General features: G+C 30.9%; 46 protein-coding genes and 2 tRNA genes (2 of these 48 running past the window's edge). 18 read left to right on the top strand and 30 right to left on the bottom strand.

Annotated features, from left to right (window positions below; genetic code table 11):
• The 3 genes in view from hypD to OWM07_RS04365 are tightly spaced (at most 1 nt apart) and all read right to left on the bottom strand, a layout consistent with a single transcriptional unit that may run on beyond the window.
• On the bottom strand, window positions 1-861 hold the 5' portion of the coding sequence (hypD, locus tag OWM07_RS04355) for a trans-4-hydroxy-L-proline dehydratase (RefSeq protein WP_423302447.1). 1,560 nt of this gene lie to the left of the window's left edge; only the first 861 of its 2,421 coding nucleotides appear in the window; it begins with the start codon at window positions 859-861; the stop codon falls past the left edge of the window.
• Window position 862: 1 nt separating this feature from the next.
• A complete protein-coding gene (locus OWM07_RS04360) occupies window positions 863-1,759 on the bottom strand; it encodes a glycyl-radical enzyme activating protein (RefSeq protein WP_423302448.1) in 897 nt (298 codons plus the stop codon).
• A complete protein-coding gene (locus OWM07_RS04365) occupies window positions 1,756-2,430 on the bottom strand; it encodes a GntR family transcriptional regulator (protein WP_423302449.1) in 675 nt (224 codons plus the stop codon). The genes OWM07_RS04360 and OWM07_RS04365 overlap by 4 nt, the downstream gene beginning before the upstream one ends.
• A 227-nt stretch (window positions 2,431-2,657) precedes the next feature.
• Between OWM07_RS04365 and OWM07_RS04370 the strand changes: the two genes are divergently transcribed.
• Window positions 2,658-3,455, top strand: a complete 798-nt coding sequence (locus OWM07_RS04370; RefSeq protein ID WP_423302450.1) for an IclR family transcriptional regulator — start codon at window positions 2,658-2,660, stop codon at window positions 3,453-3,455.
• 21 nt (window positions 3,456-3,476) lie between these two features.
• Here OWM07_RS04370 and folE2 read toward each other — a convergent pair whose 3' ends face one another.
• The 11 genes from folE2 to OWM07_RS04425 form a co-directional block, all read right to left on the bottom strand.
• Entirely contained in the window at window positions 3,477-4,253 is a 777-nt protein-coding gene (gene folE2, locus OWM07_RS04375) for a GTP cyclohydrolase FolE2 (RefSeq protein WP_423302451.1), read from the bottom strand.
• Window positions 4,250-4,969: a tetratricopeptide repeat protein gene (locus OWM07_RS04380; RefSeq protein WP_423302452.1), complete on the bottom strand. Its 720-nt coding sequence runs from the start codon at window positions 4,967-4,969 to the stop codon at window positions 4,250-4,252. The genes folE2 and OWM07_RS04380 overlap by 4 nt, the downstream gene beginning before the upstream one ends.
• Before the next feature lie 71 nt (window positions 4,970-5,040).
• Window positions 5,041-5,826 (bottom strand): hypothetical protein, encoded by a 786-nt coding sequence (locus tag OWM07_RS04385; RefSeq protein WP_423302453.1) that lies wholly within the window; start codon window positions 5,824-5,826, stop codon window positions 5,041-5,043.
• A gap of 28 nt (window positions 5,827-5,854) precedes the next feature.
• Window positions 5,855-7,237 carry an argininosuccinate lyase gene (gene argH / locus OWM07_RS04390; RefSeq protein WP_423302454.1) on the bottom strand — a complete coding sequence of 461 codons (1,383 nt, stop codon included), beginning with the start codon at window positions 7,235-7,237 and terminating at the stop codon, window positions 5,855-5,857.
• 1 nt (window position 7,238) lies between these two features.
• Window positions 7,239-8,558, bottom strand: coding sequence for a sigma-54-dependent transcriptional regulator (locus tag OWM07_RS04395; protein ID WP_423302455.1), 1,320 nt, complete (start codon window positions 8,556-8,558; stop codon window positions 7,239-7,241).
• Window positions 8,548-9,807, bottom strand: coding sequence for a sensor histidine kinase (locus OWM07_RS04400; RefSeq protein WP_423302456.1), 1,260 nt, complete (start codon window positions 9,805-9,807; stop codon window positions 8,548-8,550). The genes OWM07_RS04395 and OWM07_RS04400 overlap by 11 nt, the downstream gene beginning before the upstream one ends.
• Window positions 9,804-10,907 (bottom strand): molecular chaperone DnaJ, encoded by a 1,104-nt coding sequence (dnaJ, locus tag OWM07_RS04405; protein ID WP_423302457.1) that lies wholly within the window; start codon window positions 10,905-10,907, stop codon window positions 9,804-9,806. Before dnaJ ends, OWM07_RS04400 begins: the two co-directional genes overlap by 4 nt.
• Before the next feature lie 217 nt (window positions 10,908-11,124).
• Window positions 11,125-13,077, bottom strand: a complete 1,953-nt coding sequence (gene dnaK / locus OWM07_RS04410) for a molecular chaperone DnaK (protein ID WP_423302458.1) — start codon at window positions 13,075-13,077, stop codon at window positions 11,125-11,127.
• Window positions 13,070-13,741, bottom strand: coding sequence for a nucleotide exchange factor GrpE (grpE, locus tag OWM07_RS04415; RefSeq protein WP_423302459.1), 672 nt, complete (start codon window positions 13,739-13,741; stop codon window positions 13,070-13,072). Before grpE ends, dnaK begins: the two co-directional genes overlap by 8 nt.
• Window positions 13,734-14,777: a heat-inducible transcriptional repressor HrcA gene (gene hrcA, locus OWM07_RS04420; RefSeq protein ID WP_423302460.1), complete on the bottom strand. Its 1,044-nt coding sequence runs from the start codon at window positions 14,775-14,777 to the stop codon at window positions 13,734-13,736. The genes grpE and hrcA overlap by 8 nt, the downstream gene beginning before the upstream one ends.
• Window positions 14,778-14,873: 96 nt before the next feature.
• Window positions 14,874-15,845 carry a lysophospholipid acyltransferase family protein gene (locus tag OWM07_RS04425; protein ID WP_423302461.1) on the bottom strand — a complete coding sequence of 324 codons (972 nt, stop codon included), beginning with the start codon at window positions 15,843-15,845 and terminating at the stop codon, window positions 14,874-14,876.
• 118 nt (window positions 15,846-15,963) lie between these two features.
• Here OWM07_RS04425 and OWM07_RS04430 point away from each other — a divergent pair, with 118 nt between their 5' ends.
• Together OWM07_RS04430 and OWM07_RS04435 are read left to right on the top strand one after the other, a co-directional pair.
• Window positions 15,964-16,533, top strand: coding sequence for a hypothetical protein (locus OWM07_RS04430; RefSeq protein WP_423302462.1), 570 nt, complete (start codon window positions 15,964-15,966; stop codon window positions 16,531-16,533).
• 50 nt (window positions 16,534-16,583) lie between these two features.
• Entirely contained in the window at window positions 16,584-17,654 is a 1,071-nt protein-coding gene (locus OWM07_RS04435) for an ArsR family transcriptional regulator (RefSeq protein ID WP_423302463.1), read from the top strand.
• Between the two features lie 72 nt (window positions 17,655-17,726).
• Here OWM07_RS04435 and OWM07_RS04440 read toward each other — a convergent pair whose 3' ends face one another.
• From OWM07_RS04440 to OWM07_RS04500, 13 genes are all read right to left on the bottom strand, one after another.
• On the bottom strand, window positions 17,727-19,034 hold the full coding sequence (locus OWM07_RS04440) for an ATP-binding protein (protein WP_423302464.1): 1,308 nt from the start codon (window positions 19,032-19,034) through the stop codon (window positions 17,727-17,729).
• Between the two features lie 369 nt (window positions 19,035-19,403).
• Window positions 19,404-21,956: an ATP-binding protein gene (locus tag OWM07_RS04445; protein ID WP_423302465.1), complete on the bottom strand. Its 2,553-nt coding sequence runs from the start codon at window positions 21,954-21,956 to the stop codon at window positions 19,404-19,406.
• A 1-nt stretch (window position 21,957) separates the two neighbouring features.
• Window positions 21,958-24,684, bottom strand: coding sequence for a DUF1156 domain-containing protein (locus tag OWM07_RS04450; protein WP_423302466.1), 2,727 nt, complete (start codon window positions 24,682-24,684; stop codon window positions 21,958-21,960).
• A gap of 14 nt (window positions 24,685-24,698) precedes the next feature.
• Window positions 24,699-25,655, bottom strand: a complete 957-nt coding sequence (locus OWM07_RS04455; protein WP_423302467.1) for a Fic family protein — start codon at window positions 25,653-25,655, stop codon at window positions 24,699-24,701.
• A 105-nt stretch (window positions 25,656-25,760) separates the two neighbouring features.
• The gene (locus tag OWM07_RS04460) at window positions 25,761-29,120 is read right to left on the bottom strand and encodes a helicase-related protein (protein ID WP_423302468.1); all 3,360 of its coding nucleotides are present in this window, start codon (window positions 29,118-29,120) and stop codon (window positions 25,761-25,763) included.
• Between the two features lie 103 nt (window positions 29,121-29,223).
• Complete coding sequence (locus OWM07_RS04465) at window positions 29,224-29,367, bottom strand: integrase arm-type DNA-binding domain-containing protein (RefSeq protein WP_423302469.1); 144 nt, start codon at window positions 29,365-29,367, stop codon at window positions 29,224-29,226.
• A gap of 272 nt (window positions 29,368-29,639) precedes the next feature.
• Window positions 29,640-29,715 (bottom strand) — tRNA-Asn (locus tag OWM07_RS04470).
• 56 nt (window positions 29,716-29,771) lie between these two features.
• Window positions 29,772-31,058: an adenylosuccinate synthase gene (locus OWM07_RS04475; RefSeq protein WP_423302470.1), complete on the bottom strand. Its 1,287-nt coding sequence runs from the start codon at window positions 31,056-31,058 to the stop codon at window positions 29,772-29,774.
• 10 nt (window positions 31,059-31,068) lie between these two features.
• Window positions 31,069-32,166, bottom strand: coding sequence for an ATP phosphoribosyltransferase regulatory subunit (locus tag OWM07_RS04480; RefSeq protein WP_423302471.1), 1,098 nt, complete (start codon window positions 32,164-32,166; stop codon window positions 31,069-31,071).
• A complete protein-coding gene (locus tag OWM07_RS04485) occupies window positions 32,163-33,320 on the bottom strand; it encodes a pyridoxal-phosphate-dependent aminotransferase family protein (protein WP_423302472.1) in 1,158 nt (385 codons plus the stop codon). Before OWM07_RS04485 ends, OWM07_RS04480 begins: the two co-directional genes overlap by 4 nt.
• A 9-nt stretch (window positions 33,321-33,329) precedes the next feature.
• Complete coding sequence (rpe, locus tag OWM07_RS04490; protein WP_423302473.1) at window positions 33,330-33,968, bottom strand: ribulose-phosphate 3-epimerase; 639 nt, start codon at window positions 33,966-33,968, stop codon at window positions 33,330-33,332.
• Between the two features lie 81 nt (window positions 33,969-34,049).
• Complete coding sequence (locus tag OWM07_RS04495) at window positions 34,050-35,384, bottom strand: 2-dehydropantoate 2-reductase (RefSeq protein ID WP_423302474.1); 1,335 nt, start codon at window positions 35,382-35,384, stop codon at window positions 34,050-34,052.
• A complete protein-coding gene (locus tag OWM07_RS04500) occupies window positions 35,362-37,761 on the bottom strand; it encodes an ATP-dependent Clp protease ATP-binding subunit (RefSeq protein ID WP_423302475.1) in 2,400 nt (799 codons plus the stop codon). Before OWM07_RS04500 ends, OWM07_RS04495 begins: the two co-directional genes overlap by 23 nt.
• Before the next feature lie 134 nt (window positions 37,762-37,895).
• Here OWM07_RS04500 and OWM07_RS04505 point away from each other — a divergent pair, with 134 nt between their 5' ends.
• Genes OWM07_RS04505 through OWM07_RS04540 form a run of 8 tightly spaced genes read left to right on the top strand, consistent with a single transcriptional unit; the run spans window position 37,896 to window position 47,409 of the window.
• On the top strand, window positions 37,896-39,125 hold the full coding sequence (locus tag OWM07_RS04505; protein WP_423302476.1) for an HD-GYP domain-containing protein: 1,230 nt from the start codon (window positions 37,896-37,898) through the stop codon (window positions 39,123-39,125).
• Window positions 39,122-39,661, top strand: a complete 540-nt coding sequence (locus OWM07_RS04510; protein ID WP_423302477.1) for a glycine cleavage system transcriptional repressor — start codon at window positions 39,122-39,124, stop codon at window positions 39,659-39,661. Before OWM07_RS04505 ends, OWM07_RS04510 begins: the two co-directional genes overlap by 4 nt.
• A gap of 3 nt (window positions 39,662-39,664) precedes the next feature.
• On the top strand, window positions 39,665-40,168 hold the full coding sequence (gene def, locus OWM07_RS04515) for a peptide deformylase (protein ID WP_423302478.1): 504 nt from the start codon (window positions 39,665-39,667) through the stop codon (window positions 40,166-40,168).
• Window positions 40,165-41,115 carry a 2-hydroxyacid dehydrogenase gene (locus OWM07_RS04520; protein ID WP_423302479.1) on the top strand — a complete coding sequence of 317 codons (951 nt, stop codon included), beginning with the start codon at window positions 40,165-40,167 and terminating at the stop codon, window positions 41,113-41,115. Before def ends, OWM07_RS04520 begins: the two co-directional genes overlap by 4 nt.
• A 53-nt stretch (window positions 41,116-41,168) precedes the next feature.
• The gene (locus OWM07_RS04525; RefSeq protein WP_423302480.1) at window positions 41,169-42,122 is read left to right on the top strand and encodes an ABC transporter substrate-binding protein; all 954 of its coding nucleotides are present in this window, start codon (window positions 41,169-41,171) and stop codon (window positions 42,120-42,122) included.
• A 13-nt stretch (window positions 42,123-42,135) separates the two neighbouring features.
• The gene (locus OWM07_RS04530; protein ID WP_423302481.1) at window positions 42,136-44,010 is read left to right on the top strand and encodes a two-component system sensor histidine kinase NtrB; all 1,875 of its coding nucleotides are present in this window, start codon (window positions 42,136-42,138) and stop codon (window positions 44,008-44,010) included.
• A 1-nt stretch (window position 44,011) separates the two neighbouring features.
• Complete coding sequence (gene glnE / locus OWM07_RS04535; protein WP_423302482.1) at window positions 44,012-46,849, top strand: bifunctional [glutamate--ammonia ligase]-adenylyl-L-tyrosine phosphorylase/[glutamate--ammonia-ligase] adenylyltransferase; 2,838 nt, start codon at window positions 44,012-44,014, stop codon at window positions 46,847-46,849.
• Window positions 46,843-47,409: a thiamine phosphate synthase gene (locus tag OWM07_RS04540; RefSeq protein ID WP_423302483.1), complete on the top strand. Its 567-nt coding sequence runs from the start codon at window positions 46,843-46,845 to the stop codon at window positions 47,407-47,409. The genes glnE and OWM07_RS04540 overlap by 7 nt, the downstream gene beginning before the upstream one ends.
• An 11-nt stretch (window positions 47,410-47,420) precedes the next feature.
• Here OWM07_RS04540 and OWM07_RS04545 read toward each other — a convergent pair whose 3' ends face one another.
• Genes OWM07_RS04545 through OWM07_RS04555 form a run of 3 tightly spaced genes read right to left on the bottom strand, consistent with a single transcriptional unit; the run spans window position 47,421 to window position 52,500 of the window.
• Entirely contained in the window at window positions 47,421-49,754 is a 2,334-nt protein-coding gene (locus tag OWM07_RS04545) for an FAD-dependent oxidoreductase (RefSeq protein ID WP_423302484.1), read from the bottom strand.
• 11 nt (window positions 49,755-49,765) lie between these two features.
• Window positions 49,766-51,406 (bottom strand): glutamate synthase-related protein, encoded by a 1,641-nt coding sequence (locus OWM07_RS04550; RefSeq protein ID WP_423302485.1) that lies wholly within the window; start codon window positions 51,404-51,406, stop codon window positions 49,766-49,768.
• Complete coding sequence (locus OWM07_RS04555; protein WP_423302486.1) at window positions 51,394-52,500, bottom strand: class II glutamine amidotransferase domain-containing protein; 1,107 nt, start codon at window positions 52,498-52,500, stop codon at window positions 51,394-51,396. The genes OWM07_RS04550 and OWM07_RS04555 overlap by 13 nt, the downstream gene beginning before the upstream one ends.
• A gap of 226 nt (window positions 52,501-52,726) precedes the next feature.
• On the opposite strand from OWM07_RS04555, the gene OWM07_RS04560 reads away from it, so the two are divergent.
• The 7 genes from OWM07_RS04560 to OWM07_RS04590 form a co-directional block, all read left to right on the top strand.
• The gene (locus OWM07_RS04560; RefSeq protein WP_423302487.1) at window positions 52,727-53,035 is read left to right on the top strand and encodes a twin-arginine translocase TatA/TatE family subunit; all 309 of its coding nucleotides are present in this window, start codon (window positions 52,727-52,729) and stop codon (window positions 53,033-53,035) included.
• Between the two features lie 12 nt (window positions 53,036-53,047).
• Window positions 53,048-53,800: a twin-arginine translocase subunit TatC gene (tatC, locus tag OWM07_RS04565; RefSeq protein WP_423302488.1), complete on the top strand. Its 753-nt coding sequence runs from the start codon at window positions 53,048-53,050 to the stop codon at window positions 53,798-53,800.
• Window positions 53,793-54,791, top strand: a complete 999-nt coding sequence (gene moaA / locus OWM07_RS04570) for a GTP 3',8-cyclase MoaA (protein WP_423302489.1) — start codon at window positions 53,793-53,795, stop codon at window positions 54,789-54,791. The genes tatC and moaA overlap by 8 nt, the downstream gene beginning before the upstream one ends.
• 1 nt (window position 54,792) lies before the next feature.
• The gene (locus OWM07_RS04575; protein WP_423302490.1) at window positions 54,793-56,052 is read left to right on the top strand and encodes a nickel-dependent lactate racemase family protein; all 1,260 of its coding nucleotides are present in this window, start codon (window positions 54,793-54,795) and stop codon (window positions 56,050-56,052) included.
• 53 nt (window positions 56,053-56,105) lie between these two features.
• A tRNA-Cys gene (locus OWM07_RS04580) sits at window positions 56,106-56,176 on the top strand.
• A gap of 224 nt (window positions 56,177-56,400) precedes the next feature.
• Window positions 56,401-56,739, top strand: coding sequence for a P-II family nitrogen regulator (locus OWM07_RS04585; RefSeq protein WP_423302491.1), 339 nt, complete (start codon window positions 56,401-56,403; stop codon window positions 56,737-56,739).
• 16 nt (window positions 56,740-56,755) lie between these two features.
• Window positions 56,756-57,671 carry the 5' portion of an ammonium transporter gene (locus OWM07_RS04590; protein ID WP_423302492.1) on the top strand. 410 nt of this gene lie beyond the right edge of the window, so the window shows 916 of its 1,326 coding nt (coding positions 1-916); its start codon is at window positions 56,756-56,758; its stop codon lies beyond the right edge, outside the window.

Raw genomic sequence — 57,671 nt, forward strand, 5'->3', positions numbered from 1 at the left:
ACTAATTACCCCCACATGAACAAACCAATAATATTGCAAAGCCTCATGAAAGGTATCTGGCTTATTTTCAGGAACTTTATCACAAATTCTTGAAAGCTCTAATAGCTCTGCTCTTTTTTCTTCATCCTCTTCTTTCTCAGCCATTTTTCTTAGTAACTTGGAATATCTTTTAGCATAAATAATTAGCCCTTCTGCTGCATGCCTCATACCAATTAGCTGTTCTTTTTTATCAAAAGCAAAGGGATCATTTTCAAAATCAAGATTTGCAATTGATTCATCAATTTTTTTAATAAAGTCTTTCATCCCGTATTTATAAATTTTATCATCTAAAACTGTATGACCAGGGGCTCTTTGCTCCATAAACTCTGTGAAAATCCCTGCTTTGTATGCCTTTAGCCATTCTTCATCCATTTCAGCATAAATCTTATCCCTAATCGTTTTACCTTTCCAAAAAGGGATAATCTCTTTTTCGTATAATTCAAATACTTCTTCACTTACTTTGTATGGCACTTTTTCTCTATCATTTAGCATTTTCAAATCTTCTAAAGAATGGCAGCAAACTTCTGGATAGGTAGGTACAGCTTTTGGAGCTTCACCCCTTTCTCCAACAATCAGCTCATCTTTATCAAAATATAAAGATTTTTTCTCCATCAAATACTTAAAAGCTTTCCCTCTAACAACCGGTATAGACATCTCTTTATTGTTCTTATAAAATTCTGTAATGATTTTTGCTCTTTCACCACTGATGCGTTCTTCTGTTTCAAGGCTCTTTCTCCTAAGTCTCCTTACCCTTTCTGTTGAGCCTCTTTCAAGATACTCTTTCCCTGTTGGAAAATTTAAAACACAACTTTTTGTTGCCATATTATCCTCCTATCAAAACGGAAAACCCTTTTTTTTCAAAAAATTCTTTAAAATAATTTACTTTATTTTTATCTATCTCTGGGATATCCCCCACCAAAACATCCATCCCTAACCTTAAATACTTATCAATCATAATATTGTGATAAGGTAGCAAATCCACACCCTTTACTGATTTTAGATCTTTTATAAAATCATAGATCTTATCTATCTCCTCTACATCATCATTTACACCAGGGATTAAAGGGATTCTAACCCTTATATCATTAGCTATTTCATCAAGCTTTCTCAAATTTTCTAAAATCAAACGATTTGAAACCCCTGTATATTTCTTATGTTTATCATCATCCATCATTTTTATATCATAAAGATATGTATCAATATACTGATTGCATGCCTCAATATTTGCAAAATCGGTATATCCACTGGTATCAACAGATGTATTCAACCTTTTTTCTTTTGATAATTTCAATAGTTCTCTCAAAAATTCTGGCTGTGCAAAAGGCTCTCCACCAGAAAAGGTTACACCACCTTTGGAGCTATCAAAAAAGAGTTCATCTTTGCAGACTGATTCTATAACTTCCTCAGCAGCAATGTAATAACCAATAATTTCAAGGGCATCTGCAGGGCATTCATCTACACAAATTCCACAAAGCGTGCAATTATCATGAAGCTCTAAAGTATCAGCTATTTTTATAGCTTTTTCAGGGCAAACAGTTTCACAGGTAAAACACCTAATACATCTTGACTGAAAAAAAGACATCTGCGGTGTCATCTTTTGACTCTCAGGATTATGACACCACATACAGCGCAAAGGGCACCCTTTTAAGAAAACTGTAACCCTTATACCATCGCCATCATTTACTGCGTATCTTTTTATATCAAAAACTACACCCTTCATACCTTACCTTTAAAATAGTATTGAATGATATAATTTTTCTGAACTTCAAAGCTCCAATGAACATCTCTGATATAATCAGCCGCTAAAAGATACTCCCTCTTTTTAAGCAGTTCTATTAATCTGTCATGCTCAAGCAATGAGTTGTACTCCCAGTCAGGCACATACCCCTTTTCCCTTGGAAAATCGTATAATCTTTGCTTGCATACATCCAATGTTCTCAAGAGCTGGCTGTTATTACTTAGCCTAAGATATACATTGTGAAATTTTACATTGTTTTCATAATAAAGATCAAAGTTGTCATTATCTAAAGCTTTTCTCATCTCGAGATTAAGTTCTTTCATCTCAGCTATATCATCATCACTCAATTTATTAGCTACAGATATCAAAGCTGAGCTTTCTAACCCTCCAATCATTTCATAAAGATTTTTTATATCATCAAGAGTAAGCTCATTAACAACGATCCCTCTTCTCGGTAATATTTTTACGAACCCATCAATTTCTAATTGCAACAAAGCATCACGCAAAGGGGTTTTACTAACACCAAGCTGAGCCGATAGCTTGTTTATATCTATAAAATCCCCTTTTTTTAACCTGCCAGCATTAATTTCTTCTTTTAAATAATCATAAACCTGCTCTCTCAAGGATTTAGTATTCAACACATTCAAACTCATATCCATCTCCCACACTTCCTGATATCTGATATATCAGATATTAGTTTAAATGTCAACTTTTTCTTTCTTTATATATTGACATGCCTAAATTTTTGTGTTTTAAAATAAAACAAATAATTGCAATATTTATTAACAAAGTTTTATTCCTGTGCTATTGACAAAAAATAAAACTGAGTTATAATTGTTTTATAGTAAGTTATAAAGTAAACAGTTTTTTAGCGAGGTGAATGGTGCGTAGAGACAAGTCAGAATACGCTGTCCAAGCAGTTAACAACGCATTAGATATTTTAGAATTACTTGGCAAAAGCGATCAAGAACTTAGTATTAGTGAAATAGGTGCCAAGTTGGGCCTTACCCGTAGCAATGTAAATAAATTGTTGGCTACCTTAGAAAGTTTCGGTTATGTAGAATATAATAAGAGAACCGGTAACTTCAGGATGGATGTAAAAACTTTCCAAATATCTCAAGCATATCTTAATAAACTCAACCTAATTGAAGCATCCAAACAAATCCTTACAGAGATTAAAAAAGAAGTAAATGAGACAGTACATATTAGCGTTCTTAGAAAAGGTAATATAGTCTATCTCAATGCAGTGGAAACTGACCACTCAGTAAGAGTCGTTCCAAGAATTGGCAATATTGGCCCAGCCTATGCAACAGCTACAGGTAAAGCACAATTAGCATTTATTAAATTGGATAAAATAAAAGAGTATTATTCTGAAAAGTTAGTAAAAATGACTGACAATACAATAGATAATATGGAAGATTTACTAAAAGAGTTAGATTTGGTTAGACAAAGAGGTTATGCCACAGATTTTGAAGAGTTTGAATTAGGGGTTAGATGTGTTGGAGCGCCTGTTTTTAATTTTATGGGAAATGTCATAGCTGGATTAAGTATCTCTGCTCCAGTTGAAAGGATGAGTGAAGAGCGTATTGAAAAAGAGATTATCCCTGCAGTTTTAAAGGGAGCCTATAAATTATCCATTAAATATGGATACAAAAAAGAAGCCCAAAAAGGTTTCTAAGGGGTAAGTTACCCCTTTCTTCTATTTCTCAATACAAATTGATGCAAAAGCAGAATGGTTATGAATACTTTCGTAGTTTTCGCTGGACACTTCAAACCAGGTTATCCTTTCATCTTTTAATAGTAACTCTGCTGCATTTCTTACAATATCTTCTACAAAAACAGGATTTTCGTAGGATTTCTCCGTAATAAATTTTTCATCTTCTCTTTTCAAGAGAGAATAAATTGGAGAACTACCTGATTTTTCTGCTATTTCAATCAAATCTTCAATCCAGACCATTTTATTATATCTTACAGAAATTGTCACATAACTTCTCTGATTATGCGCACCATAATCACTAATCTCCTTTGAACAAGGACAAACACTAATCACAGGGACAGTAACTGTTAAAACAAAATCTTTTTTATTATCAGAAACTGTTCCACTAAATTTGCATTCATAATCTATTAGAGATGGGAGCTTTGAAACAGGTGCCTCTTTTTCTAAAAAATATGTAAATTGCATATCAAAATGAGCTTCTTCTGAATCAAGTTTTACTCTCATCTCTTCCAAAATCTCTTTAAAAGAGGAAATACTTATATTTTCACGATATTTATTTAATATCTCCACGAATCTGGACATGTGAGTCCCTTTGAAATTGTGAGGCAGTTTTACAAACATATTTATAGTAGCAACTGTATGCTGATTACCTTTTCTTTTATCCTTTAAAATAATAGGGTACTTAATCCCTTTAATGCCAACCTTATCAATTGTCAGATTTCTATCATCTTGTAGACTTTGGATATCTTTTAGACTCATCTTCTTCTGATTTTCTGCCTTGCAAGCATCATGTGATATGGTTTGATACCTTGAGGCATCTTTTCTATATTAAGCTGCATCCAAAGAGCACCATAATTTTTCATTTTTAGCTTTTTACCATTTTTTAATGCTTCGAGATTAGCCTCTAATTTTTCATCAAGAGGGGCTTTCTTGCTACCTTTTACTAATACTTCTAAAGCTTTATCTTTCTCTCCCATCTCAACTAAAAAATAAGCATACAAACTGTATAAAAAACCTTCCTTAGGTGAATTTTTGATCGCTTTTTCAAGAATAGATTTCACCTTATCGTAATTTTTCTCTTTAAAATATAGAGTAGCCTGCATTGCCATACCCATCCAGTTTTTAGAAAAGCCTTTGTCTAAGTATCCCTTTGCTTCATCAAATTTCCTCTGCATATACAATATTATACCTATTTGAGAGTTTATTTGCTCTTTCACAAAAAACTGCCATTTAGAATACTTGTAAGCATCTTTTAGTCTATTAATTGCTTTCTCAAATCTATTGTTTTTCAAATCACTTTCAACATCTTTAAATACTGTTGTAAGTTTTTTCAAAATCGACTTACCTATTAAATAATTTAACAAAATTAATACTACACCCATTACCAACACAGACCCAACAATACTGTAAGTTGTATAATAAACTAATAAAGCAGCTAAAAGTGATGTAGATATCGATATTAAAATTGTATACATATAACGCCTCTCCAACAGTTGATTTTAAAACGCTGAAATTATATACACATATTATTTTTTTTCAATGGAAATTACTTACAAGTAGAAACATACACCCCATTGGAATCCACAATCCCATTTGTTGCAAATATTATATAATCACCACAGCCTTCAGACATAAAAAACTTTTCATGCGTAATATTAACTTTATTAGAGCTTTTATCTAAAACTTTAAAAATATTTGCTTTAGACTCCCAAGTTATAATATAATTAACCCCATTTTTAATAACTTTAACATTGTAAACATCAACCAATCTTTCAAAATATCTTTTATCAACTTCAACCTTTAAAATATCGCCTCTAATATTTTCTTTACTTATAGGCTGCAAATATAATGTAAAAGGTTTTTCTATTCTGATAATAATTTCATCCTTTTTTGTGATATTATTCAGACTGTTTTTATCAAATCCATAAACAACAAATCTTGTATCCTTATCTTTCTCAATAAAAATAGTTACACCATTATTAACTTTTTTTATATTTTTTACTCTCACAACAGGCTTTCTCACAAAATATTTCGTAATATACAAAGAATCAGAATAAATCTTATACTCTGGATGCTTATACATCATTTTATATGAAACCTTCTCACCAATCTTTAGATCGCTATCAAAAAAACTTTTACCAGGAGCAATAATAGTTAAAAACTTATACTCAACACACCTTTCATCAGTGCTTTTATAAACATATAAGAGATAATCTTTGGAATTATTATTGATTAAAAGACCGTTTTTTTGGACAACTATCTGATCTTCTTTAGGTATTGGTATAGAAAACATACTTTTAGGAACTGGATCTGTTTTCTTCCCACAAGCCACAAAGATAAAAATAAAAATTATAAAAAAATTACAAATTGTTGAGATATTTTTTAGCATTTTCAATCTGAACCTTTACCGATTCTATACCTGTACCACCATAACTGTTTTTATTTTTTGCAGCATTTTCCACATTTATAAAATCATACACATCATTTTCTATCTTATCACAAAATCCCTTCAACTCTTCTATAGTCAATTCATCAAGCTTCTTATTTTTTTCTATAGCATATTTCACAGTTTGCCCCACAATAAAATGAGCATCTCTAAAGGGGATACCTTTTCTAACTAGGTAATCTGCAAGCTCTGTAGCAGTGGAATAACCTTTAGAAGCAGCTTTCAACATATTTTCCTTATTTAATTTCATCTTATTAATCATAGGTGACATTATTTTTAAACTTCCGATCAAATCATCAATTGCTCTAAAGACAGGTTGTTTATCTTCTTGCATATCCTTATTGTAAGCCAAGGGTAATGCTTTCATAGTAGTAAAAAGTGATATCATGCTACCATAAATATTTCCCGTTTTCCCTCTTATCAGCTCAGCCACATCTGGGTTTTTCTTCTGTGGCATTATACTACTGCCAGTACAATAATCATCTGACAATTCAATAAAATTGAATTCGCTAGTCATATAAATAATCAACTCCTCACTAATTCTACTTAAATGCATCTGACATATTGAAGCTGCAGATAAAATCTCAAGAGCAAAATCCCTATCACTAACAGAGTCAAGACTATTTTCGGTAGGTTTTTTAAAGCCTAATAGCTCTGTAGTAAAAAATCTATCAATCGGAAAAGTTGTCCCTGCAAGAGCACATGAGCCAAGGGGGTTTTCATCAAGCCTTCTATATGCATCAGAAAAGCGTTCATAATCCCTTTTAAACATTTGAAAATATGCCATCATATAATGTCCAAACAAAATCGGTTGGGCTGTCTGCAAATGTGTAAAACCTGGCATTACAACATCCATATTCTCTTCAGCCTTTTTTAAGATTGTCTCCATTAGCTCTTTCAAATACTTTCTTATTTCATCCACCATATCTTTCATATACATCCTAAAATCTACAGCCACCTGATCATTTCTACTTCTTGCAGTATGGAGTTTACCACCAACATCACCTACAATCTCTTTTAACCTACTTTCAATTGCCATATGAATATCTTCTTGCTCTGTTTTAAATTCAAATTTACCTTCCTCTATCTCATCAAGTATCTGTAACAAGCCACTTTTTATAATCTCTGCCTCATTAGGATGAATTATCCCCTGCTTTGCAAGCATCTCAACATGAGCTAAACTCCCCTTAATATCGTATCTGTACAATCTCTTATCAAAATGGATCGAAGCATTAAATTCATCTACAAATTTATCTGTTGGTAACTCAAACCTACCACCCCAAAGTTTTTTACTCACTTTACACCTCTATATTGTATTCTTTTAATTTATTATGCAGTGTTTTCCTCGATATACCAAGTATTTTTGCAGCTTTAGTTTTATTACCCCCAGTCTCCTTTAAAGCCTTTTTAATAGCCTCTATTTCATGCTCTCTCATATTTTTTACAGTATCCGAAACCTGAACACTAGAATTTTTTAAAGGGGGTAGCAACTCTGCAGTCAATATTTCCCCTCTTGCTAAAATAATGCTTCTCTCCACAATATTTTCAAGCTCCCTAATATTTCCAGGGAAATCATACATCATTAATTTATCTAAAAAACCTTTATCATAATTTTTAACTATTTTTTGAAACTTCTGACTATATTTTTTAATAAAATAATCTAATAACAAAGGGATTTCGTCTTTCCTTTCCCTTAAAGGTGGTAGTTTTATTGGGAAAACATTTAATCTATAATAAAGATCTTCTCTAAATTCACCATCAGATACCATTTTTTCAAGATCTCTGTTAGTGGCAGCTATTATTCTTACATCTGTTTTAATTGTCTTAGTTCCACCAACCCTTTCAAAAGTTCCCTCTTGAAGAACTCTCAAAAGTTTTGCTTGGGTAACCAATGGCAATTCACCCACTTCATCTAAGAATAGTGTACCACCATTTGCTAACTCAAATTTGCCCAACTTACTTTTATCAGCACCAGTAAAAGCCCCCTTTTCATGACCAAATAACTCACTCTCTATCAAATTTTCATTCAGGGCAGCACAATTTACTGCTAAAAACGGTTTATCTTTCCTTGGAGAATTTTGATGTATTGACCTTGCAACAAGCTCTTTTCCTGTACCAGACTCACCCATAATTAATACCGTTGCATCCGTAGGAGCAACAAGCTTTAATACCTCGATTATCTTTCCCAATCCATCTTTTGAATAAACACCATCGTATATATAATCATCTAAATAACTTTCATTTTTATCTACTTTTTTATTCAATAAATTTTTAATTTGGGATTTCAACTGCTCGATATCTACTGGCTTTGTAATATAATCCAAAGCGCCCAGTTTCATTGACTCTACTGCAGTCCTAACATTATTAAATGCAGAAATAACAATAACTGGTATATCCACACTTTTTTTTCTTAAATGAGCTAAAAATGTCAGGCCATCCATAACATCCATTTTTATATCTAACAAAATCAGATCAACATTTTCTTCATCTAATATATTCAAAGCCTCTAAGCCGTTTTTAGCCTCAAATATATAATAATCCTTTTCAAGATGAAGCCTTATCATAAATCTGTGATTTTCTTCATCATCAACTATTAGTACTCTTTTTTTATCTTCCATCTCTAAAATCCAACACTATTGTAAAAGGGTCAGTTTTTTCTAAATATACTTTATACCCATGAAACTCCATAATTTTTTTTACTATAGGAAGTCCCAACCCACTCCCTTTTGATTTTGTCGTATAAAATGGCTCAAAGATTTTATTTGGATCAACCTTTTCATAAGTATTATTAACTATTTTAATCTTCCTACCTTCAAATATAACTCTTACAACATCATTAGGTTTTGAAGCATCAATTGCGTTTAATAAAAGGTTCATAAAAATCTGCACCATTCTATCTTTATCAACTTTTGCAATAAAGCTTTTTCCATCAACATCTACTCTTACTTTATTATTTTCGATATCATACTTCAACATCGCTATTACATTTTTGATTACTTCCAATAAATCAACTTCTTCTAAATTAAGCTGCAATTCTCTACCATAAGTTAAAAAATCATTTACCATATCATTCAATCTTTTTAGCTCATTTTTAATCCGCTGCAAAATATCCTTTTTATAGTCTACATCCTCATTGTCTAATAAATATTCCATTAATCCAGAAATAGAACTTAAAGGGTTTTTAATTTCATGGGCTAACAAATTAGAAAATTTACCCATTTCAGCATTTTTTTCAATTTTGCTCATTTTATCTAACAACTCAGCATATAATTTAAAATATCTATATGCATACATCAAAATCAAAATCATAAAAATATAGAGAATAATCATTTGGAACAAATCTGAAAACATCTTCTTTTTGAAATCATTATAAGAACTTTTATTTAAGAAAAGCGCCAAATAATACACATGCTCTCGAGGAGGAGGCCTAAAACCTCTCATCATGTGCATCATCCCCATCATCCCCATACCAAAACTTCTTTCCATTTGATAATAAATTATAAAATTTTTATCGTTCTCTAAAATTTGAATAGAATTTGGGAATAATTTTTCAAAATCTACTGCACCATTTTTACCACTAAACAAAATATCCCCTTTTTCATTATAGATCACAAGGTTATCGATGGATTTGTTTGATGCAAACTCTTTTATAAACTCTTCATATCTTTTTCTACCAAATTCATTATTAAAAAATAAAAACCTATTACTTACTTCAAAAGAACTAACAATAAATTTACCAAGCTCTATTATGTTTGATTTTATAGAATTGAGAGTGTTTAAAGATGAATAAATATGTAGACTAAAAATCAATATACTTAAAAAAATACCAGCAGCAATTAAAAATCTAAATTTTTTAATATAATTCATATCTTAAAAAAGTTTTTAAACTTTTCCCATAAATTTTTATCATCTTTCAAATAACTATTTTTTGATACCCTTTTAAACTCCGTTATCAGCTTTTTCTCCTCTTTTGTCAATTTCTTTGGCAAAACTACCTTTAAATTTACAATCATATTACCAACACCATACCCTTTAACTTCAGGGATACCATACCCTTTTAAAACAATTGTATCATTAGGCTGTGTACCAGGTTTTATTTCTAACTCCTTTTCCCCTTTCAAAGTCGGGATAGTGATTTTTGTACCTAATATTGCATCAGTAAATGGGATGGGCACATCTAAATAAATATCGTTCCCTTTTCTTTTAAAATATTTATGAGGTTTTACATGAATATTCACAAAAAGATCGCCACTTGGGCCACCATATCTACCAGAATTACCCTCGCCAGAAACCCTGAGAGTCATCCCATTATCCACCCCTGGAGGGATATTTACACTGATACTCTTTTTGTTATATTTCACACCTTTACCATTACACTCTTTACAAACCTCTTTAATAATTTTTCCCAAACCGTTGCACCGATGGCATGTGGTAGATACAGTAAAAAACCCTTGTCTCTGAACAAACTGACCTCTGCCATGACAAGTAGGACAGGTTACTTTACCTCCTGGCTCAGCACCTGAACCATCACATCGGCTACAAACATCTTCTTTGCTAATTTCAATTGTTTTGCTTACCCCAAATACTGCTTCTTCAAACTCTATCTCTATATCTATTTCTAAATCACTCCCCCTTGTAGGTCTCTCTCTTCTTCTCCCACTACGACTAAAACCAAAAAACCCTTCAAAAATATCATCAAAGAAATCATCAAAAATTGTAGAAGAGAAATCCCCTCCTGCAGATGAATCATCAAAAACTCTTCCGAATTGATCATATTGAGCTCTTTTTTGAGGGTCAATAAGCACCTGATAAGCTTCTGTAATCTCTCTAAATTTTTCTTCAGCCTCTTTATCTCCAGGATTTCTATCAGGGTGATACTTTAGCGCAAGTTTTCTGTAAGCTTTTTTTATCTCTATCTCTGTAGCATTTCTATGCACACCTAACAACTCATAATAATCTTTAGCCAACCCCAAACCTCCTGTTTTAAAAAAATTGCTTATATCTAACAAATACTCACAAAAAACAGCCCAAACTCATCACTAAAAAGCTAAGCAACCGTTTATATATTTATAAGAATTTATATTCTATCAACCTTAATACTCAATTAGATATATTTAGTAAAGCAATTTATAAAAAAAAGGGGTGCTAACACACCCCTTCTAGTATTTTATATTTTAAAATCGATTATTTATTATTGTCATCCTTTACTTCTTCGTAATCAGCATCTACAACATCCTCTTGTTTTGAGCTATCAGAGCCAGTATCAGCCTGATTTGATTGTGCACCAGCATCAGTCTGAGCTCCTTCAGCTCCACTTGCAGCTCCAGCTGTAGATTTATAAATTGCTTCAGCAAGTTTGTGAGAAACAGAAGTTAATTTATCAATAGCTGCTTTTATAGCATTTGCATCTTCTCCACTTTGAACTTTTTTCAATTCATCAAGAGCCTTTTCAATCTCCTCTTTAGTTGCAGCATCTACTTTATCTCCATGCTCTTTTAAAGATTTTTCAGTAGAATATATCAAAGTATCAGCCTGGTTTCTCAACTCTACAAGCTCTCTCTTCTTCTTATCCTCTTCAGCATGCATTTCAGCTTCTTTAATCATTCTTTCAATTTCTTCTTCAGTCAAACCACTACTTGGTGTAATTCTTATAGATTGTTCCTTACCTGTACCTAAATCTTTTGCTGATACACTCAAAATACCGTTTGCATCTATATCAAAAGTAACCTCAATCTGTGGCACACCCCTTGGAGCTGGTGGAATACCAACAAGCTCAAATCTACCAATAGATTTATTATCCTTTGCAAGCTCACGCTCACCCTGTAATACATGGATTGTAACAGATGTTTGATTATCAGCTGCTGTAGTAAAAATCTGACTTTTCTTAGTTGGTATCGTAGTGTTCCTTGGGATAATTTTTGTCATTACGCCACCAAGTGTTTCAATACCAAGAGAAAGTGGTGTCACATCAAGTAACAACACATCCTTAATATCCCCTTTCAATACTGCACCCTGAATAGCTGCACCGATAGCAACAACCTCATCAGGGTTAATACCTTTGTGTGGTTCTTTACCAAAGAACTCTTTTACCTTTTGCTGAACAAGTGGCATCCTTGTCATACCACCAACTAAAATAACCTCGTCTATATCAGAAGGGGTTAAACCTGCATCTTCTAAAGCTTTTTTACAAGGCTCTAAAGTCCTTTCAACCAAGTCCATTACTAATGATTCTAATTTTGCTCTACTAAGTTTCTTAATCAAATGTTTAGGACCTGAAGCATCAGCAGTGATAAATGGTAAGTTTATCTCTGTCTCTAAGGCAGTAGATAGCTCATGTTTTGCTTTTTCAGCAGCTTCTTTTAATCTCTGTAAAGCCATTTTATCTTGAGATAAATCGATCCCTGTTTCTTTCTTAAACTCCTCTATCAACCATTCAACAATCCTGTTATCAAAATCATCACCACCAAGGAAAGTATCACCGTTTGTAGATTTAACTTCGAATACACCATCCCCTATTTCAAGTATAGAGATATCAAATGTACCACCACCCAAGTCATAAACAGCTATCTTTTCATCTTTTTTCTTATCGAGACCATAAGCAAGTGCTGCAGCTGTTGGCTCATTTATTATTCTCAATACATTCAAACCTGCAATTTTACCAGCATCCTTAGTAGCCTGACGCTGAGCATCATTAAAGTAAGCTGGAACAGTAATTACAGCATCTGTAACTGGTTCACCCAAATAATCTTCTGCTGTCTTTTTAAGTTTTTGTAAAACCATAGCAGATATTTCAGGTGGAGAATATTTTTTACCTCTTACTTCTACCCATGCATCATTGTTGTTTGATGGAACAATTTTATAAGGTAAAATCTGTTGAGCTTTTTTTACTTGTGGGTCATCAATTTTTCTACCAATCAATCTTTTAACTGAAAAGATTGTATTCTCTGGGTTTGTTACAGCCTGTCTTTTTGCAAGTAAACCCACAAGTCTTTCACCGCTATCAGTAAAAGCAACTACTGATGGAGTGGTTGTCATCCCTTCAGCATTTATAATAACTTTAGGCTGACCACCCTCCATGATTGCGACTACAGAGTTAGTTGTACCTAGGTCAATACCTATTACTTTTCCTTTACTCATTTTCTTCCTCCTTTATATCATTATTTTTATTCTCTTTTTTATTAACTGAAACCTTTGAGGGTCTAATGACCCTATCATGCAAAATATACCCTTTTTGTAAAATTTGAGTTACCTGATTGTTTTCAAAATTATCCTTATTATCTAACATCAAAGCCTCATGATAATTAGGATCAAAGTTATCCCCCACATTTAATTCTATCTCTTTTAATCCAAATTTTGCCAAAGTATCTTTAAGTTGTTTCAAAGTTAACTCAACCCCCTGCTTAATTGATTCTACAGAAGCATCGGGATTTACATGCATTAAAGCCATTTCCAAATGATCTATTACTGGTAATAGGTTTTCCAATAAAACTTGGTTTGCATACTTTAATTTTTCTTCGGTTTCTTTCATCAACCTTTTTCTAAAATTATCTAATTCTGCGGATAATCTTAATATTTTATCATCTTTAGATTTTAACTCTTCTTTTAATTTAGAAATCTCATCTTCTAATTGCTTTATTTTCTCATCCTTTTCATCTTTATTACTATGCTCACTTGTATTGTTTTCTATATTGTTTTTGCTCTCTTCATCTGTTATATTTTTCTCCTCAACATTCTCTTCTTTATTTTTTATTTCATTTTTTTCTTCCGCCTCTTTATTAATCTTGACCTTTTTTTTACTCATCACTACCTCCTAATCTTTCTATAACCTCACTAATTAAGTTTGCAGTATAATCCACAATCGGAACAACTTTTGGATATTTCATCCTTTTTGGACCAATAATCCCAAGTGTCCCTAAAACCTTTCCAGACCTTTTATAAGGTTTTACAACCAAACCTACATCACTATTTGGTTCACCTATTTCAGAACCAATAAATATCTGAACACCATCCGACTCTAGACATTTATCAACAATTTTATAAATAAGAGTTTTTTCCTCAAAAGTTTTCAAAAAGTCCTTTAACTTACTCACATCTGAAAACTCAGGTAAATCCAAGATATTACTTGTCCCGTCATAATAAAAATCATCTTCAAGCCCTTCTAAATCAAACACTTTTGGAAGATAATTTTTTATAGATGTTACAAAATTATCAAACAATTGTTTTTCTCTTTCAATTTCCCTAAAAAGCTTTTCTCTAACCTCTACAAGCGACTCCCCTTCAAAATTTTCATTAATATAATTGCTTATTCTTTGTAAGACATTATCAGGGATATCAACATCTAAATGTAAAATTACATTTTGAACAATACCTGTTTTCGTAACTAATATTGCCAATACATCATATCTATTCAGTTTTAAAAATTCCAAATGTTTTAAAAATAATGAACCAGTCTTTGGAGATACTACAAAACCTACCGAATGAGTTAATTTGCTAAGCTGTCTTGTTACCTCTTTAAACAATAACTTAATGTTCTTTGTTTCCAGATCACCAGTAATTTTAATTATATCTGATTTAATATTATCTGATGATATGGTTACAAATTTATCAATATAATACCTATATCCAAGATCCGTAGGAACACGACCAGCAGATGTATGAGGTTGATAAATATAGCCTTTTTCCTCCAAATCACTCATTATATTTCTAATAGAAGCAGGGCTCAACTTCAATGGCCCAACTTTTGATACAAGCCTAGAGCCCACTGGTTCGCTACTATTTATATACTCATCAACAATAATTTTTAAAACTATCTCTTCTCTTTCATCCAGCCTATCCATAATCTTTCCTCGTTTGTTAGCACTCTCAACTTTTGAGTGCTAATGTTAATATAAAATTGAGCCAATTTATGTCAAGTTATTTTTTTAAAAATTTATTTATTTTAGAATAAACTTATCAAGATCTCTGCCCGTTTTTTCCCCAGAAGGTTTATACTCTTCATCAAGCAAATCTGCAAGCTTTTGCATAACAAAATCAATCCCCTCTTTAAATAATGCATAATATTTATTTGCGCTTTCTGTAAATGGTATAAACTTATCTAAATTTTGAAACTTATCCATTTTATGTAGATAAATAGGCTCACCTATTCTATAGACAACAGTTTTATTTTTTTCTACCCAAGGAATATTGCGAGTATGTGCTTTATCACTGCCATTGCAACCAACAGGAACTATTGGACTCTTCAGTGCCACAGAAAATTGTGCAGCACCAACCTTACCTTCAAGTAATCTTTTCGATCTAGTCCCTTCAGGGAAAATCAAAAGATTTAATTGTTTATTATGTACTGCGTCATAACATAATTCGAAAGCTCGTTTCATCAATTTTTCAAAATAACTGTTAACCCTTTCTCGATAATTCTCATATTTATTTATAAAATTTTTTAAGTTTTCATCATCAAACAATGCATCATTAGATAGTTTACCATCAACATAATCTTTTAATATTGGATAGTATTTAGCAATTAATTTTTTATCATTCTTAAACTCTTGCCTCAAATCTTTAACAATCAAGTACCCTTTAGATGGCATGGGAAGACAACCACCCCAGTTGAAAATCATAGTAAGAAACTTACTTTCATAATACTTAAGTTTCACCCAAGGTGCAGTATAGGGGCATTTTATTTTACCCCTCAACAAATGTAGTTGATACTGAAATGGGAAATAATTAAATCTATCCGTGTGATTCATCACAAAAACAACAGGCTCATCAGGTATATTTTCTAACCCTTCCAACACTATATTTAATTTCCTAAGTTTATAAATAGGTTTTAAAAACAGCTCGCCGATTAATTTATGTGCTTTTGGATTGGGCTGTAAATTAACCCTATCCATCAAACTTAAATAATCCATAAACACCTCATTAATATAATTTTTCTATTCATATTTATATCAGTTTTTTAAATAATTGTATTGAAAATTTTATTTTATGGTCGATAAATTATATATAGATAATTTGGGGAGGATGTAAATGACAAAAAAAACTAATTTAGATGAGCTTTTTTACGAACTTATAGAATCTGCTGAAAAAAGTATATCCAAGACATTATCAGAGTATTCAAAAATATATATTCTAAATCTTTTAAAAAAACTTACATACAGCAATGAACTATTAAATAATGAAATTTTAAAAGAAAAAGCAATTGCTGAAATTTTTATGGAAGCTTTTCATCAGAATATTTTTGAGAAAATCAGGCTATTAAAGCTTGCTGGAGATTTTTCACTTTTATTATCAGGTTTATATCCTGACTCGATAAAAAATAAACTTGTATCAATCGATTATTACATAAAAATGGGGAAAAGCTCTTATAAAGAACTTGCAAACACTTATGGCCAATATCGCTCAAAATTAGAACTAATGCAGCTTTATTTAGAGCTCAAAAGAGAATTCTACAAGTTAGTGGAAATTTTAACCGAAATAGCTGATAATATTAATTTTATAAACAAAGATGATCTACTTTACATCAAACAAAACTGGGAAAAAACAAACATCAAAAAATACAAAGAAATCCTCGATAAAAACAAAATCATCCCTATATAAAATAAATTCTTCGATGTTGCATATTATAACTTTTTGATTATACTTTTTTTATGCTTCATAAAGATAACAATTTAAAATGGGTAATTACAAAATCAAAAAGCAAGTCGTTCCCTTATAAACTTTTTATTACAAAAGGGAGCAACACAATTCTATCACTACTCTTACAAGATAAATGGCCAGGAGAAAAAGGGCATATATTTTGTCTAAAAAATGAAGAACCATTTTCTGTAAATAATAATGAAATCATCGAAGAAGTTGAAATTAATAATTTTAAAAAATTTGGCTCAAAAATAAGCATTACTCTAAAAAGAAACACTAAAAAAAGATGCGAATTTCTTTTCTTAGAGAAAAAATATAAAAATAAAGAAGGCACATACACTCAAATCTTTTTTAGGACACAAAGAGGGATAACAGAAAGAAAACTAAAAAACGTTTATATCCCTAAAGTAAATAAAAAAGATATTACAATAACAATATCATCAAACGAAAAGTATCCATATAATTTTCCTAGTTTTAGTGTAAAATTTGGATATCTACCATTAGGCGATTATGCTTTAGAAGATAGTTTAGGAAATTTGGTTGCAATTGTTGAAAGGAAAACTTTGAATAATTTTTGCAAAGAATTATCAAATTTTGATTTATTTATTATGAAATTACTAGAACTACAATCCTTACCTCATGCTGCTCTCGTTGTTGAAGCAAATTATAGCGACTTTTTTAACCCTAGAAAAGTGGGAAATAAGATTTCTATAAGCTTGATTGCCAAACTAATTCCCCAACTTTTTGCTAAAGTAAATAAACTCCCAATAGTTTTTGCCGGCAACAGAAAAATGGCTGAATATTGGGTAACCCAATATTTTATTGCCATATCAGCACTGAAAAACGAATTTAAACATAACATCGTTCAAGAAATACCCATTGAATATTATACTAATAACGACGACATCATCTCTCAAATTTTAAGTGAATTAAAGCAAGCACCTCAATCAGTAAGCGACCTTTCAATAAAACTTGATATTGACAAAGAGATTATAAGAAAGCATTTATACTCTTTAGCAAAAAGAGGTTTAATTCAAAGCACTGGCCGCGGCAAAAATGCAAAATGGCAAATCAAAATGTAACCAGGTACATTAAATTTAATATATACTGAAACTTTTATATTCATTTGATTTAAAATATTATAAGCTGAAATGTTAAACATCTTCTAAACTAAACCCTTTATATTCAATATCATAACCTTTTAAAAATTTCAGAATATCTTTTGATTTTTCTTTTAATTTCTGTAAATTTATTTTGTTTTTATTTAGTTTTACTTCTGCTATTAAAGCTCTTTTTCCCATTTCATTTACTGCAACAATATCAATTTCATTTTCACCCTTTTTATCCCAATATGAGCCAATCATTGAATACTGATTCGTTAATGCAAGCTTTTCTTTAAAGTATTTTTCTAGCTTTTTTCCTAAAAATTGATCAAGATATTTTATTGTATATTTTTTTAGATAATGAAAGTTTTTTATTTCAACTGCTGATAAGTTTTTATAAACGAAAGTAAACCAAAAACTTAAAAAATTATCAATTATTTCATATTTTACATTTCTAGTATTAGGTTTTGAAAAAACAGGCTGAACCCTCTTTATTATTCGATAATCTTTTTCTAGTTTTTCCAAAAAACCACCAACACTTTTTTCTAAAACACTTTCAATTTCACTGCGAGATGTTTTAGACCCAGCAATCAAAGATAATATGGAAAAATAGGTATGATAATCTTTCCCAAATTCCCCTATCAATACTTCTCTGCCTTCATCCAAGAAAAATGAGCCATCACAAAAAACCATATCTATCATCCTGTCTAAACTCAATGCCATTTCATTACATAAAATTTCAATATATTTTGCCATGCCACCTGTAATAGCATAAAACGATACAAAATCTTTGGCATTAAGCATTGAATAATCAGTATAAATCTCCTTTAAGGTATTCACATCAAAAGGTTCTAACACAATCTTTCTATCAGCTCTGCCAAACAAAGGTTCTTTTGAATCTTCAAATATTTTTGACATTAAAGAATAAATCGAGCCACTCAATACTAAATTAACTTTGCTTTTAAGCTTATATTCATCCCAAATATTTTGCATATCTGAATATACGGAAGGGTTTATCGTTTGAAATTCCTGAAATTCATCAATAGCAATATTAATTTGTTCTGATTCACCAATATTCATCAAATATTCAAAAATCTCTTTAAATTTAGTTATTTGACCTATGATTTTTTTACCAAGCACATTTTCAATTATTGCTTTATATTCCTCACACAATAACTTTTCATTTTTTTTAGCTACAAAAAAATAGAGTAGTTTTTTACCTTTAAAAGCTTCTTTAATAAGCCTTGTTTTACCTACTCTTCTTCTTCCTACAATAAAAGTCATAAATGAGCTTTCATAAGAGTTCTGTTCAGCTTTTTTCAATAATTCAAGTTCTTTTTCCCTATTATAGAATTTCATTTTACCCTCTTAACGCAACCGTCATTACTGTAATATATATTACAGTATCAAGATTGACAAGTTAAACAATAGATAAAGTTCTAATATTACAAAATAATGTTTAAAAAATTTAAATTTAGTAAATATTAAGAAGATACGACAGTTATACTTTATCTTTATATACTAAAATCACATTAACACAAATAATTTATAATGTAACTAATTGAATTTAGCTTTTTATCCTTCTGTAATAAGAAATACTCTTCAGCCAGTTTACTTTTTAAGATTATCAAATATGATCCCAATGTTTTTTCTTTAGTTTCTAACTACCATTCATCTTTAAAATACTAAGCTACCTTATACTCATCAACTTTATGTATCATATATTCTTTAACTGGAATTATTATCGAATTCGATATTTAACTGTAATAAAGTTTCAATAATAACATTTTCAAATTCGTTTTTACTTATATTTCCATTTGTAGCTTTTATAGTTAGCTCAATATCATTAAATTTGCTATTAACGAACATTAACATCTTCATAATTTCTGAAAATTTCCCAGCAGGTATCTTAAATTTTAAATCTACACAAGTAACATCATCAATTGTTTTCTCAGTATCAAAAATATCTTCTTTTCTTTCATTATCGTTTTCAAAAGTAGCATCTATAGTAGTTTGAGTTTTGTTGTCAGTAGAACTTTGATCACTTAACTTTTCTCTCTTATGCTGCTCACATAACTCCTTTCTTATGATATATAAATCAAAATCAATATTTTCAAATTCATTCTTAAAATATTTACATTCAACATCTTTCCCAAACACAACCCCGACACCAAATATGCCTTCTCTCACACCTTTCTTTGTAGCTTTTACCAAAACATCTTTTGATATAAATCTTATTTCCCCTGGAACTTTTAAACTGGATGAATACACATCTTCAAGTTTGACATAATCATTATTCTTCAAGTAGATTTTTTCTAATACTATTGGAGATATTTCATTTATTAAAACTGACCTATCTTCTAAAGTTTCAAAAACTTCCTCATCAACTTTTTTCTCATTACCAAAAATTGAACTTCCTAAATCTATCATCTGAAATCCATCTTTTTTTATGGTATAAACATACCTATAAGCATTTCGAATCATCATATAAAAATTTCTTTCACTTTCTTGAATTTTTCTTTTTAATTCATCTTTTTGTTCAGAGGACAAGTTTAAAGTTGTATCTTCAACAGTCATTTTATAGGCTAAATGTTTTCTTGCGTGAGAATAAAGCATATTTAACTCATTTTCTGATGGAACTAAAAAGAATATTGTATTTTTATAAATACGGGGAGTTGACCCTTTTTTGTCTATTAAAAATTTCATAAGATTTTCATCGGCTGTTTTTAATATTACAAGTTTATAAGATTGATCATCAATTATATCTGTTGATTCTGTAGTCCATAGATAAGTCTTTAATTTATTAGATATCAATTTCGTGAATTTTTCTTTAATTAAATTTTCAATATGATGTTCATTAATATTTTCTATCTTAGTATTTATCACTTGATTTAAATTTGGTTGGTTTGAGAAAAAGTAAAAGCCATCTTTTTCTTGCATATAAAACAACGTATTTTTCAACTCTTCTAAAACTTCAACAATTTCACTTACAGGATTATCTAAAGTGATTGCAACTCTTTTCAATTCATCTCTTCTTACCCCTTTTTTATCACCACCTGAAAAAGAGTACATAAATACAGTGTTTGCAACTCTTGTTCCAAGCATTAAACCAGAATAACTGCTCGCTAATTTTTTATCGACTTTTTTAGCTCCACTATTTTTATTTACAATGTCAGTAGCAATAACACCTTCGTAGTGAGCACCTATATGTTTTATAAGTTCTCTTCTTATTTCACTGGAAGCTAAATTGAAATCTGCAAGCGATAAATAAGGAACGTTTCTTTGTTTATTGCTATTTATCACTAAAGCAAGAAGTCTTAATACACCTCTTGTCCGTTGAAAGCTTGGAAAACTTCCCCATCTTGTATATAAAACATCTATGACTTCAGGCAAAAATGGATAAGAAGTTAAAAAACTTTTTTTATATTCAGATTTTTCAATACCCTCTGGAATTAAATTATTATCATAAAAGAAATCTACCACTTGATCTACTACGTTCTTTAATTTGCTTTCATCTATTTTTGAAAATAATCTTCTTCTAATTATGTGAGTAACTTCATCATCTTGCACTGGTGAATAAATTGATTCTACTCTACCAATATATTTTTGTAGTTGCTGCAATAGTTTTTCGGATACTTCATCATAATGCTCTAGATGACTTGATGGTAAAGTTATCACTAATGCAATGTTATTTAAAGATTTAATCTCTTCTGTTAATTCCTGCATAAAAGCGATTGTTTGCGAAGCAAGATTAGAATCACCCACTTTTATTGTTGTAGCCTTTGTGATGTATTCTAAAAGTTCATCCATTAATATTAAAGCAGGTTTAGAATTATTTAATACTTCTGAAAGTTTTGCTCTTCCAGGTGCTGCATCACCTTTTAATATTTCAACTTTGCCAGTCAGCTGTCTTTCTATAATTTCCCAAATCTTTTCTTCAGCAGAAAGAAATGTCCCTACAATTACAGAAGTTTTAATATTCCACTCTTTTGCCTTGTGATAAAGAGCAATTAATGAGTGAGTTTTACCTCCCCCAAAGGGCGTATGCAATTGGATTACAGGATTTCCACCTTTACCATGTATTCTATTCTCAATATTTTCTATTAGTTGTTTAAGGCCATAAGTTAAATATGTTTTTTTGAAAAACTCATCACTGTCCTGATATTCCAACGGAGCTTTACCGGTATAAACATTCCATAGATCAGCTGCAAAAACATCCATTTGCAAATTCTCTTCTAAAATATCTCTATGAGGGACTGCTATAGTATGAAAAGCATTCATTTTAATCTCCTCCCAAATCTTTCAACAAGTCATCTACACTTATATATCTTAATTTGCTCGATTCAGCTGAAGACACCTGTTTAACAATTCTTTCTTTTCCGGTTAAAAATCCATCTATAAGCTTTTTCTCTTTACTATCAAGAGGCAGACACTCTGATATAGCTTGGGCTACTCTAAAAAATACATCCGACTTCCCATATCCTGTTTCCGATAGGAGTTTAATTAACTCTTCTGTTTTGCTTTTTTCCCAAAGCTTTAAAGTAAGATGTAAAACATCTATCAAATCTTTAGGTTTTATTTCATCAATTTTTCTTTTATCTGCAGATAAAAGTCTAACAAATTCTTTTTCTTTTTTTATAAATCCCTTATTCCATTCCTCTTCAAGATTTATCCCTATTGTTTGAGCCAATTTTCTTGCTTCATCAAAATGCACTCTTGCTTCTTGCCAGTTAAACCGCCATAATATATAAAACTTTGTTAAATCGCTTATTTGATTTGCAAAACCATTATGAAGTATTTCTTTAATAGCATAATCAATCACGATTTCCCGCACATCATCCAGCAGCTTATCTGCTCTAACAACATTACCTTTATAATCAATAACACTTTTGTATCTTCCAAATACTTCTATTGCAGAGCCGATAGCTGATATAAAAAAGTCTGCTCCGCTAATTCCTTCTTTCCACAAAAGGTCAAGTTTTTGATTAAGATACTGTTTTAGTTCTTCTTTTACATCGTTGTAAAATCCTACTTCTTCTTTTTCTATTTTTCTGGCTACTATGTAAATAGATGAAGCTAAAGAAGCTGTCCCATGTGCTTTAACTTTATTCATCATTTCTGTATCTAATGGATAAGCCGCAGTTATTACTAATCCTGAATCTAACAAAGAATTTACTAATGTTTCCCAACCTTCTGTTGATTTATGAGCATAAACTATAACAGTTATTCCATCTGGTTTTAAAACTCTATATATTTCTTGAAATGATTTTTTCAGCATATCTTCAAAAAATTGTTTTGCTTTCTTTACATTTCCTTGTCTTGAAGGGTTTGCAACTATTTCTTGTGATTTTGGAACTAAAGGTGTTATAAATAAATCTGGATATAAATCTCCTATGCTTCTTTTAAGCCAAACATAAAAGAAATCAGATAATTCAGCATAATTTATATTGTCATAATAAGGTGGGTCTGTAAAAACTGCATCAAAATAGTTATCCGAATAAGGTAAATTTGTTGCTGAGGAATGAGTAATTTCAACTTTATTTTTATTAACAGGAATTTTAGTAAAATGTTCTAAATATCTTTTTATCCAATTTAATGCAGAATAAAAATCAGCATTCCCACCAAAAGAATTAGTTTCTGCATAATCCCATGTCATTTGAATAGCTTGTTTTCCTAAAGCTGGGTTAACAAGTTCTCGTGTATTATGCCAATAACCAAAAGTAGATGAATATACTGCTATTTTATCAATTGCTAACCCCAAATAACTTACAACAGCTTTAGCATATTCTTCATCATAACCTTCATTAATCATTTCTTTATAAGCATTTCTTACTTTTTCAGTAAAAGTTATTAAAGCTAATTTTTGGCGGGAGTTAAAAAGTTGTCCCCAAGTAGTAAATCCATATCCTCTCCCTGCTACTGTTGTAGGGTCATTTTGATTCATTGGCTCATCTGGAACCGGGTCTATTCCCCATTCTTCTATTAGTTTTTTTCTTTTCTCTTCAAGATACTTTTCAGCCTTTTTAAAAATTTCAAAATCCTTTTGGGTTGCTATTCTGTATCTTTTTCCCTGTTCTCCTTCTTTGTGTAAAACAACAGCTATTAATCTCTCTTTAGCTTTTCCTTCTCTAAAAAGCTCTCTTGTTTTATTTGCTTCTACCACTCCACCACAAACAGAACAGGTTGCTATGGCTCTTGATACTGTTCCTTTTGATGGGTCAAAATTGTCAGGCATTGGCTCATATCCATCGCCAACAATTTTAAACTTAACCTCTTTTCCTTCCACATAAGGGTAAAGAGAAACCTTTTTATTACTTTTATTTGCAAGCCAAAATTGACGCATTAATGGAATTTCAGCTCCGCAAGTTGGATTTTGACAGGGAATTGTTCTCGCCCATATATAACCAACAGGTATAAAACCATCTTCATCATTTGGATATAACTTTCCAATCTCTTTTTTAGCTTCTTCTAAAACATAATTTCCCCATTTCTCAACATCATAAATCAACGCTGGCTCTTCATCATAAAGTCCCAGGTTGTTTTTTACTTTAACTTTTTTATCTTTATATTTTTGAGGAAATTCAAGGGTGCATTTTTGAATTAATACAGCAACAGGATTGTAGTCATTGCTGTAAACTTCACAACCAAGCCTTAAAGCCTCAAGCGGTATTGCACCACCTCCACCAAAAGGGTCTAAAACTTTTGGTGGTATCTCATTGTTTGCTGCTAAAATATATTCTCTGGCCTTTTCAATAATTTCTTTGTTCAATGAGTTTTCCCATTTTGATAAATCTGATATAAAATTTTTCTTATTTTCGTATTCTTTTTTATCATTTGGAGCAGGAATCAGTGAAGCAAAATTTGTTGCTCTACTTGTTGCTAAAGGGCGCCTTGCCCACCAAATATGTAGGGTTGAAATATGGCCATGTCTAATATTTTTCTCCTTTGCACCTTGCTCGCTTACCTCTTTAATTGGAAATGAATATTCTATAAATCTCTTATCTTTCATTTTGTCATCCTCTACTATAACAATTTATCAATAATTTCTTTAGTAGATTGCCATTTATTATCTCTTTTTATTGCTATTATTTTCCCCCTTTTTATAAGCTGCCTAGAGCTTGATGAACTATAGCCAATCTGAGATAATAGATCTGATACCAATTCTAATTTTTTACCCTGACTTTCTAATAACCCTATAATTATTCTATCCAGATTATCTTTTAAACTTTCTAAAATTAGGCTTTTTAAAATTTTAGATTTTATATTTATAAGTTTGTTTAATATGTCATTTTTTTCTGGCGGTTTATTCTTATAATTTTCAAAAATATTAGATATTTGTGCATCTATTTCTTCAAGCCCTTCATAATATAGCTGCTTATTTTCATCATCCCCTTTTATAATTATTAGTGGATACCCTTTACTTATTAAAATATAATTTAATATTATTCTACCTGTTCTTCCATTACCATCAATAAAAGGATGAATTTCCTCAAAAAAAGCATGTAATAAGGATAGGTGGTCAAAATTAAAATTCCTTTCAACTTCAAAAGCAAAATTTACAAATATCCTAATCCAATTTTCTATATAATTTTCTGGAGGATTAAACTTTGCTCCAGTAATTTTAACTTTCCCTTTTCTAAACTCCCCACTGTTACCAAGACTTTTATTTATCTGTCTTATTAATGGGATACCAAATAAAAATTCTTTCTGATTATAATTTTCATAAGCAAGCTCATAAACAAACGAAGCTGTCCTGAAATAGTTAAAAGCTTCTTCTTCATCTCTTGTCATAGGTTGGTTTTTTGATAAAACATTTTTTAGTTCTTTTTCAGAAATAAAGTAGCCTTCTACTAATATTGAATTTCTTGTTTCCTCTTCTAATAAATAAAGCCATTCTTTATTTATTACTTTGGGCTCTGGGAGACCACCCAAATCTTCTAAAATCTCTTTTCTTTTCAGTATCAACTTTTCATCAACCACTTGTCACACTCAACATCCCCTTGTTTTAATAACTCATTATAACACAATAAGTTACAATTGTCACGCTATCACATAAATACTTAAAAAGTGACACTTATTTACGTATTAAATCTTTTTTATTTCGCTTAATGGTATTATATATCTAACAACTTCTACTTTTTTCTCAGCTTGTACATTTTCTACTGGATTTTGTATAATTATTAACTCTGGATTTGTAACCGCATTTAATACAACATATAAATAATACTTATCTTTAAATCTTTGTGCTTTAAACCATTCGTTTTGAGTAAGTACTATTTTACCTTCCCTTGCCCTTGCTTTTACCTCTATATATCGATCAATAAAATATTCATCACCTTTTTTAACTTTTGATCGTATATCAAACCCCAAATTTTCGGATGAAACATCTTCAGGTATTCTTCCATTTCCTTTTTCATATTCGATTGCTATATCCATACCTATTTTTTCTATATAATCATCTCTAACCATTTCATCATTTGTTTCTAATAATAAATTTTTAGGAATTACTTTTACTGCACCGATAAAGTTATAAGTTCCTATTTGTAAGCATCTTTCGTGTAAGATATTTTCAGATAATTTTTTTAAAGCTTCTTCGTATTTTCTTTTTCTTTCTTCTTTGTTTCGAATTGCTAAATCAACATTTTCATGTTTTTCTGATTTTCGTATATATAATTCGGCTAAATCATTATCCAGTTTTTTTATTAGTGTCAGAAGTGATTTTACACCATATTTTTCTTTTATAGCAGTTTGACGATCTCTTTCTTTTTGTAGATCATTTTTATATTTTTCTACTATTTCTAAAAGTATTGGAGAAACCTTTGATTTTATATTTTCTATATCTATTGAACAATTTAAATGATTTTTGCTAAAAGCAAGATCCCAGATTATTGAAGGGTTAACTTCTTTTATATTGTTTAAACTTGAATCAATAAAAAAAGTAAACAGTCTTTTCCCTACAATATTGTTTTTACCATCTATAACTTCTGCATCATAAAATAATAATGTACCATCAAGTTTGCCATCTGGATCAATAAAAACGGCTCCCTTCTTCAATGAATCCGTATAAGTTTTTTCAACCCATTTTAAAACAGCTTCAAATAATGGATGTCCAAATGAAATAAATTCTGAATCAGGATTTTTAAAAGCTGTTTCTTTATCAAAAGTTACTTTTCGATAAGATGAAAGTACTTGTCCATACTTTTTAATAAAATATTCATCTCTTGAAATTTGCTTTAAATCATAAGGGACTGATTCAATATTTATAAACCCATCTCTTCTTTTTGAATATTTACCACCTGCTTTTTCAAAAGCTTTCAAAAAATAGTTTTCAGTATACTCTGGGATGAGTTTATATTCTAAAGCTTTATCTCTAAGCTCTCTAATTCTTGTATAATCTATAAACCTTGTTGCCAATGTATCTCCCAGGTTATCTTTTACCCTCTTTATATATTCCTCATCTATTTTGATATCTATTTCTTTTAATATTTCTTCCTGGCTACGTGCATTTACTGCAGCATCAACTAGCAATTGAGATAATTTTCTATCTTCAAACACCTCAGAAATAACATCAAACACTTTATCGCTTCCTAAAGCATTTCGTATTTCCTCAAGCTTTTCAAATAATTTCTTTAAAACAACTCCCTCTCTGGTATCTTTATTAACCATATTAAAAATAAACACCTCTCTATTTTGGCCATATCTATGAATTCTACCCATTCTTTGTTCTAAGCGATTTGGATTCCATGGTATGTCATAATTAATCATTAAATTACAAAACTGGAGGTTGATACCTTCGCCAGCTGCTTCAGTAGCAATTAAAACCTGTTTATCGTTTTTAAAGATTTTTTCCATAGTGATTCTTTCTTCGAGTTTCATACCTCCATGAATTGTGCACACAGAATATCCCCACTTTTGAATTTTCTTCTGCAAGTATTCGAGGGTATCTTTGGATTCTGTGAATATAATAATTTTGTTACCAGGAAATTTCTCATTTAATTTATTCATAGTAGATTTTAATTCTCTTAACTTAATTTCATCTTCATTCTCAATAATATTTTTTGCGATCAATAATAATTCGTCAATAATTGCAATTTCATTTCTTAATTCCTGTTTATTTTCAGCTGTACTTAATGTGAGTAAAAGCTCTTCTTTTTTCCATTTTTCTTCTTCTGTAACATCATCAATTTCATCTAAATCAAGTAATAAAGAACTTTTTATTTCCCTCTTTTTATTATTTTCTACTTCATTATAAAGTTCTTCTAAACGCTTTTTTCTTCTTTCAAGTGATCTATATAAGGCATAAACACTTGACGCAAATCGCCGTTGAAGGACAACTAATGCAAAGGTAATGTACCTTTTTTGATGATCTTTTGACATTGCTTTCTTATATTGATTATAAACATATTCAGATAATTTACTATAAAGATTCATTTCATTTGGAGATTCTTTTTTTATACTATAAGCTATTGTTTTTACATTTCTAGGTAAAAATAATGGTTTTCCTTCAAAATCTTTTAAGTCTTCTTTTAATCTTCTTATAAAAAGAGGATTTTCTTTATTCGTTATAGATTGTTTTAAAAGGTCTGAGGTCGCAAAAAACCCTGGTTCTAATAAATCTAGAAATAATCTAAAATTTTCTACGTCACCTTTATGAGGTGTTGCAGTTAAAAAAAGCATATGCTCGGAAATACTTGATAAAGTTTCACCAAGGCGATATCTTTTACTTTTAGTTGTTTTGTTTCCATATTGATATGCACTCATTTTATGTGCTTCATCCACTATAATTAAATCAAAATGAGTAAACTCTAATGACTTTCTGATATCATCTTGCTTTGCAAAATCAATTGAAGTTATTATTTGCTTTTCAGTATCCCAAACATTTTCGCCATATTTTGAGTCCATAAATGTTCTATCTACAACTGTAAACTTTTCCTCAAATCTTTCTTTTAATTCTCTTCTCCATTGATCTTTTAGGTGTCCAGGAGTAACAATTAAAATTCTATCAACCAAACCTCTAATTTTTAATTCTTTTATAATTAAACCACCCATGATGGTTTTACCTGCACCAGGATCATCTGCTATTAAAAACCTTATACGAGGAAGTTTTAAAACATACCCATAAACAGCTTCGATTTGGTGAGGTAAAGGATCTACTTTTGAGGTATTTACTGCAAGTAAAGGATCATAAAGTGCAGTATATCTATATCTAATATTTTCAAGTGCTAAAAATACATCTTCACTGTTTGAACTAAAATCAAGTAAAACAGATTCAACATCTGCATTTTGTAATTCATTTATAGCAAGAGTTCTTTCAAATAATTCATTTGAATAGATAAATCTGCCTAATATTTTACAATAAGAATCATTAATCTTTTCAAAAAGTTTTACTTCTACTGGTTCCTTCCATCCCGGAGCTTTAATAATAGAGCCAACTTTAATATCCATCTGTCACCATAATTCAGTATTCATACAATATTAAAACATATAACAAACATCAATTCAATAAAAACTGCTTAAATTTTTATAAAATCAAAATTAAATTGTATACTTACCATCGATTTTTGTACCTATAACGCCAAAATTTTTTCCCATTTCTCCTTACTTCTATAAAAAGTCTTTCAGCTACATTTTCTCTGTAATTTTTTTTCTTTGGCTTAAGTGATCTTATCTTTGCATCAGTTATTCTTTTCATACTTCATTCCTCCTTCAATCTTTACAAATTAATAAAAAGAACGGTCAATATGAAATTAAGGTATTTTGATGAAAATTTAAAAAAAGAAATTTCATAGTAAGATTAATGATGTTTTTGTTAGATGAGTAACTTAAAATGTTACTCATCTCGTTACTCATTTTGGAAGAGGAAATAAACGTATTTTGCTGGACTTTATTGAACAAAAAGATATTGATAAGATGCTGGTGGAAATAACATATTTGGATTTCTATGGATAAGTTTGGAAATTTAAATGGCTCCCCGGGACGGACTCGAACCGCCAACCTAGTGGTTAACAGCCACCCGCTCTGCCGATTGAGCTACCGGGGAGCATCAAAGCGAAAGACTATATAACAATCTTCATTTTTTTTGTCAACATTTTTTTATCAAAATATGTTATTCAGTATTATTGTCTCTGCCCTATCTGTCCCAAGTGATATCAACGAGTACTCAACACCTAAATAACTCTTTATAAATTCTACATATTTCTTAGCATTTTCAGGCAAATCATCATAACTTCTAACCTTTGTTATATCTTCACTCCATCCTGGAAATTCTTCATAAACAGGCTCACAATTTTCTAAGATCTTCACTTCAGGAGGAAAAGTTTCATAAACTTTGCCATTATATTTATAACCAACACAAACTTTAATTTTTTCCAAACCACTCAAAACATCAAGTTTAGTCAAAGCTATATACTTAATACCGTTTAGCATAACAGAGTATTTACCAGCTACTAGATCAAGCCAGCCACATCTTCTTGGTCTACCTGTTGTAGCTCCATACTCACCACCAACCTCTCTTAATCTTTCTCCCATATCGTCATTTAACTCAGTAGGAAATGGGCCGCTACCAACTCTTGTGGTATAAGCCTTCATAACACCAACAACATTATTTATTTTAATAGGAGATAACCCTGTACCAGTACATGCACCACCTGCTGTTGCATTACTTGAGGTTACATAAGGGTAAGTCCCATGGTCAACATCAAGCAATGTTCCTTGAGCTCCCTCCATCATTACCTTTTTACCTTCATCATAAAATTTGTTTATAAGATAGCTTGTTTCTGCTACATAAGGTTTTAGATAATCTGCATATTCCAAATATTTATCATAGATTTCACCTGGATCTAACTTATCCAATCCGTATATCTTTTCTGCAATCCTGTTTACTTCATAGACATTGTCAAATATCTTCTCTTTTAAAACCTCATCATCAAATAGATCACAAACCCTTATCCCTACTCTCGCCATTTTATCAGCATAAGTTGGGCCAATACCTCTACCTGTGGTACCTATCTTCTTTGACCCTTTTTTGAGTTCGGATTGTTTATCAAAAAGTTTATGATATGGCATAATAAGATGAGACCTCTTGCTCAAGAAAAACCTACCTTCAAACTTTATCCCTCTATTTTTTAAGTCATCAATCTCCTGAATTAAAGCTTCAGGATCAACTACCACACCATTTCCTATTATATTAATTTTATCTTCATGCATAATACCAGATGGTATAAGATGTAAAATATACTGTTCACCATCAATTACCACTGTGTGACCAGCATTATGCCCACCTTGGTATCTCACCACCACATCGCTTTCAGCAGTATAAATATCAACAACTTTCCCTTTACCTTCATCGCCCCATTGGGCACCTAAAACTATTGAACATGGCATTTTCACTACCTCACTTTATAATTTTTTCAAAGTCATACAACTTCATAATATTTTCAATTTCTAATTCATCTTTTATCCAAAGTACTTTAAAGCCATCATTCTTTAAATTTAAAGCTTTAAAAAAATAGTTTTCTCCAACCACTAAGTAATCAAACTTTTGTTTATTATCTAAAAAATCAATATCTTGTAAAATCTCTTCAATATTAAGCGCAAAACCACAGGATTGCAATGGCCAATCAAATTTTTCCATCAAATTATCATATCTACCGCCACCACCAATCACAACACCCTTACTGTTTATTATATCAAAATTAATGCCTGTATAATAATTAAATCCCCTCATTTCAGTAGCATCAAAAATAATATCCCCTTCCTCTACACCAATACTAATAAGATTTTCCATTAAATCTTTCAAATATATAAGTCTTTGTTGTAATCTATCATTAAAAGAACTTTTTTCTATAACCTCATCTAATACAAACTTATCTCCAAAACCCTTTATCATAGCCAAAAGAAGAACATACTCATTTTCTGATATACTTTTTTCATTATAAAGCTTTTTAAGTTCATCAAGATTTTTCTCTTTTAAACATTTAACAACACTTCGATTATTACCAAATGTTTTAATTATTTCATTAACAAGGTTACTATCACCTAAAACTATCTTATAGTTTTTTAACCCTATTTTTTTCAATGAATTATACGCTAAAAAGATAATTTCAATATCACCCAAAAACTCCTGTAAACCAAATAATTCACACCCTACTTGATATTTTTCCGATTTTAACCCTTTATTCAAATCGACATTCCTAAAAATTCTACCTTTGTAAGAAATCCTTATCGGCAAAGGGTAGTCTTTCATATAAAGGGATACAAACCTACAAGCCTGAGGAGTAAAGTCAGGCCTTAAAACAAGAGATTTACCTGTGTATCTATCGATAAACCTGATTATGTTTTCATCTTTAAAATCCCAAGTGACCCCTTCCAATAAATCATAAAATTCATATATAGGCAATTGAACCTCAGAGTAACCATTATTTTCAAAATACTCAGTTAAAATAGAAACAACTTTATTAAGTTTTTTAGCTCTTACAAGGGGTGATTTCATAATTTGCTAACCTTATTGTTAAAAATAACTTCTTCAGCAGCTTTGACACCTGCACCAAAATCAAACTTATACCCAAAATATTTTAAACCAAGCTCTAATGCTGAAATTGCAGTCAATGTATCAAAGATATCATGATAACCTAAATGGCTTATTCTAACAATTTTACCTTTTAAATGATCCTGCCCTCCAGCAAAAGTAACCCCCATTTTTTCTCTTAAAAATTTTACAAATTTTCCGCCATCAATATCCTCTGGCAAATAGAAACCTGTAGCAGCATTTGATGGTATATCTTTTGCAAGAAATTCAAACCCTAAAGCTTTTACAGCTTCTCTTGTGGCCTGTGCACAAAGTTCATGCCTACCATAAACATTTTCAAGCCCTTCATTCATCATCATATCAAGCACTTTATTCAAGCCTATAATAAGTGAAACTGCAGGAGTATATGCGGTGGTATTATCACTTTGAGATTTTCTTTCTTTTTTAAGATTTAAATAATATTTTGGCAAATTAGATTTCTCCACAAAGCTCCACGCCTTATCACTTAATGCTATAATTGACAAGCCTGGTGGCAGCATAAATGCTTTTTGGGAGCCTGTTACAAGAACATCTATACCCCATTCATCCATTTTAGTTTCAACTACACCAACGGAAGTAATCCCATCTACAATAAACAGTGTATTGTCAAATAATTTAATGAGATTTCCAATTTCCTTTATAGGATGATATGCTGTAGTGGATGTCTCACTAGCCTGGATAAAAACACCTTTTGCATCAGGATTAGCTATTAAAGCTGCTTCAACCTGCTCTGGTTTTACTGACCTGCCCCATTCCAAATCTATTGAAACGACTTCCAGTCCGTAGGACTTACAAATCTCAACCCACCTTTTACCAAATTTTCCTGCATTCACAACAATAACCTTATCTCCACTACTAAAACAGTTTACTACAGCTGCTTCCATTGCAGCAGTCCCACTACCTGACAGGAGCAAGCAATCATTTTTTGTACCAAAAACTGGCTTTAGTTTTTCTCTTACTTCAGCAAAAATATTTGAAAACTCACTTGTTCTATGATGAATAATCGGCTTTGCCATTTCCAAAAGTACTTCTTCAGGTACCATTGTTGGACCAGGTGCTAATAAATACTTTTTATGCATTGTCACCTCTCATTTTAAAGAGTCTATTTTTTCTTTATAATTATCAGATCCGAAAATGTAGCTTCCAGCTACCAAAACATCACAACCTGCATCCCTTAATAGCTTCGCATTAGAATCGTTTACACCACCATCAACCTCAATCAAAATATCTCTTCCGACATTATTAATCATCTCTTTTAAGCGCCTTATCTTTTGTAATGAAGTTTCGATAAATTTTTGCCCACCAAAGCCAGGGTTTACACTCATCACAAGCACCATATCAATAAAAGGTAAAATTTCTTCTATCGTTGAAAGTGAAGTAGCTGGGTTAATAGATACCCCAGCTTTCACACCAAGCATTTTCACATTTTCTACCAATCTATGAAGATGGTTTGTAGCTTCAGCGTGGACAGTAATAATATCAGCACCAGCCTTAACAAAATCTTCTATATATTTTTCTGGCTCAACAATCATCAAATGCACATCAAAAGGTAGTTTAGTAACTTTCCTAATAGACTTAACAACAACTGGGCCTATAGTAATATTTGGAACAAACCTACCATCCATCACATCGATATGAATCCAGTCAGCACCAGCTTCTTCCACCAATTTAATCTCTTCACCCAACCTTGAAAAGTCTGCACTTAAAATCGAAGGAGCAATTATCATACCTACCTCATTTTTTAAACACAATGCAGCTATCTTTTAAAACTTATTAAGCAAAATAGCAATATTTTTGTATTGATTTTTTTATTTTGATATATTTTTAGCTTTAATTTTTACATAATCGTTTATAATATCACGGTGATCAAATGCTATATTTTCTGGTAGATCATCCACCAAAAAGAATTTCGCATTTTTTGCATCATCACTTGCTTTAAAATCTCCATCATATTTAGCATAATAAACAATACTCACTGTGTGACCTCTCGGATCCCTTGTAGGATCTGAATAAACACCTAACAATTCTATATTATCAACCTTAATGTTAGTCTCTTCAAAAAGCTCCCTTTTTGCTGCATCTTCAACCCTTTCACCATAATCCACGAATCCACCAGGGATTGCCCATCCAAAAGGGGGATTTTTCCTTTCTATCAACAGAATTTCACCTTTACTATTTTCAACAATCACATCAACAGTTAACTTAGGAGTATAGATAAATTTTTTCCCATATTTAAATTTTAAAGCTCTATATACTGTATCGCAATAATGAGCTTCTTTACCATTTTCCCTATGTCTCCAAATCACTGGATAGAGGATACCATCTATTTCAGGATTTTTCCCTTTTTCAATATCTTGCAACATACTTGTTTTATAATTTTCTAAGTTTTCTGTCATGTTCACTACATTTTCATAATAATCCTTTTCAATTTCAATACCATCAAACCTTGCAGCCTCAACCCCTTCCATAACCATCTTATTCATAAGATCTTTAATCTCAGGATCTGCAACCATCTTGCCACATGTAGCCTCTAACAGTGCAGATAAAGGGTTAAAAGCAATATTCCAAAGTAGCTTTTTCCACAAAACTTTTTCTATCTCATCAGAAATATTGTAGATGAAACCTGCTTTTTTGAAAATAGTCTCAAGTATCTCTACATTTTTTTTACCCTTTTCTGTTATAGCTCCAAAAGTAATGTTACCTGCTGCTGAGTGATTTACAACACCTGGAGGATCAATTTTCAGACCAACAAAAAGAGATGCTAAAACAATCTGCTCATCTCTGAAATATTTCTTTAGTATTCTTACATTATCAACACCATTTTGAAATGAAACAACTATACCATCTTCATTAAGATTATCTTTCAACATCAAACAAGCAGTTTCTGTATCTTGAGATTTAGTAGAAATGATAGCAATATCAAATTTATCATTTACTTTATTTGTAGCTTTTATTTTAATTCTTTTCTCACCTAGGCTAAAGCTCCTTATTAAAAGCCCATTATTATTTATTGCTTCTAAATGTTTCCCTCTACATATCAAGGTAACATTAAAACCTGCATCTTTTAATAACCCTCCATAAAATGAGCCAATAGCTCCTGCCCCAACTACAACAATTTTCTTATTTAAATACAAGCTCTCCATCTTTAGCTATCACCTTTAGATTTTTTCTCCTTTTAAATTTACCCTGTAATAATAAATCACTAAGAGCATCTTCAATATATTTTTGCAAAATTCTCCTTATTGGTCTTGCACCATACATATAGTTGTAATCTTTGCTCAATAAAATCTCTTTTGCCTCATCAGTAACTTCTATCCTTTTACCTATCTTAGCCAACCTCTCATTGATTTCCTCTACTTGTATATCAATTATTTCAAACAACTGTTCCTTTGTAAGAGGTTTAAAAACAATAACTTCATCAACTCTATTAATAAATTCTGGTGGGAATCTCTCTTGCAACTCTTTTAAAGAATTCTTTTTAAAAGTTCCATAATCTAAATAAGTATTATCAAAATCTCCAAATCCAAGCTTTTTATTTATAATGGATGATTTTGTCCCAAGATTAGATGTCATTATTATTATCGTATTTTTAAAATTTACTTTGTATCCATGGCTATCTGTAACAAAACCTTCATCTAAAATCTGTAAGAGTATATTCATCACATCTGGATGAGCTTTTTCTATTTCATCAAAAAGAACAACAGAGTAAGGTTTTCTCCTCACTTCTTCAGTAAGCTTGCCACCTTCATCATAACCCACATATCCAGGTGGAGCACCAATTAGCCTTGAGACATTGAATTTCTCCATATATTCACTCATATCAATTCTGATTAGAGCATCTTTAGAGCCAAAGATAGTCTCAGCCAGCCTTTTAGATAACTCTGTTTTACCTACTCCAGTGGGTCCTAAAAATATAAAAGAGCCAATAGGTTTATTTGGATTATTAAGACCAGCAAAACTTCTTTTAATAGACTTTGCTACTAAATCTACAGCTTCATCTTGACCTATAATATATTTTTTCAAAACTTTATCAATTTTTGCAGCCTTTTCAGAATCCTCTTCTTTGAGCTTTTGAACAGGGATACCTGAAATCCCTGAAACCACTTCTGCCACATCATCAATGGTCATTACTGGCCATTCCAAATCAATCCCACTTTGCCATTCTTCATATTTTTCATTAAATTCTTTTAGTTTTTTATCTATAAGTTCTGAATACTTTTCAATCTCTGAAAAGTTGCTTGTTCCAAAAAATTTTGCTCTTTTTTCCTTCAGCTTATCTATTTCGTTTTTAATTTTGACAAGATCAGGTGGAAGTGTCTGCTTTTTTAATTTAATTTTACTAGCTGCCTCATCAATAACATCTATACTTTTATCTGGCTGATACCTATCAGTAATATACCTATCGGTTAAGTACACAACTTCATTTATAACCTCATCAGGGATTAAAACTTTATGAAAGTCTTCATAATACTTTCTTAACCCTTTTAAAATCTTTACTGTTTCTTCTGAGTTAGGCGGTTCTACGGAAATTGTTTGAAATCTTCTTTCTAAAGCGCCATCTTTTTCAAAATGTTTTCTATACTCTTTATATGTTGTAGCTCCAATGCATTGAAATTTCCCTCTTGCTAAAGCTGGCTTTAGCATATTTGATGCATCAATTGACCCTTCTGCAGCACCAGCACCAATAATAGTATGTATTTCATCTATAAAAACAATAATATTACCTGATGCTTCAATCTCCTTGATAATGTTTTTCATCCTCTCTTCAAACTGGCCACGATATTTTGTCCCTGCAACTATAGTACCTAGATCTAAAGAGACCAATCTCTTATTTTTCAAAATTTCTGGAACATCTCCACTGGCTATCCTCTTAGCTAACCCCTCTACAATTGCTGTCTTACCAACACCGGGAAAACCTATCAAAATGGCATTATTCTTTATTCTTCTTCCCAAAATCTGAATTAGCCTTTCAATCTCCATTTCTCGACCAATGACAGGGTCAAGCTCATTCTTTAATGCCATTTCAGTCAAATCTTTTCCAAACTCATCTATTGTAGGTGTAGCAACGGGTGCTTTTTTATTAAAATTTTTAGACATCATTTTAATCTCATCTCTAAGCGTTACAATATCAAAGCCAAGCTTTTTTAAAATCGTAAAAGCTTTACCTCTATGCTCTTTCATCAAACCCAGCAAGATGTGCTCTGGGTTAATATATTTATGATTTAGTAGATTGGCTTCTTCAACAGCATACTCAAGCACCCTTCTTGCTAGAGGGCTAAAAGGGATACTCCCTTTAATCATCAAATTCTTGCCACTGCCAGTCATATTCTCAATCTCTTTTATCAGGCTAACTGTATCAAACCCTCTTCTTTCAAACAGTTCTGCAGGCAACCCTCCTTTATCTTTAAGCAAACCGATAAGAAGGTGCTCTGTATCTATATGCGTATTCATTAATTTTTCCGCTTCTTCTCTTGAGTATAGAATTACTCTTCTTGCTCTCTCTGAAAAATATTCAAACATTTTAAACCTCAAATTTTAGCCAATTATAACAGCAAAGACAATTTTTTGCAAATTAGATTTATCATTTGCAAACTTCATTTCTATCCTTTATAATAAAATTAAGATTTGATAAGTCAAGTTAAGGATATTTTAAAATGATAAAAATACCTGTTGACCAGATAAAACTAGGTGTGACAATCTTGAAGACTGATAAGCCATGGCTAAACCTTTCTTTTTTTAATAAGCCCGTAACTGATTTAAAAGTTATAGATATTTTAAAAAACTATGGCGTTAAAAATGTTTTTATAAAAAGCGATGAAATTGCTGATGATCTTTTTGGCTTAAATAAGCAATTACAAAACGAAGTGATACAACAAGCAGAAAAGCTTGATATTACAAAATACACCACCACATTAAAAGATATAGAACAATTAAAATCATTACATGAGCGAGCTAAAAAGATAACTAAACAACTATATTTAGATGCCAGAGCAGGCAAATCTATTGATACCGAAATGGCTCAAAAGATTGTTGATACTTTTGTTGACTCCTGCTTTAAAAAACCTCATCTGGTGGTTACTTTATCGAGATTAAAAAGTTTTGATGATTACACCTTCGTTCATAGTCTAAATGTGGGGGTGTTATCGATAGTTCTTGGAAAAAGATATGGAATGGACGTGATTGGTTTAAAAAATCTTGGCATGGGTGCTTTACTTCATGACATAGGCAAAATGAAGATTCCTGATGAAATTCTAAACAAACCTGGGAAATTAACAGATGAAGAATTTAATATTATGAAAAAACACCCAGAATACGGTTATGAAATTTTAAAAAATGATAAAAACCTAAATGAAGATTCACTTTACGCAATCTACTTACATCACGAAAGGGCTGACGGCTCTGGATACCCAAACGGCTTTAAAGAAGCTGAAATACCCCTTTTTGCAAAGATTGTTTCAATTGTTGATGTTTATGATGCTATAACATCTAAAAGGGTTTATCACGGTGCACTTATACCTCCAAAAGCTTTACAACTTTTATTTTCATGGTCGGAAAAGCATTTTAATAAAATTTTAGTAAAATTTTTTATGGAAATAATAGGGATTTACCCTGTGGGTACTCTTGTTTTACTTGATACAGGGGAAATGGGTATAGTATTTGAGCAGTCAAAAGAAGACCCCACAAGGCCAAAAGTACTTGTTATTACCGATGAAAAAAGAAAGATGAGAGAGCCTTATCTATTTGATTTGAAAAAATACAACCTAATAACTAAAAAACCTTACAAATCTATATTAGCTCCTCTCGATGCCAGAAAACTTAATATTGATACTAACAAAATAATGGATAAATTTTTGATAAAAGCAAAACAGGGAGTACTAACATGAAAAAAAACTTTTATGCTCTCACCTTTATAAGTGAAGACAGACCAGGTATTGTCGCTAAAGTTTCTAAGATACTTTATGAAAACAATTTTAACATTGAAGACTCCTCTTCTACTTTACTAAAAGGCTTTTTTTCAATGATCCTTATAGTAAGTACTGATAAAGATTATAAAGTAAATGAAATAAAGAAGAAATTTGCACCATTAGTAAAAGAGCTTGGTATGGCTACAAGTGTTAGAAAGATTGAAAAATTTCAAAAATTACCAGATGGCAAAACCTTTATCATCTCAGTTTACGGAGCTGATAAACCTGGTATAGTCTATACTGTTTCAAATTTTTTGGCTGAAAAACATATAAATATAGTTGATTTGCAGACAAAAGTTGCTGGGTCTGATAAAAAACCTGTTTACATAATGGTGTTAGAAGTAATAATACCTGAATCAATTTCTGATAAAAATTGGGATAAAGAGCTTAAAGAAATTGCAAAATCTATCGGTATTGATATAAATATCAGAGAAATTGAAACCTATGAGATGTAATAAATGCCTGTAAGAGATGTATTGACATATCCAAACCCTATTTTAAAAGAAATTTCTAAGGAAGTAACAGAAATAAATGAAAATATAAAAAAAATAATTCAAGATCTTGTAGATACAATGGATGCCACAAGTCACTCTACAGGTATTGCTGCTCCACAGATAGGTGAGCTTGTGAGAATAATTGCAATAGATCCGGGAAAAAATAAAAAATGTAAAAATCATCATGGGAAAAAAGTATTAATTAATCCAGAAATAGTAAAATGGGAAGGTTTGGTTCAATCTAGAGAAGGGTGTATGAGTGTTCCTGATTATACTGGCAATGTAAATAGAGCTGAAAAAGTTGTTGTTCAATTTTTGGATGAAAATTTTGAACCCCAAGCCTTTGAAGCAGAAGGTTTTGAAGCAATTTTACTGCAGCATGAGATTGATCACCTTGATGGTATCCTTTTTATCGATAGAATAATTTCTAAAAGGACTGATTTGTTCAGGAGGAAAAAATACAAATGAAAGTACTTATAACCCAAAAATTACCATTTGATATAGAAAACTATTTAAAAGACTTTGAAATCGATTACAGAGAAGAAAACACCCCTATCCCTTATGATGAACTGCTTGAAAGGGTTAAAGATTGTGATGGACTAATCTGCATGCTATCTGATAAAATTGATAAAAATCTTTTTGACAATTCCCCAAATCTTAAAGTTGTAGCAAATTATGCTGTTGGTTATAACAATATCGATGTTGAATATGCTACTAAAAAAGGGGTTATTGTTTGTAATACTCCTGATGTATTAACAGAAACCACTGCAGAGTTGGGATTTGCCCTAATGATATCACTAGCAAGACGAGTTGTTGAAGCAGATAAGTTTACAAGAGAAAGGAAATTTAAAGGGTGGACACCAAATCTCTTTCTTGGAACTGACTTGTATAAAAAAACCGTGGGGGTTTTTGGATTTGGGAGAATAGGTCAAGCATTTGCAAGATGCTGTAAAGGTTTTGAGATGAATATTATTTATCATTCAAGAAATAGATATTTTCAAAGTGAACTATTATTGGGAGCAAAATATGTCTCATTTGAGGAGCTGATAACACAATCTGACTTCCTAGTTATTACTGCGCCATTAAATGATGATAATTATCACAAATTTAATTTAGATGTATTCAAAAAAATGAAAAGAACATCCTTTATCATAAATATAGGTAGAGGCCCCATTATAAAAGAGGATGACCTTGTTATCGCTCTTGAAAATGGTTATATAAAAGGTGCTGGACTTGATGTTTATGAGTTTGAACCTAAGATTCACGAAGGACTTTTTGATAAAGATAATGTAATCCTTTTACCTCATATAGGTAGTGCATCAGAAGAAACTAGGGCAGAAATGGCCAAAATGTGTGCTGATGCAATAATTTCAGTTTTAAAATATAGCAAAAAACCTCACAATGCTTTAAACTAAACATTGTTCTATTACTTATTGACAAAATATTTATTTTTTCGTAATTAATATACATGAAAAATACAATTATTTTCCTTTTAATGATTGCTTTTTTCCCAAATTTAGCAATCTCAAAAGATATAGCTTTGGTAATAAGCTATCATAAAAGTTTTCCATGGGTAGAAGATTTTAAAAATGGTTTTTTTAATATAATTGATAACAAAAGTGTTGATATATATTATTTAAATGCAAAAAAGGGGGCACCATCTGAAATCCAATCAAATGTCAATCATACATTATCCAACATAAACAAAAATAAATCAAAAATAATTGTCTGCTTAGATGACTTTGCTTTAGAAAACATTTGCAAAAAATATTTTAACACAGATAAATTGCTTGTTTTCGCTGGAATAAACCGAGAAAAAGAGTATTACCAACTTGATAAAGTAAAAAATATAACAGGTGTATTTGAGCATATTTATTTTGAACAAACCTTTGAAATATTAAAAGATATTTTCCCTCATGCCAAAAAAGCCCTCTTACTGTCTGATACCAGCATGAGTTCTTTATCTGCACTAAAAAGATGCCCCTCAAAATATAAAGATTTGACAATAAAAATTAAAAATATAGAGACTTTTTCTGAATGGGAAAAGACTGTATTAGATGCTCAAAACAAATTTGATACATTGATTATTTTAACTTGTGCAAAAATTAAAGATGACAAAGGGGCTTATATGGCAAATACAGATGTCCTGAAATGGACATTGAAACACAATAGATTACCCGAAATAACCCTTTTAGAATGGATGGTGAAAAGAGGAGCATTGATCGGTGTAGCAATAAGTGGCTATAATCATGGAATAGAATCTGGATTAATAGTAAAAAAATTGCTAAATGGAGAAAATATCACAAAAATCCCCCCCATAAAATACACCAAAGCAGAATTAACGGTTAACACAAAAAGAGCAAAAATATTGGGTATTAAGATACCATTGAGCATTCTACTTTATGCAAAAACAGTAAATTGATATTGAGTATAAGATGCTAAAAAAAGTTGTTTTATCTGGTATTTTAATTTTAATATTTATAACTATTTCATTTTTATTAATCCTTCAGATACAAAAAAAAGAATACACATTCATCAAAGAGTATAACCAAAATTATATCGAAATTCTACTTACTGAAATAAATAGCAAGATTGAGCAAAAAATTGAATACGAATTTGAAAAATTAAATATATTATCTAACTTGCTTAAAAATAACCTAAACAAATTACCTGAGCTTATCTCTGTTGTAGAGAAAAATGATAATAACTCTTTCTTACTAATGATTTCTAATGAGGGGAATATATTAGCATCCTTTCCATATAAAGATGGATTTAATGGCTTTTCCATATTAAATTTCCCTGATATAGCAGACTTTTTTATTGATTTAACTAAAAAAAATAAATTGGCAAAATATATTAAAGTGAAAATTTATAACAACGAAACATTATCTTTTTCTATAAAAAATTATATATGTATTGGCATTAAAGGGAACATATCAAACAATAACAGCTTTTATTTATTAAAACTATCGCCACTAAATAGCTTTTTTCATACTATTAGTGACAAGTTTAAGGATATTTTAGGTAGTCAAATTGTTATATATTTAGAAAATGAGCCAAATTTAAATAATGCTTTTCAGGCTTACCCTTATAATATTTATGGTTTAAAATATTACTTGGTATTAAAAGAACTAAAACCCCAAATAAATTTTTACATAAAAGAGCATTTTACTAAAATAAATTATTCTATTTTCATCCTGCTGTTTGTAGTTTTCCTTTTTGGTACTTATATAGTTTACAATCTACTTTCTTCTCACAAAAAATTAGAACAAATTATTAATAAAAGAGTAAAAGAAATTGATCATGAACGACAAAAGTACGAAGCTTTATTTAATAACTTACCACTACCAGCTATAGTATTTGACCCAAATACTTTAGAAATTCTTGAGACCAATTTTAAAGCTAAAGAATATGGTCTAGATAGAAACAAAAATTTATCATCCATTATCAAAAACAAAAAGATTTTAAAAGATCATATTGAAGCTTTAGAAAAAAACATCAAAGATGATTTTGAATTAAATATTGATGATAAAAATTATTATCATATAAATTCTATACTAGACAAAGATGAAAATAAAGTAATCACTATTATGAATGATATAACAGAAAAAAGAATTTTACAGGAAAAAATCAAAAATTCTGAAAGAAAAGAGTTAATCGCAACTATAACATCAGGAATAGCACATGACTTTAAAAACACTTTGAACAACTTAAAAATCTATTTTAAATTAATAGAAAATGAACCACAAAACCTGAACAACTATTTAAAAAACATTAAATCTATCGTTAATTCTGCATGTGATCATATAAATAATTTATTACTTATAGCATATAATAAAAAACCTTCTTTAAAAATATTAAATGTTGATAACTTGATGAAAGAGTTTTTACAAATTATAAGGCAATACTTACCTAAGCATATTGATATAACCTATATTAATTTAATGACAAACTCAAAAATTTTAGGCTCAAAATCAACATTGACACAGGCCTTTATGAATATTGTTATAAACTCCAAAGATGCAATCGGTGATAAAAATGGAAACATTACAATCATTGTAGACAAAGAATCAATAAATGATAATATGTTTGTAAAATTTACATTTAGTGATGATGGCCCAGGGATAGATGAAGAAGCTTTAAAAAATATTTTTAAGCCTTTTTTTACAACCAAAAAGAATGGTTACGGGCTTGGGCTTACACTTGTTAATAGAATAATTAGAGAATTAAACGGTTTTATGAATATTGAAAGCGCTAAAGGGAAAGGTACAATAGTAAAGATATATATACCAGAAAGCCTTGAAAAATAATATGCAAGATATGTTAGTTAAGTATGTAAAAAATAATAAATTAAGAAGTGAATTAGAATATGTATTCAAGCACTCACTTTTTTTATGCAACTATTATCAGTCTTATCCTGAAAAATTAGAGTCTGCTTTAACACATTTAGGCAAAATTAGAGACAAAAACGAAATTTTAAAATCACTTAACATTAATGATTTTATATCTATGTCAAAACAAGAATTTGATAATTATTTAAGACATTCTAAAATGACAGAATATTTAATAATCACTTATAATGATTTAATTTTAAAAAAACCTATTGAAGAAATAACTTTTCATTTATCATCTTTTGCATCAGCAGTGCTAGAAATTGCTTATCAATATGCTTATAATAAGTTAAGTGAAATACATGGAATGCCTACCGATACTGAAGGTAATGTTGTCCCTTTTACAATAATTGGCTTGGGTAAACTGGGTGGTTATGAGCTAAATTTTAGCTCTGACATTGATATAATTTATGTGTATGGTAGTGAAAAAGGGAAAACATCTGGTGAAAAACCTATATCAAACCATGAATTTTTCGTAAAGTTGGGTAAAGAGATATTCCATCATCTTTCTGATAGAAATGAAATAGGGATAGTTTATAGAGTTGATTTGCGTTTGAGACCAGATGGAGAAAAAGGGGAATTAGCGCTCCCTTTAAGGAGTTATGAGGTTTATTACGAAGCTTATGGTCAAAACTGGGAAAGAATGATGCTTTTAAAAGCTAACCCTGTAGCTGGAGATTTAGAGCTGGGTAATAGATTCTTAGAAATGGTAAAACCTTTTGTTTTTAGAAGATCTCTTGATACAAAACTAATCAATGATTTATTAGATGTAAAAGGGAAAATCCAAAGAAGAATTGATTTAAAGGGTAGAAATGAAAAAAATGTTAAACTTGGATTTGGTGGAATTAGAGAAATTGAATTTATAATTCAGGCTCTACAGATTTTGAATTATCCCAAGAATCAAAACATAGTTGAAAGAAACTCATTAAAAGCCATCGAAAAGTTAGCCTCAAACAATATTTTATCTGAATCAGATGCAAAATTTTTATCTGAAGCATATAGGTTTCTAAGAAAATTAGAGCACATGGCTCAAGTTGAAAATGAGTTTCAAACACATACCGTACCCGAAAACAGTAAAAATTTTGATCTTTATTTAGAAAGATGCGGATTTAAAACTAAAGAAGAGTTTGAAAAGAAATATTTAGAGATTACAACCAAGGTAAACAAATTATTCAATTCAATATTACAAGAAGCAAAAACAGATGAAACGGCAATACTCTTTGACGAAGAACTGACAGAAAAAGATATAGCTTTATATTTAAAAAGCAAAAATATTGCAAATCCCGAAAAATGTACAAAAATAATTAAAAATATAATTACTGGCTCAAAATATCGAAAAAGGCAAGCTAGCGAATTAAAAATTATTAAAGCTATTTTTAAGCTATTAATACCAGAAATCAGTAAATTTGATAATCCTGATGAAATTCTAAGCTATTTTGAAAAACTGTTATTAAGGAAATCCTCTATCTATCTAATTTATGACTTAATTTTGGAATATCCCCAATTGATTCAAAAGCTGATTACAATTTTTTCATTGAGTAAACACTTATCAGAAATAATCGTAAATAACCCTAACACAATAGAGTTTTTATATGACCCAATGTCACCAAACATAGAAATGATAAAAATTTATGAAAGTTTAAAAGAGATCATCTCTAAACCAAATATTGATGAAGAATTAGAATACGAACTGCTTAGAATTAAACAAAAAGAGTTACTTTTTAATATTGGCTATTTATATCTAAACAAAAGTATAAATATTGTTCAAACCATGTATTCCTTAACAAACATCGCCAGAGCATTTACTTTACTTGCTTTTGAGAATAATTTTAAAAAATTAATATCTAAGTATGGATATCCAATCACTACTGATAAAAAAAATTCTGACTATTTAATTCTTGGGCTTGGAAAACTTGGTAGCTTTGAAATAAGCTTTGGTTCTGATTTAGATTTGATTGTACTATATGAAGATAATGGATATACTGATTCAAAAACAAACAAAATTACTAATCAAGAATTTTTTTCAAAACTAGTCCAAAAAGTTATCCATTATTTATCAACAATAACATACAATGGATACTTATACAAAGTTGATTTAAGGCTTAGACCAAGTGGCTCAAGCGGAACTCTTGTAACAACTTTGTCATCTTTTGATGAGTATCACAAAAAAAGCTCTATGACATGGGAAAAACAAGCACTTTTAAGAGCTGATGTCATAAACAATACTTCATCATTGGCTGAACCTTTTTTTAAGATTAAAGAAAAAATCCTTTTTAATTCCCCTATAACTCAAGATGAAATTAAAGAAATATATGAGATGAGATTTAGGATAGAAAAGGAAAAAGGTTCTCCAATCACAAAGAATGATTTTAAGTCAGGTTATGGCGGATTAATTGACATAGAGTTTGTTGCTCAAGCACTCCAATTAAAATACGCACATACATCTGAGCTATTAAAAGGAACAAATACGCATTATATCCTTCACTTTTTAAAAGATCTAAATATCCTTTCAAGCAGAAACTTTTACGCTCTTCACAACTCTTACCTATTTTTAAGAAATATAGAAAACTTAACAAGAGTGTATAACAATTTATCTACTTCCAAACTCCCTTCAGATTCAACATTGCTTTATAAAATTGCTACTTTTTTTGGCTATAATAAAGAAAACTTTGAAAAAATCTTATCTGATTTTCAAAGTACCAGAAAAACTGTCCGTGGTGCGTTTAATAGAATTTTTGAGCAATTGCTATCATGCTAAAAATTTTACAAATTTTAGATTACAATACCTTTGGAGAAAAATTAATAGAGATTGCAATAAAAACAGCACCTTTTGTCGATATCTTTTGGCTTAGGATAAAAAATAAACCCTTTCGAAAATGTTATGAGATAGCTGGTCAACTTATTAAATTTATAGAAAGAGAAAAAATAATTGTATCGGAATACCCTGATATTGCTGATATTTTAGGATTAAGAGGGGTACATCTAAACCACCTTTCATTGCTAGCTGATACAGTAAAAAAAACTTTTCCAGATTTAACTGTTGGTTACTCTGCCCATAGTATAGAAGAAATTAAATCGGTACCTGCTGATTATTTTACTTTAAGCCCTATATTTCTCACTAAAAAAGAGTTTAAAATAACCCCACTTGGATTAAACTTCACTTTACCTAAACAAAAAAAAGTTTATGCACTAGGTGGTATTAACAAACAAAATATTCATCTAATAGTTAATAAAGGCTTCTATGGAGTAGCAGGCATTAGCTTTTATAAACAATTACCTGATATTTATAAAATATTAAATAAGAACACAGGGGAATAACCCCTGCATTATCATGCTTCTAAATATTTTTCTATATTATCAACCATCGTCCAAATACCACATGGACATATTCCTGCACAAATACCACAACCAATACACTTATTAGGGTCACTATAATATTCAAAAGTCCCATCATCATTTTGAATTCTCACAATTGCCTGTTCAGGACAAACATCTTTACACATTTCACAATCTCTACAAAAGCCACAACTCATACACCTATCTTTCTCAAATTCAGGCTCTTTTTCAGCTACAGCCATTGGATTCAAAAGCGGATAATATTCCTTTTTAACTTTATCTTGAGGAATCATTGGAGCTTTTTTGAAATCATCAAGAGGTAACCCTCTAAACATTCTATCGATATTTAAAGCAATTTTTCTTCCATCACCAAGTGCGTGTGTAAAAAGCCCCAACTTTATAGCATCACCAGCTACAAAAACCTTGTTATTTACTTCTGATTGCAAAAATTCATTAATCTTTGCTTTCCCTTTTTCATCAAGATATTCTGATGGTAAAAATGAAAAATCTGGCCTATCACCTATCGACACAATCACAGTATCAGCCTCAATAAATCGCCCATCTTTTAAATAAACACCCTTTTCATCAATCTTTTCAGTGTAAGCTGGCCATAATATTTTCGCACCAAGTTTTTTAGCTTCCTCAATCTCCTTTTCAAAAGCAGCTGGCTTTTGTATATCAAGAGCCACGACCTCTTTTGCACCAAGTTTGTATGCAGTTAGCACCACATCCATTCCAGCATTTCCTGCACCGATAACAACTACTTTTTCCCCTATCTTTGGTTTTTCCCCTCTATTTACAGCTTTTAGAAAATCAAGCCCTTTGACTAATCTTTCATGCCCTTCTACTGGTAAAACTACTGGATTATGTGCACCCACAGCAATTACTACCGCATCATACTCCTTTGTAAGTTTATCAAAAAGTTCTTTATCTACATTAACTTCTGTTTTAACATTTACTCCCGTATTTAAAATTCTTTTTAGCTCTGTCTCCAAAATCTCCTGATTTAAACGCTCAGGTGGTATTACCTGCTTTAACTTACCACCAATTACTTTATCCTTTTCATAAATATCTACCTGATATCCAAATTTTCTAAGTTGCCATGCACAAGAAAGACCACTTGCACCAGCACCTATTATTGCTACCTTTTCTTTCTTCTCTTCACCTGGTTTGAAATCAAACCCAACATCCTTGCTCAGTAAACCAAGCTCTTTTATTCTAACAGGTACATCAACATATTTCCTTGAACATTCATCCATACAAAGATTTGGACAGACCTGACCACAAACTGAGGCTGGAAAAGGGCTATAATCTAACACTAATTCTAATGCCTCTTTTACTTTCCCTTGTCTTAAAAGTGCTATTCTTTTCTGTGTTGGAATGTATGTTGGACAGTTGTATTCACAAGGAGCAGAATATTTTGCATTTCTCCATTCAGGATATTTTAATCTTAAATCGCCTCGTTCTACAAAATCAGCGACTTTCCAATCTTCTTCAATCAAATCACCAAAAATGCCACCTTCCACCCACTTATGCTCTCTAAAGTCTTTAACTGGAATAAGTAATTTAAGTTGTCTTTCCTCATAAGTTTTTGCAACTATTTTTTTCCATTCCTCAAACTTTGTTAATTTGTCATAAAGCTCAAGTCTTTCTATTTTACTTAAAAACTCTTTTAAACCTTTGGCCAGAAAATCTTTATCCGCTTCATTTAAATCCATCAACCAAACATCATCACTTAAATCTTTCACAGGTCCCCTTACATAGACAGTACCACCAACCATACCAACACAACTTCTCTTACCTAAAACTGATTCGTAGTTTTCACAGTCATAACCACAAACTACAGCAATACCACCCCCCATAAACTCAAAACTAAAAGAACCTGTATTTTTCAAAACCCAAAACTCTGGAGGAGGAAATTTTGGGTCATGTTTCATCAATGCGCCAGATCTTGTCCCTACTCTTCCTGCAACAAAGATTTTACCTGTTGCTGCACAATGAGCAGTAGTATCCCCTCCATCCCCCTTTAAAATGATTTCGGCACCAGCATTTAACCAGCCAACATCCGCAGGAGCTGGACCTTCAATAATAATTTGGGTACCTTGCATACCCATAGAACCAACACGTTGCCCAGGGTTTGTAATCTTAAACTTTAAAGGTCTCCCTTCTTTGTCCCATAAAGGCCCACCTATATCATGCTGGCCACAACCTATGACTTCAAATTCTGTATAACCTTCATCTAACTTTTTATATATCTCCTGTAATAATTTTTGAGTTGATATCCTTTTACCGTTTACAATCCCTTCTATTTTAGCAACTTTTCCCATCTCATCCTCCATTAGCATGCATACTGAATTTTAAGCCTATCAGCCACTGCCTTATCAGTAGCTATCAAAGCATCTGAACGACCAACTGGAAGCGAACTATTACCAATAGGAGCCATCAACTTTTTCAGTTCATGATCAACAGATAAGAAGTAATTAACAATATTTTCTGCTACTTTATCTATATCAAGCCTTTTTACCAATACAGGATTTTGTGTACAAATACCAACAGGACATAACCCTGTATTGCATGCATTACATTTTCCGTTGTCATTTCCCACACAGCCAGCAAGCTGTAACATCAACTTACCAGTAAAAATTCCATTTGCACCAAGACATATCATTTTAAATGCATCAGCAGCAAGATTCCAGCCTTTCCCCATACCTCCTGCAGCCCAAAGAGGGATTTGCCCCTGCTTACCCTGATGTACAGCTGCCAAATAACAATCCCTAAGTTTTGAAACAATAGGATGACCTGTATGATCAAGAGAAATTTCATGTGCTGCTCCAGTACCTCCATCAATCCCATCGAGGAAAAAACCACCAACAATATTATATGGATCTCTAAGTAAGTTATTATATACAGAAACACTTGTTGCACTTGCAGCAACCTTTATAGCAACAGGCACTCTAAATTTAAATGCTGCATTAAAAGATAAAAACATCTTTTGAACACTCTCTTCAATAGAGTAAAGCCCTTGATGGTTTGGAGGGCTTAACAGATCAGCTTTAGGAACACCTCTAATTTCCTGAATATGTCTAGCCACCTTTTTTGCCTGCAACAAACCTCCATCTCCTGGTTTAGCACCTTGACCTATTTTTATTAAAATACCAGCAGGATCTTCTACCATTTCAGGCATAGCATTAATAATCCTGTTCCACCCAAAATGACCTGAGGCAATCTGCAAAATCATATATTTTAAATATTTAGATTTTAGCAATCTAACAGGAACCCCTCCCTCCCCACTACACATTCTTATTGGGATTCCTGCTTCTTCATTTAAATAAGCCGTAGCAATTGCCAACGCTTCCCACATTCTCCAGGAAAGGGCACCGATGGACATATCCCCAATTATGATAGGATATATCCATCTCACAGGTGGGGTTTTCTCCCTTTCCACAAGCTTCCCATCTCTTATTTCAAAAGGTATCTCCTGAGGAGGTAATACTCGTCCAAAAGGTGCTAGTAAGTCAAAAGTATGTCTTTGGGCATCAAGTGATGGGTCAGTCATCTGAGAAATTCTACCTATTTTTATTTTATCAAGAGTCCTTGCACTAGTTTCAAGATTATTTCTACCACCCCTTTTGAAAGGATCTCCAGTTACAGATCTATATTTTGCCTGAAACCTATGATCAGGGTTTCTCACTGGTCTAATGGCATCATTAGGGCAAACCTTCTCACAAATACCACATCCTCTACAAAAATTATACTCATTTACAACCTGCTTAATGACAGGGATAGTTTGAAAAATTACTTTTGGATTAGGAGTAATATCATCACTCACAACTTTTCTTCTTCTTTCTACTCTTGCCTCTATAGCTTTAAAAGGGCATGCAGCAACACATCTTCCACAAAGAGTACACCTATCATGTTTATATTCTATTTGCCAAAAAAGATCATCTTTTGCCAGCTCATTCACTCTCATTGTTGCCATCTTTGAACCTCCAAATCATTGTTAATAACAACCATTTCTCTCTCGTTTGGATAAATATCTTGCTCCCAGTCTCTATTAGGCAAAATCTCATTTATACCTGTTACTTCTGAGGTTATAATTGCAGTATCATCAGTATATCCCACAACAACAGGTCTTAATTTTTTCGAGTCACAGCATGTAAATAATGTGCCATCAGGCAACACACCAATAATCGTATTTGGACCATTTATTTCTAAATGAGCAAGAGACGCTCTAATTTTTAGCAAAACTTCTCTATCTTCCCTCAAATCAATCTCTTCAAAAGGTAATGGAGTAATGACATGTTTATAGTAAATTAAAGGCCACTTTAAAATTCTATGAATATAATGAAGCGTATATAAAAAACATTGAGAGTCAGATTCAAAACCTATATACCCTTTATAAAGTTTTTTTTGAAAATCCCTATTTTTTTCATAAAAAGTATTCTCACCATTTGCTAAAGCTGTATAACCTTGCAAAAAGAATGGATGAGCAGCATACCTAACAATATCATAGTTAGTATTTTGCCTACATTGAGCTGTAATTATTTTAGCCTTTAATTCATCACTTTCTTCCCACAGGCCAAAATACTCCCCAATATCTGTAGGATCACCTATTTCTTTCAATGTAATAACATCTGGCCAAAAAGAGTAAACATATCCTTCATCATTAACTTCTAAGGCTCTTCTAATTTTTAATCTAATGTCTACTAAGAGCTCTTCTTTTTCCTCTTTTGTTGCATATTTATAACTTTTAGGATACTGCAAAACTAAAAATATATAATTTGGCATTGGTTCAATTTTAAGCCATTCCCGCGGATGAGTCTCAGGTGCCCATTGCATTATCCTAACAAAACCTGCTTCATGTAATATATTATCAGCTATTTGCATCCCCTCATCTGTACAAGCTAAAGATAAAATTGGTAAATCTTTATAATTTTCAAAAACTCCCCCTAAATCCTGCATAACCATAGCAAATCCAGAATTATCATGCCCCTTTTGTTGAGAACGCATCAGTTTTAATGCCTTAGAAGGGTGAACATATTTTTTTGATTTTATAGCTCCAATTCTGCACATTGTATACACCTCCCACTAAACTTATATTATTATGTATTCTATATGTCAATAATAATTTTATTAGGCTATTATGTGTTTTATTGTAACATTAATAGGGATTCTCGATTAATTCAGTACCATATTTTTAACTTATTGTTAGGTCTATTTTTTTATTTTTCATTAATCAGCTTGATTTTTTGCTCTTAAAATTGTATTTCTAACATCAAATTACATTGGTAGGTATGATATGTTTGGTTTTGGAATGTCAGAGTTAATTTTAATACTAATAATAGCCCTAATTGTAATAGGTCCTAGGAAATTACCCGAAGTAGCAAAAGCTCTTGGTAAAGGGTATGCTGAATTTAGAAAAGCTTTAAATGAATTTAAAGAAGCTGTAAATGTAGATATCGATTCTGATACAACTAATACTACATCTAAAAAACAGTCTTTAACAGAAATATATAATTCAAAATGGGAAGAAGCAATTTTAGATTCTGATTCTCAAGAAGAAAATGTTGGTAACAAAGATAGCAATAATGACAAAAACAATGCTTAATGGATGGTTAATATGTCAAATGTAGATGATAAACTCTCTCTCACTGCTCACTTAGAAGAGCTTAGAAGTAGATTGATAAAATCATTGATAGTTGTTGTGCTTGCTTTTATAGTTTGTTACTCACAAAGTAAATATATTTTCGATTTTATAACTGCTCCCCTTGTGAAAGTTTTACCAGAAAAATCTTCTTTAGCTATTTTAAAGTTAACAGAAGGCTTTTTTACTGAATTAAAACTATCACTAATGGCTGCAATATTTTTTAGTATGCCATTTATTTTATATCAAATCTGGAAGTTTGTAGCACCAGGGCTATATGCTCATGAAAGACGCTATGTGGTCTCTTTTGTTATAGTATCATCCATACTTTTTTTTACTGGTGCTGTCTTTGCATACTATATAGTGTTCCCTTTTGGTTTTCAGTTTTTCTTAAGTTATGCCAAAGGCTATGTTATAGCAAACCTTTCAATTCAATGGTATCTTTCTTTTGTAGTGAGATTAATTATGGGGTTTGGTATAATTTTTGAATTACCTGTTTTTACACTATTTTTAGCCAAAATGGGTATTGTTAAAGCTTCAATGATGAAAAAATATAGAAGATATGCAATAGTAGTAATATTTATTGCAGCTGCGATACTTACACCACCAGATGTTTTTACTCAAATGATGATGGCAGGGCCATTATTGCTTCTATATGAAATAAGTATCTTTGTCGCAAAAATATTTGGGAAAAAAGAAGACATAAAGAAAGAAGATATATATGAATAATAAATTAGTAGATAAATTTGGGAGATCTTACAAATACTTGCGCATTTCAGTTACTGATAGATGTAATTTTCGTTGCAAATATTGTATGCCCCAACATAATTTTAAGATGTTATCACATCAAGATATTTTAAGTTATGAAGATATAATTTTTATTGTAAAAACATTAACAGAGGTTGGTATAGAAAAAATAAGGATTACAGGTGGAGAACCTTTAGTTCGTAAAAACATTTCTTACATGTTTGAACAATTAGGTAAAATTGAAAAAATAAAAGACCTAACACTTACTACTAACGGTTCTTTATTAAAAAAATACGCTAAAGTGATTTTTGATTCAGGAGTTAGAAGAATTAACATTAGTCTTGATTCATTAAAAGATGACAGATATGAATATATTACAGGTGGTTTTAACTTAAAACATATTATCGATTCTATAAATTATGCAAAATCTATCGGTTTTAATCCTATCAAAATTAATGTTGTTGCAATTAAAGGTTTTAATGATGATGAAATATTAGACTTTTGTGATTTTGCTGCTAAAAATAGTTTCAATGTTCGTTTTATAGAGTTTATGCCACTTGAAAGTTCAATCGAATGGAAAAAAGAAAATATTTTAACTGGAAAAGAAATTATCGATATTATTTCAAAACAATATGAAGTAAAAAAAATTGACAAAAACAAATACTCAGGTCCTTCTGAGGATTATTTACTTTCTAACGGAGCTAAAATAGGTATTATCACACCTATTTCAAACCACTTTTGTAATAGTTGCGACAAACTCCGCCTAACTGCTGACGGTAAATTACGACCATGTTTACTATCTAATTATGAAGTTGACTTAAAACCTGCTATTATAAACTCTGATAAAGAGCTTTTATTAAAACTTATCAACGATTCACTAAACTTAAAATATGAAAAACACAGCGTTGACTGTTCTGAGAACAATTCTAAAAACGGTAAATACGGTAGAAACATGTTTGAAATTGGGGGATAAAATGAAAATACCTTACGGCAAAGATTTTATTGATGTTAATATAAACAAAGATTATGATTTATTTCAGTTAAAAATAGATTCTGCTCCACTTTCTAGTAAAGAAATTTTAGAACGATTAGACAATGAGCCTATATACAGCGAAAATCTTACTTATTTTATAAAAGATGCCAGAAAAATTCTTTTTATTGTACCTGACATAACTAGAAAATCAGGTTTACAAATTTTTATAAAAGATTTAATTGAAAAGGTAGAAACTTTCAAAAAAGAATTCTCTATAATTTTTGCCACTGGCACACACAGAAAAGTCACTGATGAAGAAAAAAAATTTATACTTACAGAAGAAATCTATAATAAATATAAACATTTATTGATTGATCACGATCCAGATAATATGGATAATCTTGTGTATTTTGGTAAAACTAAAAATGGTACACCAATTCTTCTTAATAAAGCTTATCTGGAGCATGATACCATAATACCTATTGCATCAGTTAGTTATCACTACTTTGCTGGATTTGGTGGCGGGAGAAAAATGATTCTACCAGGTATAGCTGCAAGAAAAAGTGCACTCAACAATCATAAATTAGTTTTAGATGAAAGGAATATGAGAAAACACCCTTTAGCTTCAACAGGTAATTTAAAACAAAATCCTGTAAATGATGATATAGTCGAAGCAGTTATGATTGCTAGAAGAGCTAAATTCTTTTTTACTATTAATACAATACTAAATGATAAAGGTGAAATTATAGATTTAACATGCGGCGATCTATTTATGTCACATATTGAAGCAACTGAAAGATTAAAAAAATATACAATGATAACCGCTAATAAAAAATATGACACAATCATTGTTTCTTGTGGAGGATACCCAAAAGATATCAATATGGTTCAAGCTCAAAAATCGTTGGATAGAGTAATCCCAATAGCTGCAAACAATGCAAATATTATTTTTTTTGCAGAGTGTGTTGATGGTTATGGAAATAACTATTTCGAAGAATTTTTTGATATACCAACCGCTGAAGAAATGTTTAAAACATTAATTAATGATTACCAGATAAATAGACAAACAGCTTATTCATTAAAAGCAAAAACTGAAAATTATAATGTCTATTTGTATTCAAATTTTAGCGAATATGATTCTAAAAGGATGGGTTTTATAAAAATAAATTCAATAGAAGAAATTTATAATATTATTAATAAAACAAACAATATTGCTATTGTCCCTGACGCATACAACATATTCTTCAACACAGATTTATAAATAAAAAAAACTTGATTTTTACAAAATTTATAACTATAAACAATATTCCCAATGGCGACGTGGCCGAGTGGTTAGGCAGCGGTCTGCAAAATCGCGTACCCCGGTTCGATTCCGGGCGTCGCCTTTTTATACTCCAGTCAAAAGATTTTTTATCATCTTAAAATACCTATCTTTAAACTAATATCATTATTCATACATAGATATTTTACACCCTAATACAGATATTGCTTAAATTTTAATCACAATAATATTTAAATGTATATTTTTTAATCTTAAACATATATATTTCATCTATTTCTATTGGCATTTTACTTGCTTATCATTAAGAACAAAATAATGGAGGTGCTTATGAAACTTATAAAAGCAATTATTAAACCTTTTAAACTTGAGGATGTAAAAGAAGCTCTAAATGAATTTGGGATAAGTGGAATGACCATATACGAAGTTAAAGGGTATGGAAGACAAAAAGGTCATAGTGAGCTTTATCGTGGGGCAGAATATCAAATAGATTTCGTCCCAAAAATTTTAATTGAAATAGTAGTAAATGATGATGTTGTTGATACTCTGGTGGAATCTATCACAAAAGCTGCAAAAACTGGGAAAATCGGAGATGGAAAGGTTTTTGTAATCCCTGTTGAAAAATCAGTAAGGATCAGAACCGGAGAATTAAATGAGGCAAGTATTTAAAAAAGGAGGTTAAGTTATGCTAAGAATTGTATTTTTACTACTATGCTTATGTTCCTTTGCTTTTGCTGAAGGAAATAAAACATTAACTCTCAATGGACTCGATGAATCAATTAAACAAGTACAAACAAATGTTGATTGGCTGTGGACATTAATAGCTGCTTTTTTAGTGTTTTTTATGCAGCTTGGATTTGCTATGGTTGAATCAGGATTTACTAGAGCAAAAAATGCTTTAAATATCATTATGAAGAACTTATTAGATTTTGCTGTTGGAGCTATTGGATTTTGGGCAATTGGTTTTGCTATCATGTTTGGTACTACAACTACTGGATTTTTTGGAACAGAAGGTTTTTTCCTTTCAAATTGGAATATGAGTGATAATTGGACATTGGCTTTTTGGATGTTTCAAGTAGTTTTTTGTTCAACAGCTGCAACTATAGTTTCAGGAGCTATAGCAGAAAGAGCAAACTTCAAATTTTACATGGTATTTAGTTTGATCATGTCAACCATTATTTATCCTGTTTTTGGTAGCTGGGCATGGGGTAGTCTTTTCCACGGAAATGGATGGCTTGAAAAAATAGGTTTTATAGATTTCGCAGGTTCTACCGTTGTTCACTCAATTGGTGGGTGGGCTTCATTGGCTGCTGCAATTTTAATAGGTCCAAGAATAGGGAAGTATGGTAAAAATGGACAAATTAGAGTTATTCCTGGACATAATATACCTTTAGCTGCACTTGGAGTATTTATCCTCTGGTTTGGATGGTATGGGTTTAATGTTGGTAGTGAAACAGCAGCTGATTCAGCGTTACCATTAATCGCTGTAAATACTACACTTGCACCTGCTGCAGCTATTTTATCAGCTATGACTGTTACATATTTTAAATATAAAAAATTTGATATAGGGATGTCTTTAAATGGAGCTTTAGCAGGTTTAG

The sequence above is a fragment of the Deferribacter thermophilus genome (assembly GCF_049472675.1).
Taxonomy (GTDB): domain Bacteria; phylum Chrysiogenota; class Deferribacteres; order Deferribacterales; family Deferribacteraceae; genus Deferribacter; species Deferribacter thermophilus.

Bases quoted from the DNA above. Each gene is read 5' to 3' on its own strand.
- OWM07_RS04585 (WP_423302491.1), top strand. From the start codon at position 56,401: ATGAAACTTATAAAAGCAATTATTAAACCTTTTAAACTTGAGGATGTA.
- rpe (WP_423302473.1), bottom strand. From the start codon at position 33,968: ATGATAATTGCTCCTTCGATTTTAAGTGCAGACTTTTCAAGGTTGGGT.
- OWM07_RS04370 (WP_423302450.1), top strand. From the start codon at position 2,658: ATGGTGCGTAGAGACAAGTCAGAATACGCTGTCCAAGCAGTTAACAAC.
- OWM07_RS04460 (WP_423302468.1), bottom strand. From the start codon at position 29,120: ATGGATATTAAAGTTGGCTCTATTATTAAAGCTCCGGGATGGAAGGAA.
- OWM07_RS04560 (WP_423302487.1), top strand. From the start codon at position 52,727: ATGTTTGGTTTTGGAATGTCAGAGTTAATTTTAATACTAATAATAGCC.
- tatC (WP_423302488.1), top strand. From the start codon at position 53,048: ATGTCAAATGTAGATGATAAACTCTCTCTCACTGCTCACTTAGAAGAG.
- OWM07_RS04430 (WP_423302462.1), top strand. From the start codon at position 15,964: ATGACAAAAAAAACTAATTTAGATGAGCTTTTTTACGAACTTATAGAA.
- OWM07_RS04480 (WP_423302471.1), bottom strand. From the start codon at position 32,166: ATGAAATCACCCCTTGTAAGAGCTAAAAAACTTAATAAAGTTGTTTCT.
- OWM07_RS04380 (WP_423302452.1), bottom strand. From the start codon at position 4,969: ATGTATACAATTTTAATATCGATATCTACATCACTTTTAGCTGCTTTA.
- OWM07_RS04540 (WP_423302483.1), top strand. From the start codon at position 46,843: ATGCTAAAAATTTTACAAATTTTAGATTACAATACCTTTGGAGAAAAA.
- grpE (WP_423302459.1), bottom strand. From the start codon at position 13,741: ATGAGTAAAAAAAAGGTCAAGATTAATAAAGAGGCGGAAGAAAAAAAT.
- OWM07_RS04365 (WP_423302449.1), bottom strand. From the start codon at position 2,430: ATGAGTTTGAATGTGTTGAATACTAAATCCTTGAGAGAGCAGGTTTAT.
- folE2 (WP_423302451.1), bottom strand. From the start codon at position 4,253: ATGAGTCTAAAAGATATCCAAAGTCTACAAGATGATAGAAATCTGACA.
- OWM07_RS04510 (WP_423302477.1), top strand. From the start codon at position 39,122: ATGAAAAAAAACTTTTATGCTCTCACCTTTATAAGTGAAGACAGACCA.
- OWM07_RS04440 (WP_423302464.1), bottom strand. From the start codon at position 19,034: ATGAAATTCTATAATAGGGAAAAAGAACTTGAATTATTGAAAAAAGCT.
- OWM07_RS04360 (WP_423302448.1), bottom strand. From the start codon at position 1,759: ATGAAGGGTGTAGTTTTTGATATAAAAAGATACGCAGTAAATGATGGC.
- OWM07_RS04395 (WP_423302455.1), bottom strand. From the start codon at position 8,558: ATGGAAGATAAAAAAAGAGTACTAATAGTTGATGATGAAGAAAATCAC.
- dnaK (WP_423302458.1), bottom strand. From the start codon at position 13,077: ATGAGTAAAGGAAAAGTAATAGGTATTGACCTAGGTACAACTAACTCT.
- OWM07_RS04505 (WP_423302476.1), top strand. From the start codon at position 37,896: ATGATAAAAATACCTGTTGACCAGATAAAACTAGGTGTGACAATCTTG.
- def (WP_423302478.1), top strand. From the start codon at position 39,665: ATGCCTGTAAGAGATGTATTGACATATCCAAACCCTATTTTAAAAGAA.
- OWM07_RS04545 (WP_423302484.1), bottom strand. From the start codon at position 49,754: ATGGGAAAAGTTGCTAAAATAGAAGGGATTGTAAACGGTAAAAGGATA.
- OWM07_RS04555 (WP_423302486.1), bottom strand. From the start codon at position 52,500: ATGTGCAGAATTGGAGCTATAAAATCAAAAAAATATGTTCACCCTTCT.
- OWM07_RS04475 (WP_423302470.1), bottom strand. From the start codon at position 31,058: ATGCCATGTTCAATAGTTTTAGGTGCCCAATGGGGCGATGAAGGTAAA.
- OWM07_RS04495 (WP_423302474.1), bottom strand. From the start codon at position 35,384: ATGGAGAGCTTGTATTTAAATAAGAAAATTGTTGTAGTTGGGGCAGGA.
- OWM07_RS04485 (WP_423302472.1), bottom strand. From the start codon at position 33,320: ATGCATAAAAAGTATTTATTAGCACCTGGTCCAACAATGGTACCTGAA.
- moaA (WP_423302489.1), top strand. From the start codon at position 53,793: ATGAATAATAAATTAGTAGATAAATTTGGGAGATCTTACAAATACTTG.
- OWM07_RS04465 (WP_423302469.1), bottom strand. From the start codon at position 29,367: ATGAAAAGAATAACTGATGCAAAGATAAGATCACTTAAGCCAAAGAAA.
- OWM07_RS04520 (WP_423302479.1), top strand. From the start codon at position 40,165: ATGAAAGTACTTATAACCCAAAAATTACCATTTGATATAGAAAACTAT.
- OWM07_RS04400 (WP_423302456.1), bottom strand. From the start codon at position 9,807: ATGAATTATATTAAAAAATTTAGATTTTTAATTGCTGCTGGTATTTTT.
- OWM07_RS04575 (WP_423302490.1), top strand. From the start codon at position 54,793: ATGAAAATACCTTACGGCAAAGATTTTATTGATGTTAATATAAACAAA.
- glnE (WP_423302482.1), top strand. From the start codon at position 44,012: ATGCAAGATATGTTAGTTAAGTATGTAAAAAATAATAAATTAAGAAGT.
- OWM07_RS04525 (WP_423302480.1), top strand. From the start codon at position 41,169: ATGAAAAATACAATTATTTTCCTTTTAATGATTGCTTTTTTCCCAAAT.
- OWM07_RS04445 (WP_423302465.1), bottom strand. From the start codon at position 21,956: ATGAATGCTTTTCATACTATAGCAGTCCCTCATAGAGATATTTTAGAA.
- OWM07_RS04425 (WP_423302461.1), bottom strand. From the start codon at position 15,845: ATGGATTATTTAAGTTTGATGGATAGGGTTAATTTACAGCCCAATCCA.
- OWM07_RS04435 (WP_423302463.1), top strand. From the start codon at position 16,584: ATGCTTCATAAAGATAACAATTTAAAATGGGTAATTACAAAATCAAAA.
- OWM07_RS04500 (WP_423302475.1), bottom strand. From the start codon at position 37,761: ATGTTTGAATATTTTTCAGAGAGAGCAAGAAGAGTAATTCTATACTCA.
- OWM07_RS04550 (WP_423302485.1), bottom strand. From the start codon at position 51,406: ATGGCAACAATGAGAGTGAATGAGCTGGCAAAAGATGATCTTTTTTGG.
- OWM07_RS04530 (WP_423302481.1), top strand. From the start codon at position 42,136: ATGCTAAAAAAAGTTGTTTTATCTGGTATTTTAATTTTAATATTTATA.
- hrcA (WP_423302460.1), bottom strand. From the start codon at position 14,777: ATGGATAGGCTGGATGAAAGAGAAGAGATAGTTTTAAAAATTATTGTT.
- OWM07_RS04450 (WP_423302466.1), bottom strand. From the start codon at position 24,684: ATGAAAGATAAGAGATTTATAGAATATTCATTTCCAATTAAAGAGGTA.